Origin of the sequence: Flavobacterium acetivorans, assembly GCF_020911885.1 — a bacterium.
Classification (GTDB): domain Bacteria; phylum Bacteroidota; class Bacteroidia; order Flavobacteriales; family Flavobacteriaceae; genus Flavobacterium; species Flavobacterium acetivorans.
This window is the reverse complement of sequence record NZ_CP087132.1, coordinates 2,883,578-2,941,248: the sequence shown is the minus strand read 5'-3', so window position 1 is coordinate 2,941,248 and position 57,671 is coordinate 2,883,578. Positions and strand designations below refer to the sequence as shown.

Below are 57,671 nucleotides of genomic sequence, written 5' to 3'. Positions count from 1 at the left end.
CACATCAGTTCCGGTGATGCCCATTGCAATACCAATATTGGCCCGCTTCAATGCAGGGGCATCATTCACTCCATCGCCTGTCATGGCTACAAATTGATTTTTATTTTGCAAGGCTTTTACAATATTCAGTTTTTGTTCGGGCGAAACACGGGCATACACTTTTATGTATTCTATTTCTTTTTCAAACTCTTCCTCCGAAAGATTTGCTAGCGCTGCACCGCTAATGACTCTATCGGTTTTATGTTTTAAAATTCCCGTTTTGATAGCAATTGCTTTTGCAGTTGTGGGATGGTCGCCTGTAATCATCACTGGGGTAATACCTGCTGCATGGCAATCGGCAATGGCTTGTATGGCTTCAGCACGGGGAGGGTCTATCATAGCAGCCAACCCTATAAAAGACATATTGTTCTCAATAGTGTCAGCAGATATGGTTTCGGGCAAAACTGCAACAACTTTTAAAGCATAGGCCAAGACCCGCTTGCCTTGCTGTGCAAAAGCTAGGGTTACATTATTTATTTCATCTTTGTTTGTTTCTTTGCTTATACTGAGAATATTTTCTACTGCTCCTTTTGTCACAATCAGCCATTGCCCCTCTAGTGGATATGCGGTTGTCATGAGTTTGCGAACCGAATCAAAAGGTAATTCGTGTACTCTTTTAAAATGAGTCAACCATTGCTTGTCATATTTTTCATTATTGCGGGCATAACTAACTAAGGCCACTTCGGTAGGGTCGCCTTTGAGCTGGTTGTTTTCATCTTTAACGACATCATGATTCAGTTCCATTGAAAGCAACAACAATTGCTCTACTGAAATTGCATTTACGGCTGGTGCATCTGCTGCGATCCAAACATCCATCACCGTCATTTTATTTTGGGTGATTGTTCCTGTTTTGTCGGAACAGATGTAGGTAACAGAGCCCAGCGTTTCAACAGCAGGGAGTTTACGGATGAGTGCATTTTGACCAAACATCCGTTTAGCTCCCAATGACAAAGCAATGGTGATTACGGCAGGCAATGCTTCGGGAATGGCCGCAACTGCAACGGATATGGCGGTAAGCAACATTTTAATTGGATCTTCGCCGCGCAACAAACCAGCTCCGTAAATAACAACACAAATAAAGATGACTACAAATGACAATTTTTTACTGAAATCAGCTAAGCGTTTTTGCAATGGGGTTTTTATTTCCTCTTCCTGAAGCAGTTGAGCGATGCGCCCAATTTCGGTATTCATTCCCGTAGCTACTACGATGCCTTCTCCACGACCGTAGGACACCACCGTGGTTTTGTAAGCCATGTTAAAACGATCGCCAAGCGGAGAATTTTTGACCGTTATTGTATCGGTATTTTTTTCTATCGCATGAGATTCTCCAGTAAGCGATGCTTCTTCAATTTTTAACGAATAGCTTTCACTAAGACGAATATCAGCAGGAACCAACATACCGGCTTCAAGGATTACAATATCTCCCGGAACTAATTCGGAAACAGAAATTTGAACAATATTTTCAGCCCGGCGAACGGTGGCATGGAGGGATGACGTCTTTTTTAATGCCGACATGGCTTTCTCTGCCCGGTATTCCTGTACAAAGCCAATGATGGCATTTAACAGTACGATGATCAAAATAACCACCGTGTCTTTGATGTCGCCAACAGCAAAAGATATTACGGCTGCTATCAGCAAAATAAAGATCATTACATCTTTAAATTGATACAACAACAAAACAAACAATGATGGTTTCTTTTTTTCTACAAGCTCATTTTTACCATATTCTTTCTGGCGTTCTTGCACTTCTTCCTCAGACAGCCCTTGTTTCTTTGTGGCAAGGAGTTGAAAGGTTTCAGAAATGGATAAAAGATGGTGTCCCATGATTTATAAATTTAAGTTAGACTAATGTCTTTGTTAATTTCAATGACTCTATTTCATCTACTGGAATTTTTAATAAATAAATTCGGGGCACTTGAGCGATCCTATTGCTTAAACTGCTAAAAAAGTCGGTCCTATACTATTTTAGATCTAAGGGCTAATCAGCTAAGCCTAATTTTTTTGACATATTCTTGAAATTTTATCTTCCGAGTCTTTACTGAGATGCAGACTGAACACCAGTCTATTATAGATTAAATCGCTTGTTAATTTTTTAAAGCTTTTAAATCACTTCTTTTTCGATAACAAGCTTTGCAAGTCTAAGTTCTGTTTTATCCCTTTAGCTAGAGCAATAATTTCAACTATTTGAAGCTCTCCGGGCTCGATATAGGGTGACTGTTCGCTCCTAACTCAACTGCTTTCTCTTTGAAAGCTTCATGATAAATTTTACCCACTTATTTCATAAGCTAAAATTAAGATTTATTTCTTAATTTTCTATGCTCACTAAGTTAGCATGTCCACATGCAACAGCTCACCGGAATTTCCCGCCAACAAATGCGTTTTTCGAGTATAGGAGGATGGCTTGACATACATATTAGAACGAGTAGGGGATGCGAGAGAGGCTCACTCCGTCAGGTTCTGGCGGAGCCGTCTACTCATTATGGGCAGTTTTTATTTATAGTACATTTTTAGACTTCCTTTGTATATCTGTCCTTCAAACGTTTCTCCTTTCAGATATTGTCGTTTAACTTTAAGTTCTACATCACGTTTTTCGTTTGGGATTTCGACAGTAATGTAATAATGCTTTAACCCGTTTTTTGAGGTTGTTTCATTTGTACTTATAATTTTACTTTTTAAATTTATAATTTCTTGCTTTCCAACGTATGAGTTAATGCTTAACAACAAACCAGAAATTATTCCACATATAAATATAAATGAAAAAAATGTCCCAAATAATATTTTAAATCCTTTTATAAAAATATAGAATATTTTGTTTTTTGCTTCTGTAGGGCGAAAAATACTTTCGTGAAAAAATAATGAAATGATAAATGATAAAATTCCAAATATCATTATGTTATCAAACACTTTTTTCATAGAATAACCTAGTTCATATATTTCAAGGAAAACGAATGGAATCAGAATAAATATTATAGTTATTGTAATGAATGAATAGAATATATATTTTCTCATTTTTGTTTAAATTTCTTCTTTTAGAGTATTTTTTTAGGATAGAAATTACTCAAAATGCGTTATTTCCTTGGTTTCGGTAAAAATGCCCATAACGTCAGTACGTCTAAAAAACTCTAAACGAACTGATTTTTGTTAATTATAAAGTAAATATAGCTGATTTAAACTACAATTATTTCTCTTTCAAGACTACCTCCGGTTCCGTTTTCCGCCGCGGTGAATCGAGGGAATACAATTCCGTATCATTAGGATTATTTTCTTAATTGAATTTGTTTGCGGGCACGGATTGAAAATCCGCACCACCGTTTTTTTAGATACAAATCAGTTGCACTTTCACAATTAATTCAATACATAATAATTAGTATCAGCGGGAATTTAATCAACTTTTTTTGAAGTTGTTTTGTTTTTTAGTCCTTAAAAGTTATTGTGAATTCTGCACCCTCATTTATTTGACTTTTCACTTCAATACGACCACCTAAATTAGTGATGTGATTGTAAATTAAATAAAGTCCTACTCCACTGCTATCAATATGATTGTTAAACTTTTGGTGTAGACCAAATATTTTATCTCGCACATTATCCATATCAAAACCCAGTCCATTATCAGAATAGATTAATTGATTTTTTCCATTTGTTCGTTTAGAAGTAATAGAAATAGAAGGGTAAGTGTTTGGTTTTGAATATTTAATTGAATTTGTAATTAAGTTCAAGAATATACTTTTCAAGTATTCCTTATTGAAATTAATAGTAGGAACTACGTCAAAATCAATGGTGATTTTAATTCTTGAATTTATTATTAAGGAGTTTATAGAAAGTACTACTTCATTTAAATTCTCGTTTAAACTTAATGGTTCAATAGAAGCATTTAACTCGTCTTTGTGAATTAATTCGGCTACAGATTTTTTTAAAGTTTGACTTAAACGCTCTGTCGTTGTTTTTAGTACAGCTAAAAATTCAAGTGTTTCTTTATCATTAATTTTAGTACTATCAATAAGATTAAATATGGATAGCAAATTATTTACAGGTGATTTTAAGTCATGCGAAGTCGTATAAGATAAGTGCTTGAGGTCTTTATTTATTTTGGTTAGATTTGCTAGGAGTATATTTCGCTCATCTTCAATTTGTTTTTTATGGGTAATATTTTTAGCAATTGCATATACTAATTTTTCATCTTCAACAGGCATCGATGTCCAAGATAACCATACAATCTCTCCCGTTTTAGTTAAGTATCTGTTTTCAAAATTTAACAGCGGTTTATTTTTATATACTTGTTCTCTCGTTTCGATTGTGATTTTAAGATCTGGAGCATAAACGAATGTATTTATAGGACTAGCATACAATTCTTCATCTGAATACCCTAATAATTGCGATACAGCCGCATTTATTCTCTTAAAATAACCATCAAATCCGGCAATACAAATCAGATCAGCTGAGATATTAAAAAAATTGTCAAAATGATATGCTGTATCTGAATTTGGATTTTCTTTTATTTTCATTGAGCTTTAAAATTAGTACTAATTTGGTTATTACTCTTCTAGAGTAAATGATGTTTTTTCAAATTTAGTAAATAATTATTTGCAATATAAGTGAATACATAATTTAAATTAACAAAATGATTTAGGCCGAATAGCAGTTTTCGACCAGCACGGTCCGCCTGCTTGGTATCTTGGCAGTAGCCAAAACACCAATCCCTGTGAAAACTAACTTTATGGGTAAGGGTACTTATACCCGAAAGTGAAGGAAAAACACATTAAAACCAACTGAAAAACTACTTCAAAAAAAAGAGGCGCAATGGCCTCTTGAAATTCTTCTTACTCATTTATCGTAAAACCCATAAGGGATGGTTTGATATAATAGAACGAGTAGGGGATGATTCCAATCTTTTACTTTTTTAGCTCGCTTAATTTTTGTTTTTTTAGCGGTGCTCACTGAATCTTTGATTTGTCTTGATGAAAAAAGTAACAAAAAAATACTCAGGTTAATATTTAAATTTTTGATTTCGTGAATCTTCGATTTCAAGCCTGAATAGTTGCTCCCGATCGCCATCGGGGCCGAAAATCTCGGACGTATTTATCTCACTAATCCCTTATTGTTATTGGTGTTCGATGAACCTCACTGCGTTTCGGTTTTCCTATCGCGACCCCAGCCGCTCGTGTTTCACACTCGACTCGGGGGGCACTCCCGCCGGCCAACGCTCAAATCCTTACCCGGATTTTCTAGTCTGGCAACTATAAGGGCGCCTTAAAAGTAATTACGCTCTAAATTTTTGGCTTCCTTTAGGGACGGGGTAAACCGAAAATGCCAATCACTTTTCACGATTCACCAGCTCTGGTTCCGTTCAACACTCCCGATAATTATCGGGATCATCGTTCGTGCTTCGCACGCAACGAAGCTTAGCTGTTAGCGGATGCCAGAATATGCGGTTTAATTCAGAATTTTAATTGTCAGCCAAAATACAAGAAATATTGCGCCAATTATTAAAATTCGATTTCCCTGTTTTCTGTCATTTTCTGAATAAGCATAAATTCGGTTTCCATTTGGTAACGTTTTTTTATAAGTTAGTAAATGCCAACCGATAAAAATCCCCAATAATCCGCCCAAAAATGCAGTTATATATCCTAAAATTATATAATTTTTTTGGCCTTCTTCAGGTTTTGATAATTCTACAATTCGTTGTTGTTTAATTTTTTCGATTTCTTCGGATGTAATTTCTTTGCCTCTTTCTTTAAGCAATTTTTTAGCAAGTGAAACGTCAAATTTATTCCATTCATCGCTCTTTGAAACTACGTCAATTAATTCGTAGTCAGAAAAACTCAACAAATAATAATCTTTATCAATATCATTAATTTCTTTAACAGCTTTATCAGTTAAAATTTTGTTGGCTTTTTCAAAATCCCTTTTTTTGAGTTTTATGCAATATTCTTTTCCAAAACCATTGTTAGCAAAAGTTGGGTCGAAACTCAAAGAATTGTCTTCTAACAAAAATTCAATGTTTTGTTCAGCTATTAATTCGCCTAATTCTTTTGCTGAATTTTGGTCATTAAATTTTTCAAATGTTATAAATTCTTCTTTCATAAGTATTTTATTTTTCAACTGGTATCCGCTAACATCAGTAAGTCCGATAGCTATCGGACTAAAAACCTCTAAACGAACTGATTTTTGTTAATTAGAAAGTAAATATAAGGTATTTAAAACAACAATTATTCCTCTTTTTGATAGGCATTCGTGATGGAAACACCCTAAAACCGACCTCCGATGGCATATAGTCGCTGATGGTTTGCATTTACTTGAGTTTGTTTAAAGAATTGCTGCTGAATAATGATTTCATTTGGCTAATAGCAAGGGAATTTAATTTTTGTAATCTTTCGGGTTGGCTAATCCCTTGTTGAATTAGCATGGCATTGATGCTTTCGAGATTAGACAGAACCACCAATTGTTCGATGGAAGCTTCGTCTCTGATATTTCCTTTTTGTAATGGATTTACTTCACGCCATTGCTTAGCCGTTTTTCCAAACAAAGCAGTATTCAAGACATCGGCTTCGTCAGCATAGACAAAATTTCTCTGAGCCGGTGCAATTGTTTCTGGAATCAAGTTTTCTTTAATGGCGTCGGTATGAATTCTATAATTAATTTTGGAAATGGTTCTTTGCAAATTCCATTCGAGTTTTTTGGTATTACTTTCTTCTTCTTTAAGACGTTGGAATTCTTTAACTAAATAAATTTTAAATTCGGCACTAATCCACATTCCAAATTCAAAAGCAATATCCTGATGGGCATAAGTTCCACCATATCTGCCTGATGTAGCTTTGATACCAATAGCATTTGTTTTTTCAACCCATTCTTTCACGCTGAGTTTATAGTTGTTTAATCCTGCCTGACTTTTAATTATGGCAAATTCGCCATAATTAAAATCCGGATTATGGATTCGTTCCCAAATTCCCAAATATTCAATAGTATTTCTGTTTCTTAACCAATCAGAAATGAAGAAGTCACCATCTTTTGCTTTTAACATATCAGTTATAGAAATAAAATCCAGACTGTTAGACTGAATTATTGTAATTTCTTTTCCCTGTACATTTATTTTTTTATTCTTAGCCATACTTACTCTTTTAATTTTAGCTTTCTAAATCCATCGAATTCGATGGGATTAAAAATTGTTGTTTTTCTGAACAATTTTCTTAATCTCAGGAAAATGGTTTTATATTAAAATCATACTTCGAAATAATTACCGTTTTCCTGAAGTTAGCAAGTAAATATATAATGATTTAAACTACAATTAATTTTTTTTGTAACTATCTCGGTTCCATTCAACACAGTTTTACGGCTGGTTTTTATTTTGTTTTGGAGGCCGTGAATTTCATTTCATTACTACGTCCGTTCGTCCCGATAACTCTATCGGGACTCGGGTGTTAGTGCTGCACACGCAACGAAAGTCTAACTGTTATAAGCTGCCGTTTTCTACATTCTTTGTTATTTTGTACTTTATTTAGTAGTTTCTAAAAAATCAAATTCACAGTCAAAATTATAACCAAGTATGCACATTTGGTTTGTCCATTTTTTTACAATTTCATCACTCATTTTTATTTTTGTTGTCCAGCCAGTAATAATAAATATCTTATTATCTTTCTCACTAACACTTTGTTTTACAGTATAATTTATTTTTTTTAATTCTGCTACAAGCTTTTCTGCTTTTTTTGCCTTGTTAGTGTAAAAAAAGAATTCAAGTTTGAGTTCTTTTTCTTCGGCATCATTAATTTTTCTGAAATGATAAATTGTTTGCGGTGTTATTTGCATTAATTTTTCAAGGTTTTTGTTGAATGCTGATTCAATAACAAATTTATCCTCTTCAGATTTTTGCGTAAAATCATAGTTTTTAAGAACTATATTTTTTTTATTTGGATTTTTATTATTTTTTGCGAAATAAATAATTGTATTTATTATGATGATAGGAACAAAAATTAAATAATAAAATGTATCCCAATTCATTTCTTCTTTTTTTATGATTGCTTATAACGCCAGTCTATAAATAGCCCCCGTCGTATTACGACCAAATATAACAAAATACCATTGTAAAAAGAAGATTATTCTTATTTTTAAGAAGGCAACACCTCACCGGAATTTCCCGCTAACAAATGCGATTTTCAAGTAATTTTAAGACATACTTCCTCATTTTCGACACCCTTTAGGGAAGGGATAAACCGAAAATTTCACTCACCATTCACTTCTCACCATTCACGATTTCCAGTTCCCTTCAACAGCAGCTGTCATTTTTCGTACTGCGCACGCAACTCTAACTGTTATGAGACCTCCCTTCTTTTTATCGCTTTGGTTTTCTCCTTTTCGTACTGCGTTGGGTCTATTGCAATTTTGCCTTTGTGCAGTTGGTTGGAGCGAATTGCAAATGTGCTACCAAAAGCATGGACTATTCTTATTGTTATTTTAATAGTTTCCGTTTTTCAACGTCCTGCAATATACCCATTTGTTGGATTGCAATTTTATTCAGTTTTATCAATCGTTCTTTTTGTGGGATTTTTTCGTTGATGAAAACAGCGTTTAGATTTTCCATATTTGACAAACAAATCAGTTCGTTGATTGTCGCATAGTCACGGATATTACCTTTCAAATCGGGATTTACTTCTCGCCATTGCTTGGCTGTAATTCCAAATAGTGCAACATTCAGTACGTCCGCTTCATTTGCATAAATGACTGATGTCTGTGCAGATGAAAGTTCTTGCGGTATCAAATTGTGCTTAATGGCATCCGTATGAATGTGATAATTGAGTTTAGCTAATTCTCGTTTTGCTGTCCAACCTAATTGCCTTTGTTCTTCTTCCTTTAGTCGTTGAAATTCGGTTATCAAATACAGTTTAAACGGAACGCTTATAGCGGAACCAAATTCAAAGGCAATATCTTTATGGGCATACGTTCCTCCATATTTACCTTTTCTTACGATTATTCCAATGGCATTTGTTTTCTCAATCCAATCCGAAACGCTCAATACAAAACTTGGTAAACCTGCCTGCATTTTAAAGTGGTCAAATTCCACCACTTTAAAATTGAGATTGTTGATTTGCTCCCAAGTCCCCAAAAATTCAAGTGTATAACGGGTTCTAATCCAATTTTTTATTACATCAGCTGCTCGGCTTGCGCCTTCTTTGGCATTTGCCATATCCGTAAGCGAAATATAATCTCGTTCTTCAAACGCAATAATAGTAATTTCTCTGTCTTGTACATTTATTTTTGCCATAACACTACAAAGTTCCGGAAAATATGCAGATTAATATATGCTCTAATTATAAGAGGTCGTTTTGGTTGCCATTCACTTGTATATAGGTATGACAAGATACATATTTTATTTAAAATAAAACATATTACTTTATTCCTACAAAGCATCAAATGGACTTTTTATTCACCGCAGACTTTTCGTACTTACATAGATCCGCATTTCAGTAGTTTCACCACTAGTAATACCTGATTATAGACCATAAAAAAAGAGGATGCGAAATCCTCTTGACATTCTTATAACCCATTTATCGTAAAACCCATAAGGGATGGCTTGATATAAATAATAGAACGAGTAGGGAATGAAGCCAATCTTTTTCTTTTGCCTTGATGCAAAAGAAACAAAAAATCAAGCCTGAATATTTTTGTCCTGAAAATCTCAGGCCTATTTCCCTATCGTGACCCCAGGCGCTCGTGTTTCACACTCGACTCGGGGGTCACTCCCGCCGGCCAACGCTCAAATCCTTGCCCGGATTTTCTGGTCTAAAAATATAAGGGCGGCTTAAAAGAAATCACGTCTTAAATTTTCGGCTCCCTTTAGGGAAGGGGGTAAACCGAAAATTCCACTCACCATTCACAACTCACTTCTCACCATTCACAACCTCCGGTTCCGTTCAACAGGAATTTCATTACTACGTCCGTTCGTCCCGATAATTATCGGGACTCGGGTGTTCGTGCTGCGCACGCAACGAAATTCTAGCTATTAGCTGCTGCTTTTTTTCAAGTCTTTGGTTGCTGTTTTAATAAATTTTTCTTTGTCCTTTTTCACTTCTTTCAACATTGCTTTTCTGTCGGCTGGTAAGTCATAATACTTTTCCGCCCACAAATTTATTTCAATCATTAAAGGCAATAAATCAATTCCTTTTTGTGTCAGTTTGTATAAAACTTTCGCTTTACTTTCTGGGTGGTCTGATTTTGTAATGATTTTGTTTTCTTCAAGCGTTTGAAGTCGTGAAGCCAAAATATTGGTCGCAATTTTTTCGTCTGATTTCAAAAAGTCACCATAAGTGCATTGTTTTGCGAACATTAAATCTCTCACAATTAGCAACGACCACTTGTCTCCCCAAATGTCAAGGGAAGAACTAACGGGACAATCTGACCTTTTTTTAGTGTTTTTCATAATTTATTCTTAAAAACCACTTGCAAATTAAAAGTTGTTTGATATCTTTGTACTTGCAAATCGCAAGCAAATTTACAAATAAATAAATAAACTCAAAGCAAAATATGGACTTAAGAAACAAAACAATATTGATTACTGGTGGTAGTGCTGGTATTGGACTTGAAGCCACAAAACAATTCTTGGAAATTGGTGCAAAAGTTATCATAACAGGCAGAAGTCAAGACAAATTAGATTCGGCAAAAAAACTGTATCCCAATGTAATTGCGATAAAAAGCGATGTTGCGAATGAAGAAGATGCGATTTCGCTTTACAATCAAGTTAAGAGTTTGGGCGGAATTGATATTCTATACAACAATGCAGGTGTTGGCGTAATGCCGTCAAATTTAAGTGTTGCAAGCGACAAACATTTTGAAGGGGCGGAATATGAAATGAACATAAATTACTTGGCAGTTATTCGTCTGAACAATCTTTTTTTGGATATGCTGAAATCAAAAAAAGAAAGTGCGATTATCAACACAACTTCCGTTTTAAGTTATGTTCCGTCATTGCTTGAAGCAACTTATTCGGCAACAAAAACTGCTTTGGCGTTTTACACAAAGTCGCTTCGTGAGCATTTGCGAATTGCTAACAGTAATGTAAAAGTATTTGAGTTGTTGCCTCCTGCAGTAGAAACTGAACTTATAGCACACCGAAAAGTAAAAAAAATGAGCCCCGAAAAATTGATAAAAGGATTGATTGCAGGATTGCAAAAAGACCAATACACAATTCGTATGGGTTATACAGGTACTTTCTATTACCTTAATCGTATTTTTCCGAAATTGGCTTTCAGCTTGGTTAATCCAAAGAAAGCAGAAAAATATTTACAATAAAAAAAAACAAGATGAAAGCATACACAATAAACCGTTACAGGAAGGAAGACAAACTTCAACTAACAGAAGTTCCAAAGCCTGTTGCCAAAGAAAACGAAGTTTTAATTCAAGTCAATTCGGCAAGTATCAATCAGTTAGATGCCAAACTAAAAAGTGGCGAATTTAAGTTGTTGTTGCCTTACAAATTTCCATTGATTTTGGGACACGATGTTGCGGGAACGGTTATTGGCGTTGGCTCAAAAGTCAGTCGTTTCAAAATGAGCGATGACGTTTTTGCTCGTCCTGCCGATTTTCGTATCGGCACATTTGCCGAATACATTGCTGTCAATGAAAACGATGTTGCCTTGAAACCCGCAACTATTTCAATGGAAGAAGCAGCTTCTTTTCCGTTGGCTGCATTAACGGTTTGGCAAGCGTTTGTTGAAAAAGCAAATCTTAAAAAAGGTCAGAAAGTTTTTATACAAGCAGGTTCAGGCGGTGTCGGAACGATTGCCATCCAGATGGCGAAACATTTGGGCGCCGCTGTTGCCACAACTACAAGTGCCGATAATTTTGAGTTAGTAAAAAGCCTTGGAGCTGATGTTGTGATTGATTACAAAACGCAAGATTTTGAAACCATTTTGAAAGATTACGATTTGGTGTTGAACAGTCAAGACGAAAAAACTCTTGAAAAGTCGTTGCGAATTTTGAAGCCAGGTGGAAAAGTCATTTCTATTTCAGGTCCACCTGATACTGCTTTTGCAAAAGAAATTGGTTTGTCGTGGTTTATGAAAACAGCGATTTTCTTTTTAAGCTACAAGGTCAGGAAACAAGCGAAAAAACTCAATGTTGATTATTCGTTTCTGTTTATGCAAGCAAATGGAAGACAGTTGTCAGAAATTGGAAAATTGATTGAAACAGGTGTCATTCGTCCTGTCGTTGACAAAGTATTTTCGTTTGAGCAAATGAACGAAGCAATGTACTACGTTTCAAGTGGTCGTGCTAAAGGAAAAGTCATTGTCAAGATCAAGTAGTTTGTCTTCAGTAGTTTAGGTAAAGTTTGCTGCTAACGTCAGTTCGTCTAAAAACCTTTACACGAACTTTATTTGGTTAATCATTGAGTAAATATATATGATTTAAACTACAATTAAAATTCTTTCTGGCAAAAGTCGCTTTATGATTATTAAAATAAAATAGGCCATAAAAAGCTTCAAAAATCGCTTTCAGAGTACCAAAATGTAAAGCCAATACTTTTAGATATTGTTTTAATAGATTGTGGTCAATCAAGTTAAAAATTCGTCGCAGATTGTAGGCAGTAAAAATCAGGCCTATCACTCTACTTTTAGGTAGATAGGCGTGACAGCTACCATACTTTATTCAAAATCAAATATATTCAATTTTTCTTACAAATCATTAAAAGCACTTTTAATTCACCGTAGCCCTTTCGTGCTTATATAGATTTACATTTCAGTAGTTTTACTGCTAGTAAACCTGATTATAGACCATAAAAAAAGAGGCGCAATGGCCTCTTGAAATTCTTCTTACTCATTTATCGTAATCCCCATAGTTGACGGACATGTAATCGGTTCCGTTCAACAGGAATTTTATTGTTCGTGCTGCGCACGCAACGAAATCTTAGCTGTTGTGCGTTCGTTTTAAATTTTACCAAGGTCCATTTCTGTTTACATTTATAAACGCATTATTTTCTAAGCGATAAGCGCCTTTAAGACCAACAAACCAAATGCGTTCTTGTTTATCTTGATAAATAGTAAATGGGAAAGGTTTAAATTCACCTTCTTTACTTTCAATTTTAGTGAATACTTTGTTGCTGTAACTATAAATGTCACGTTTGTTTGCATTAAACCAAAGTGTACCGTTATTATCTTCTAAAATGCAACCAATTCCTTCATTTTTGTTTAATAGGTTTTCAGTTACATTTATAACAGTGTTTCCATCGTATTTATAAAGTCCTTTGGAGGTCGAAATCCAAAAATTTCCATCTTTACTTTCAATTATTTGACCCACAAAATTAGATTGAAGACCTTCTTTTTCAGATAGGTTTGTTAAAGTAGTTCCATCATAAATATATACACCTCCATTCGTTGCAAACCACATTTTACCTTTACTGTCTTCTATAATGGAATGAATCATTTTGGTTGTACTAATTCCCACATCGGGATTTATCTTTCCTTCAGGAATTTCAAACGGCGAAAATTTCTCTCCATCAAATGTATAAACACCTTGAGTTGTTCCTACCCAAAGCATTCCTTTTTTATCCATTGTCATGCTCCAAAGACCACCAATTTTCTTGGTTTCATTTTCATAATACATTGTAAAATAGTTACCATCAAATTTTGCAATGCCACGATCATAACCTATCCAGATATTTCCAATTTTATCTTCAATAATGACATGAACTGTTACTTTTTGTCCATTGTAATCTTTTAGTACAAAATAAACAAGTCCATTCTTATCATAACGACTAAGACCAGATTGTGTTCCAAACCAAAAATTTCCTTTGCTGTCTTGAAAAACAGTTCGAATAACACCACTTATTTGGTTTCCTTGGTAATCTTTATCATGTACACTATTTCTATATTCAGGTTGCGTTTCTGCCTTTAGACTAATACTATCTTTATGAATTTTTGAAATTTTAACTGGTATTGATTCTGTAATTTGTCCAACACAAGAATTAAATAAAAATGATAAAATAAGTATTAAATAGTTCGTTTTGATTTTGTTATATTTAATCATAATTGTTGTTTTTTGTTTTTTCCACGTTTCGTCAAAAATGACGCACAACGTCAGTCTGTGAAAAAACCTCCGTTGTATTACCCTCAAATATAACAAAATCCCTATATAAAAAGAAGATTATTCTTATTTTTAAGAATGCAACACATCACCGGAATTTCCCGCCAACAAATGCGTTTTTCAAGTTTAGGAGGATGACTTGATATGAATAATAGAACGGGTAGGGGATGCGTGAGAGGCGCACTCCGTCAGTTGCTGGCGGAGCTGTCTCGATTGTGAGTAAGCCCATTTACCAAAATTTCCACCACTTGTTTTTTCGTTCAATAGATTTGATTTCATACTGTCTGTAACTTCCACCTTGAACATTTCGATTTTCGAGATTAACTATAAATTCAACCCATTCATCACGGTCATTTATAGGGTCAAATGAAAGACCACTCACAATATTTCCTTCAAGTTTTAAATCTTTAATTCCATCCCAAGATATTCTTTCAGTATGCCATTTTTCACCAGTAGGTTCAATAATCGTCAAATCAGTTATATCTTGCAATATAATTTTATTATTCTCGGATTTTATTGCGCTTAAGAATCCAACTCCAAAAACATTTATAGGTATAGTGGATTCAGGGTTTATTAAATAACCTGTACCTCCGGCGATTACCAAAATAAAATTCTCATTATTGAATTCATAAACAGCATTAAAACCTGTCCAACCAAGTTTGAAATTCGCATCCCAGCTTTTACCATCTTTTTTGAAAAACCTCACTGCAAATCCTTCAGAATAAAAAGGTTCATTGTCTTCTGAAATTGGAATATACAATTCTCCATAAACTGGTAAGGATTTTAATATTTCGTATCTTTTTTGCACGATGTTTCTTTTTGGGTTACTCACAACGGCAGTCTGTGAAAAAACCTCCGTTACATTACCCTCAAATATAACAAAATCCCTCTATAAAAGAAGATTATTCTTATTTTTAAGAATGCAACACATCACTGGAATTTCCCGACAATAAATGCGTTTTTCAAGTATAGGAGGATGGCTTGATATAAATAATAGAACGAGTAGGGGATGATTCCAATCTTTTACTTTTTGCCTTGATAAAAAAAGTAACAAAAAAATCAAGCCTGAATATTTTTGTCCTGAAAATCTCGGGCGCATTTATCTCACTAATCCCTTATTGTTATTGGTGTTCGATGAACCTCACTGCGTTTCGGTTTTCCTATCGTGACCCCAGCCGCTCGTGTTTCACACTCGACTCGGGGGTCACTCCCGCCGGCCAACGCTCAAATCCTTGCCCGGATTTTCTAGTCTGGCAACTATAAGGGCGGGGGTAAAACGGAAACTTATACCCGAAAGTGAAGGAAAAACACATTAAAACCAACTGAAAAACTACTTCAAAAAAAAGAGGACTATAGGTCCCCTTGAAATTCTAAAACTCATTCTACGATAACTCCATAGTTGACGGACATCTAATCGGTTCCGTTCAACAGGAGTTTCATTGTTGGCTTTTCAAGCCCAACGAAACTCTAGCTATTGTGCGATCGTTCTTTAATTTTACAAATCAAGTAAACCAAAAACTTCGTGATGAGGAACCTTTAAATCAATAAAAGTGAATTTAGGATTTACTTCTTCTTTTAGTAGATTGTAAATTTTTAAACTTTCACTGTCTGAAGATAGATAATATTCGACTGTTTTTTCACAATCAGCTTGAGAAAATAGTTTGGTGTCGTTTGGAATTATATTTCTTTCATTCAGTTTTAATTTTCCTTTGTTTTTAAAAATGATTCTAGCAAATTCTCCTGTTTTCTTTGAATGGTCTAAATTAAAAGGAATAATTTGTAAATTTCTCAAAGGTAATTCATGAATATCTCCACCGACACAATATTCTGCAATTGATATTGTTGAAATCATCATAGTTATTTCTTCTTTAATGAAATAACGAAAATACGCATCAGCATTTTTAAATAATGGGTCGTTATCGTTTAAAAATCTAATAAAGAAACTTGTGTCTAACAGAACTGATTTATGTATCATAACCTCCTCTAATTTCTTTTAACCAAGTATCAGGATCAATTCCGTCTAACCAAGATTTTTTAGCTTTTTCTCTAAGTCCTTTTAAATATAAGTCATCGTATTTTGGTTGATAGTCAACCAATTCTAAAAACTTTAATGTTGAAGTATCAACTTCTCCAGTAGAGGAATGTTGTTTCCCTAAAGCTCTAATTCCTATAGACTTATAAAGTAAGTTTTCTTCATAATCTTCTAAAAAACTAATAGGGGTTTGAATACGAATAGTACCAAATTCAGAAGTAAGTAAATGGATATTTGCTTTATCTTTTCCGCCAGCATTTGTTATTTTTCCATAGAAATAGAATTCTGCATCAGCCCAAATCGCTTCTGTTCTAATGTAGCGAGTTGTTCTATCAACTTTTATTTCGTTTGTGTTTTCTAAAGAAGTTTTTATACTAAAAGAATAATCTTTTTTTACTGCAATGTTTTGTAAATTTTCAAATGCTTTTGCAGTTGATAAGTCAAGAAAATCAATATCTTGGACATCGTTTACTTGACCAATTATTGCGTTAAAACCAATAACAAATTGTATTGAGGTTTTAAGTATGTGTTTTACAGAACCTTTTTCAATATTATATGTAATCAGCGGTCTTTCTTTTTTGTCTCCAGGATAAAGTAAGTTTTCTGCATTTTCAAGAATAGAGATAATTTCCCGAATATCATAATTATCAGGAGAAAGCTCAATATTACCTTTTGAGCCTGTAATTCTAATTTCTATGTGACCTATCTTTTCCACACCGCAAATTAACAAATTATTTACTTAAAACAGTTGACTTTGGATAAAAAGTTCATTTTTCGCAATTTTGACATAGAATGTAGCACAACTAGTACATAGTAATGACGTGGTCGCTATTATACACCTAATTTTGGGTAGATTGTAGTGATAAACGTCGTACATTATTGTATTTCAAATATATTCAATTTTTCTTACAAATCATCAAATGGGCTTTTTATTTGTTGGTTGCTTTTCGTACTTATATAGATCTACATATCAGTAGTTTTACTGCTAGTAATCATGATTATTGAGTATTAAAAAAGAGACCCAATGGCCTCTTTAAATTCTTCTTTCTCATTTATAATAGACCCCATAAGGGATGACTTGATATAAATAATAGAACGGGTAGGGGATAACAGCTATTTTTACTTTTTTAGCTCACTTAACTTTTATTATAAGTGGTGTTCGCTGACCCAAGCCTGAAAGGCGAACGGATGAAATAATCTTCGATTTGCCTTGATAAAAAAAGTAACAAAAAAATCAAGCCTGAATATTTTTGTCCTGAAAATCTCGGGAATATTTATCTCACTAATCCCTTATTGTTATTGGTGTTAGATTGATTAATTATTTGATTTATCTTCTCGAAAGTTTTCCAACTCTTTGTTTACTTCTTCCAGTAATTGCTTCTCTGTTGGCAGGTATAATTCGTATTGACTAGCCACTATATTTTTTTCGTTTTCCGGCAAGGTGAATTTCACTACTCCGCCGTTTTTGCTAGCACAAAGCAAAATGCCGATAGTTGGATTTTCATATGATAGTTTTTCTACTCTGTCATAATAGTTTACATACATCTGTAATTGTCCGATATCCTGATGTGTGAGTTTGTGCGTTTTTATTTCGATGATTACAAAAGATTGTAGTAGACGGTTGTAAAAAACCAAGTCTACAAAAAATTCATCGCCTTCAATATGGATTTGTTTTTGTCTTGCCACAAATGAAAAGCCGTTCCCTAATTCTAATAAAAAGTCTTGCAGATGGGTTATAATGGCTTGCTCCAAATCTTTTTCATAGTAGGCCGCTTCACGCTTCAGACCTAGAAATTCTAAATACATTGGATCTTTTATAATCTCTCTGGCGTCTGAAGGTACTTTTTCGTTTTTGGCTACTGCCAATACACTTTCTTTATCAGTACTCATTAAAAGGCGCTCGTATAAACTGCTGTTTATTTGGCGTTCGAGTTGTCTTGAAGTCCAATTGTTTTTCACGCTTTCGGCAATATAAAACTCTCTTTTATCTTGATTGTCAATCGCTAAAAGGGATTTGTATTGTGTCCAACTCAATTGTGTCCGCAGTGCGGACACAATTGGAAAGCTGCGGTAAAACTGGCGATATTGATTTAATTGACGATACGAAAAACCACTGCCATATTCAGGTTGTAATTGTTCAGCAAGAAATTTAATTAGGTAGGTTCCGTAATCTGCTCTGTCTTTACCTTGCTGTTCTTCTTCAAAAATACGTTTACCAATATTCCAATACATTAAAGTTCGTTCATTGTCAACGGCTCTAATTGCTTTGTCTTTAGCAGTAGCAATAATTGCTTTTATATCAGGGATTAAGGATTGGTTTTGAAGCATCTTGTAAAAGCGGCAATTAATTATTGGTATAATCTACAAACATAGTAAAAAGCAACTGAAAGTAAACGGGAGGAAGAAAAAATCATGGCAGGAATTGGCAAAAGAAAAATTGCATTTTAATCCAAAAATGTGTTCGCATTGTCAAACCGAGACCATGAAAACCATCGAGAAAATACCACCCAATAAACCGCCTCCAAACCAACTAAAAAAGATTGACAAAAAAGATTTAAGCACTGTATTTTAAAAAATTTCGATATCGGAATGGGGATACCTATGCCCTAAGGTGACTTAAAACACATAAAAAGAATAACTTCTTCCTTTAAAAACAGAAAAAATGACCCAAAAAAACAAATAAGCCCATAAAAAAACTCCGAATTCCGATTCAGAGTTTGATTTGTAAAAAGTAAAATACGAAAGCAATCCCCATAAGTTGAAACGCCCATTAAGCTCCCCAAAGCTAATACTGACGGCTTTCGTTCAACAGCGACTTCTTGCTGGGTCTTGCAGACCGCATGAAGTCTTGCTTATTAGCGGAAGTTTTTATTTTAGATTACTTAACCAAGATATAATTTGCGGATAAAATTGATCTATATTTTGGTATTTTTTGGAGTTGATATATTCTTCTTTGTAAAAACTCCAAAACTCGCCAAAACGGATGAAACCTCGGTATTTCTCCATATCATCAATTATCATTTTTTCTAATAGTAAGTAATCGTATTCTTTATTTTCATAAAAAAAATGAAGAGCAAACGCCCAAGTTAAGTATTCATTTGTTGCATCTTTTAGTTTCGAATAAGATACATTTTTTCCGTTCGATAAAAGCAAATATTTTTCTTTTAGTGATTCGAACTTTTCATTATAATTACTCGAAATCTTATTAATGGGAGCATGGTCAAATTCAGAAATTAAAGTGAATAAAAAGTATGAATCGGGATAATAGAATTCTTTGCTTTCTACATACATGATTCCACCGAAATAAAAACTTTCGATGTAATCATCAATTATGACACTTGGTCCATGTTGCCATCCACTGTAAATCGGAGTGAAAAAGATATTGAACTTGTTAATTTTTTTATTGAAGTTTTTATTAAAAAACGGAATAATTTCATTTCCAAAAGAATAGTTCGTTAGAATAATGGAACTCATTGCATCATAGAATTCTTTATTTTCATCATAAAACTTCAAAAAATTAGTGTCTTTTGCGAATTGAGAAACTAAATTAGCTACAATTTTATTTTCCTCAATAGGTAAGCTAACTATTTTTGATGTATCAAATTTATCATAAAAATAAAAACTTCTTAAGTTATGATGTGCCTTCATATTGACAATCCAATCCTCAAATTTTCCTGGATAAAGTTTACTCAATTCAATTAGATTGATATTGTTTTTATGTTCTGAAAAATAAATGTCTATTTTTTTGAAATAAGGATGATTCTGAAATGCTGTATTAATTAGTGTGTGCTTTGGATTAATTAAATAAAGCATAATCGCGTAACATTCCATTATTTCAGGAACCTTTGCTGATATAGTTTGTGTATTTTCTTTTTGCTTAAATTGATGCAAGTAAGTTTTTATATCACTTAGCAAAGAATTATATTCTTTAGTTTTATTAAGTTTTTTATATAAAATTCCATTTTCATTAGAATAATTATCATACACATAATAACCTTGATTAAAAGCTTGTCTTAGAAGTTGATTCGTTTTTTTTATATTATTAAGGTTTGCATTTATTTCTGCCTTATTTATAATCCAATTATTGTTGCTTGGTTCTAAGTTTATTAAAGTGTCAACAATTTTTTCTGATGTTGTAAAATCTTTGATCTCTAAATGCTTTTGAAGATTGTTATATGTATTTTGAATTGATTGTGAAAAACTTACAAAAGGAAGAAATGATAAAATTATCAGAAATTTATTAAGCATAGTTTTTATAAAATTACAGTTAACTTGTTTATACGTATGACAAAACCATATAAAGCCACCCATTTATGGTAGATAGTATGACAAGCGTCAGTATTTATTCAAAATCAAATATACTGATTTTTTCTTACAAATTGTCAAAGGCGCTCTTTATTTGCTATATGCTTTTCGCACTAATATGGGTGTAGATTTATGTAGTTTTACTGGTTGTAATTGCTGATTATAGACCATAAAAATAAAGCCATAATAGCCTCTCAAAATTCTTCTTACTCATTTACCGTAAACCCCATAAGGGATGGATGTAGAGCGGCGATCTCAAAGATGAATGCAATTCGACGTCATTAGCTTTAAGACAACTGCTAGTAATTCGAGGTCAGGAGACCTCGAATAGCGTAGGAATCGTGGCGACCTTTACAGCGGAATATCCACAAAGACGAAAAGAGTTATTCTTATTAGTAACCTTCTAAGTTCACAGTATGCATTGTTCTTGAAAATACTTTCTTGATATCCAATACTGTTTAGTAGTCATTCGTAGACAAATGAAACCGCAGTCTGTGGAATCTGGTTTTTTGAAAAATGGAAAAAAAATTATTTCCATATTACCTGATATGGGTATCTTTCAAAAGTCGTATTATCTTCATTTAGTGTATATCCTTTTTTAAAATCTGCTTTTGCATCTTCCATTAATTTTAAGGATTCTTCATTTTTACCCAATTTCGAGAGGCAAATTGCTTTATAGTATTTAGCATCTGCTAAGGTTGAATAATTTGCTAAAGCTCTATCAAAAATTATATCTGCCTCCTCATATTTTTGTTGTTCATATTTAGAAATACCGTAATAAAACAATGCAGTTGGATGAACCCAAGCTTCGCCATTTTTTTTTAACATATCACTCACATAAATTTCTAACAGCTTCTCTGCTATTGCAAATTCATTTAATTGTAAATGACTCAAAGCAATATAAAAATCATAAGTATGGTCCATTTCATATTGATTTCCCCATTTTTTCTTACAATCTTCAAAGTCAATTATTGCCTCTTTGTAATTTCTGGCAAAAATACATTTGATAAATGCACGATAGGGTTGGTATCTTTTGGCATCATATTTTACAGCTTTATCAATGAAAGGCATGCCAATTTCACATTTTCTTGATTTAAAATACGGCATTGCTTTTTGTTGCCATAGATAAGCAATAGTACTGTCTTTTTTTAGTCCTAAATCAATATTATCTTGAAATTCTTTTGAAAACAGCATGTGTTTCCAAGCATTCCCAAGGTGTTCTCCAATGATAAGGTCTTGCTTTTTTCTCTTTTCTAAATCAGTTTCATTGGTTTGCCCAACACAATTATAAAATGTAAATAAACATACAATTCTCAGGATATTTCTCATAACACTTTTTGTTTTTCTATTTTAATAATTGGATTTAACGCTAAAAACTTTTAATAATTAAAATTATAGGGGTGTGTACCGAAAATATAAAGAAGAACTGGAATAGCGATACATCGGAAATAACCTTTAACAAAGAATGTAATTTTTAAGCAAAATATGTTAAAATTTCGGAAGTAGTACTAAATATATCCCCCTGCTAGCTCGTGCATCTAGTTGCAAAACTCACAAAATAAGCTCCCGTTTTCTCTCCAAACTTATATTTTCTACCCATCGTCTTTATATATAAATGTAAAAAAAGATTTATTTTACCTGGCAAATTAGGCATTGTTTGTGTAAAAAATCCAGAGCATATAACCGTAACTTCTTTAGGGGCACGAGCAAGATGCTCGCGCTAGAGGGGCAACGAAATTCTAGCTGTTGGCAGACGTTATTTTAAGATTTCCCCAAATTTATAGTTAACGCTGTCGATTATTTTGCCCTCAATATTATGAATGTACATTGAACCGGTTCCCTTCAAAAATGTTCCTTTATTAATTGTATTTCCGTTTCCGTCAAATGAACTTATAATTTCAACAAGTTTTCCATTTTTAAAAGATCGTTCCGTGTATAGTGTTCCATTTTCATGATACCAAACCCATTTTCCAATAAGTTTTCCTTGATTTAAATTTCCTTTACCTTGTAATGTTCCATCATTGTAGTAGAAAATCCATTTACCATTTTGCTTCCCATTCTTGAATCGCCCAACTTGTGATAAACTGCCATTTTCATGATAAATTTTCCACAGACCTGCTTCCTGATTCTTCGCAAACCGACCAATTTGATATAAGTTCCCGTTTTCATAAAAATATTTCCATTTGCCAATTTTCTTTTCATTTTCGACCGCACCGAATTCTCTATTTTGATTGTGAAACGTTTTATTTGATCTGCATGATAGAAATGTAGAAAAGAGCAGGAGAACAATAAAAAGTATTCTAGTGATTTTCATGGTCGTTTTATAATGTTTGCCAACGTCAGTCAATGAAAAGACCTCCTTTGTATTACCATCAAATATAACAAAATAGTTGAGTAAAAAGAAGATTATTCTTATTTTTAAGAAGGCAACACATCACCGGAATTTTCCGCCAACAAATGCTTTTTTTAAAGTTTAGTAGAAATACGTCCTCATTTTCGGCTCCCTTTAGGGAAGGGATAAACCGAAAATTGTAGTCACGACCCACTAGTTCCGGTTCCCTTCAACATAGCTTTACGGTTGGTATTTATTATGTTGTGGTGACCGTGAATTTCATTTCATTGCTCGTGCTGCGCACGCAACGAAAACTTAGCTTTTAGTGCATGGTTTTTGATTTATATCGTTTAAAATATTTTACAATAACATAAATTAACGTAAAGAAAAAGAATAATACTGTATATAAACGAAATACTTTAAGAATCTCCTTTTTAGAATATGCACTAAAATGTTTTTCAACCGAAAGATTGGCTGTGAAAATATTACCAAGTTTGTTTTCTACGGCATATAGGCCACTTTTAGGAGAGCCTAATAAAGCTCCTTTTTTATCTATTATAAAATAGGTCGGAAATGAAGACACTTTAAAGAATTTAAGATTTTCATTATTTATATTATAGAACGTCCAATTATTATTTTTTGCCTCTAAAAAATCCCAAGGTTTCCTTTTTTCGGTTAATAGACTTTGCGTCCACATTGGAGAATCAACACTCATGCTTAATATTACTAAATCGTCATGTTTCTTTAATAGCTGTGGAAAGAATTTCATTTCTTCAAGACAAGGTTTGCAACCTGAAAACCAAAAATCAACAAGTATTAATTTTCCTTTGTAATCATCGATTGTCTTTAGTTGACCAAACTGATTTTTTAAAGCTATTTTAGGGAAATGTGTAATTACTTTTTCCCTATCTCCAACGTTTTTAATATAAAAAGTTATTATAAATATTGCAAGAAAGAAGAGTAAAAGACTTATTGAGTACAATTTTAAAAAAAATATTATTCGATGCTTCATTTTAAATTTTTAGTTAACTTATTTTAGGACGTCGCATTAGGTAAACCTGCTCACAACAGTTAGATGCTCCATTGTTCGTGCTGCGCACGCAACGAAATTCTAGCTATTGGCACCAGTTTTTATTTTTGAAGTTCTACTTTTTCTATTACTGAGAAACCTTTTGTTTTATTAAAATTCATATTGTGTACAAAATTCTGCATGCTGTCAGATGGGTCAATTGTTTCCAAGTTTAAACTCTCGATTGTTTGAGGTGGAAATATCACAGATAAAATTGGTTGCTCCTCTAAATGTCCAGTTTTTGTATTAACAATTTTAGCCATTGCATTAATTCGAGCATAGTCAATTGGTAAATAGGCAAAAACTTCTCTTGCAATTCTCATTGAAGCACTACAAATATGGTCTTGATAGAGCTCATTGTATCGTGTTTTGGGTATATTCTTTTTTGATAATTTTCCCGTTGAAGTTTGTCTTAATTCATAATCGGGAATGACATCTAAACTGTTTACGTGTAAATCAATATCAATGTGATTTTCTTCAAAGTTGAAACTTATTGTAGTTCCTAATTCTCCAATGTCTGAAAATGGGTCGAAATATTGAAGTGCATTTTTATATGATTCAGGGTCTTTTTTCTTGATTCCTGCACTAATTTCTTGAAGTTCATTCCAATTGTTCAACTCGTCCAAATAATTTTTATAGGCAATATCAAATTCTTTTTGGTCTTTTTGTTGAGCCTGTTCAACTTGTTGCGATAATCGATTTATTTTCTTTTGAGTTGAACCAAAAACTTTGTCAAAGAAAGAAGGCTTGAAGCTGGCTAACTTATTTTTTGCGATAACTTCATTTTTTGTTTCAAGGATTGGTTCGTTTGGTTTTTCAGTTTCTTCAATTTGTTTCCAGTCTATTGGGTCTGTACAATTCTTATGAACTGATTGAATTGTTTCTACATAACTCTCCCAGTCAGATACAGCTTGTTGAGCATTCTCTATTTCTTGCAGTTTTTGCTGTTCTTTAAATCTTTTAGCCGCTTCACGAGCTTGTCTTTGCTGCTCTCGTTCCATTCTTCGGACTGCTGCTCCGTATGAACGCATTGCTCCTTTAAATGTAGTCATTGTTCTCTTTTTTCAAATTGGTGCTAACTTGTATATATGCGCTACAAAGTAGCGCATAGCCTCCCAGAAAAGAATGTATACACGCTATTGGGTTGCGTTTTGTTATTCTTTCAAATGTATTAAATTATTCCTACAAATCATTAAACAGGCTTTTTATTCACTACAGGCCTTTCGAACTTACATGGATTTGTATTTCAGTAGTTTTATTGTTAGTAGTACTGATTACACTCCACAAAAAAAGAGGACACTAAATCCTCTTGACATTCTCTCTCAAAACTTTACGATAACTCCATAGTACCTGCCAGTGACCGGTTCCGTTCAACAGGAGTTTCATTGTTGGCTTTTCAAGCCCAACGAAACTCTAGCTGTTAAACAGTTATTTATTCTTTAAATAATTTTCAATCGTTTCTTTTATAAAAGTTAATGGAACTCTTCTGTCATCCATAATTTCTTGAACAATTTCTGGTGACATATTAGAATCAAGCATTTCTATAATCATTTTTTCAGCTTCCGAAGCTCTTGGACGTCTTCTGTTTATATCCAATTCACGGTTATTGAGATTATGTATTTCTCTGTTTTCAACCATTCTCATTCTTCTATCCATTCCTCTAACAGAAGAAAGTAATTCAATCAGTATGTCATTTTCACTTCTTACTTCTTCTACCTCCATTTCGGGGGTTTCTTTAATAATAAGTTTAAAAGTCTCTTCAAATTGAGGCCAGTAAGTATCAAATACTTTTTCTAAAATACTTTCTTTTAAAGATTCTTCTTTTAGAGCAACATTAATAGTTCTAACTAATTCCCAAAGTCCTGTTCTGTTTGGTTTTGTATGGTTAAATTGAGCTAGAGGGTTTTCAACATCTGTCGGTTTTAAATCAATTAATAATGTACAAACCCTATTAGAAGAAATTCCTTTTGCTAGAGCACCGCTTTCAAATAAAATCCATGGTTTAACTTTGTTTTCCTTTGTCAAGCAAACAATTCCAATTCCCGTTCCAGCAAGCTGGTCTGAAATTTCAGTAAACCATAATGCACCTCTATCAATGTCTTTACTTGACATCCATGGCTCTGCAGCTTGAATTACACATTGCAACCAGTCGTCAAGTAATTCTGCTACTTTTCGGCTCCTTTCACCAGACCAACTAATAAATACTTTCATGACTATATTCTTTTTTTATAATTGTTTATAACTAGTGTATAGTAATAACGTGGTCGCTATTATACACCTAATTTTGTTTAGATTGTAGTGATAAACCTCCTACATTATTATATTTCAAATATATTCAATTTTTCTTACAAATTATCAAACGGGCTTTCTATTTGTTGGATACTTTTCGTACTTACATAGGTTGGTATTTCAGTAGTTTGCCGCTAGTAATACCTAATTATAGAGCATAATAAAAGAGGCGCAATGGCCTCTTGAAATTCTTCTTACTCATTTATAATAGACCCCATAAGGGATGGCTTGACATACATATTAGAACGAGTAGGGGATAGCAGCTATTTTTACTTTTTTCCTTGATAAAAAAAGTAACAAAAAAATCAAGCCTCAATATTTTGATCCCGAAAATCTCGGGCGCATTTATCTCACTAATCCCTTATTGTTATTGGTGTTCGATGAACCTCACTGCGTTTCGGTTTCCCTATCGCGACCCCAGCCGCTCGTGTTTCACACTCGACTCGGGGGGTCACTCCCGCCGGCCAACGCTCAAATCCTTGCCCGGATTTTCTGGTCTAAAAATATAAGGGCGGCTTAAAAAACAATTACACCCTCATTTTCGGCTTCCGCCGCGGCGGAAAGGGGTAAACCGAAAATCCCACTCACCATTCACTTCTCACGACTCACAACTTCTGGTTCCGTTCAATAGGAGTTTCATTATTGACTTTTCAAGCCCAACGAACTCTGGCTATTGGCAGTAGTGGTTTTATTTTTCATCTGTTTCATTGTCGAACAGCTCGTGTAATTTTTGTTGCAATATTTTTTTGTCAGGAAGTTGTGTTTTATACTCTGAAACCATTGTTGGAGAGAGGCTTCTGCTTAAAGCATACTCGACAACTTCACTATCTTTGTCCTTACACAATAAAACTCCTATACTCGGATTTTCATTTGGTTTCTTTATGTCTCGGTCTAATGCTTCCAAGTAGAAGTTCAGTTGTCCTAAATGGTCTGGCTTAAACATGTCTGCTTTGAGTTCAAATGCAACTAAGCATTGTAATCCACGGTGATAGAAAAGTAGGTCGATGAAAAAATCGCTGTTACCAACTTGCAACTTGTATTCTTCACCTATGAATAAGAAGTCTTTTCCAAGTTCAAGTATGAAATTCTTCATTTGTCTTACCAGTCCTCGTTGTAAATCATTTTCGCTGTGCGTCTCAGGTAAACCCAAAAACTCAAACACATAACTGTCTTTAAAAGTGTTTGTTAGTTCGTTATTACTTTCTCTCAACGCTGTCGAGAGTTTTGAATTGCCTATAATTGTACGCTCGAAAAGGCTAGCCGAAATTTGTCGGTCGAGTTCTCTGACACTGTAACGTTCTTGTTTGGATAGTTTCAAATAAAATTCTCTTTCTTCAGCAGTTTTGCACCTTGAAAATATTGCCAAATTATGAGACCAACTAATTTCTCTCAACAGCGTTGCGAGTTTTGAAAAGTCCTTATAAGTCTCGTAAAACTGTTTCATTCTCCAAATATTCTTATCGGAGAAGCCTTTTATTTCAGGCTCATTTTGTTGAATGTATTTAGCCAACTCTGTTACCACAGAGCCGCCCCATTGCGACTGTTCAATCTTCTTACTGATATATTCTCCTATGTTCCAATAGAGGTTAATCAGTTCGGCATTTACGGCTCTAATAGCATTCGTCCGAGATTGCTTAATAAGTTGAATGATGTCCGTAAATCGTTTGTCCATTTTTATTTTTATATGCTACAAATTTATGTTTTTTCAGTCTTGTTTGTCTGTTCGAACCGATTTCCAACCATTACCACTAACCTCAGATCATCTAAAAACCTCTAAACGAACTGATTTTTGTTAATTAGAAAGTAAATATAGGCGATTTAAGCTATAATTATCCTCTTTATAAACCACCTCCAGTTCGGTTCAACCCGAGTTTCATTATTCTTGCTGCGCACGCAACGCTAACTATTAACTGCAGGTTTTGTTTTTTAATTTATACTTTCTTTTTAATACTGTTGTGTAATTGTTTACTCTTCAATAATTGTTTTTCTAACTTCATCATGCCTAAATGTAATGTATTGTCGTTTGACATTTAACAAAGTGTCATTATGTTCATCAAGTTTTCCATAGACGAAGAGATATAGCCCTATATTTTGTTCACTCGTTTTATTTTTATGTTCCGTAAATGCCCTTTCAAACAAGTGGTTATATCTGTTTTTGAGTCTTGATAAACTATGTTTAGATATGGAATTCTTATCTATCTTCACAGAATAGTTGGACACATTTTTTTCGTTTTTATCTTTGTAACCTAATAATTTAAAAAAAACGTTTTCTGTATATCGATCAAAAACATTTCTATTCATTTCTGATAACATTATTCTGCCATAAAATATTCGTTCATTTTGCAAGTTTGCTGGATCTGTGAAATCTTTTATATGTTTAAAGAAATAACGGTATTGAATTCTTCCGCTATTTATCTCTATTTCCACATCCCTATTGTGAGGAAACCCTAAATACCAATCTACGATTCTATCGATACCTTGAACTCTATTGCTTTTGTCAAATTTTACGTTTTCGCCATCGAACTCGTAAACTTTAGTAATTCCGTCACCGCGACCAGTTACACCATCATCATTACCATATTTGGCTTGAAATGTTGTCGGTTCCTCAAGTTTATCTTCGTTTAAAATAAAAACCGACGGATAACCAATTTTTTTGATTTCTGTTTTATTCAGTTTTTGATTTTTTCCTTGGTGATAGAGTTTGCTTAATTTGGCATATTCACAGGTTTCAATATGTTCCTGATTTCTGTATTTTTTGAAATGAGGCTTCCTGTGATCTTTTTTCTTTATGCATGCTGGAGCCATTCGAACAGAACATTTTTCGTCGATACAAACAAATATAAGGTCGTTGTAATTTGGATAAAATTTGAGTAGATCGTCTGCTTGGACAATCTCATCAGTTCCACTAATTCTAGCCTTTCTCATAACTTTAAGACTTAAGCATTATTCTAATATTACTAATCGTGATGGTATGTTTGACGTCTTACGAAACGTACAGTTAACGTCAGTCTGTGAAAAAACCTCCGTTGTATTACCCTCAAATATAACAAAATCCCTATATAAAAAGAAGATTATTCTTATTTTTAAGAATGCAACACATCACCGGAATTTCCCGTTATCAAAGGCGACCTTTGTACGGAATATCAACACAAGCAAGATGCGCCAGCCAGGCGAAGTTTATGTAATCAAATATTTCTAATGAATTTACATTGCGGGTAGGATTCACAACCTAAAAATTTTCCAAATTTTCCATTGCGAACTATTAAGTTGTCGCCACATTGAGGACATTGATTTTCTCGAATAGAATTCTCTCGTTTTTGAATTCTTTGTTTAATTGATTTATTATGTTGGCGTTTGTCATATGTATCAATCAAATTTAATGCATTGATTTTTTGGAAGATATTCTCTTTTTCAGTTTCTATGAGGTTTTCACATGAGTATCTTTTAATCGTTGCTATGAGTCGATATGAATTTACTACATCAGTTATTGTATTTACTTTGATTTTTGCTTTTGTGGAAAAAACAATAATAGACTTATATTCTAAATTTGGATATTCAGTAAGACAGTTTTTTAAAGCTCTTATATGACCTAAGTTCTGTCGTATTGGGTTATAAAGTTTTTCTTTACGTTTGTATATAACTTGAGTCCAATATTCCGAGTTTTCACCTCCAAGAATCCAGCCTTTGTAATTTTTTGTTTCAATAACGAATATTCCAAAATCAGAAATTACTACATGGTCAATTTGTGAAGTTATTTCACCTGTTTTTAAAACAATATTATTAATGACTTTATACTTAGATTTATCTAAAAAATATAAGATTGAAGAAATAGTTTTCTCTCCAATAACTCCTTTGATTTTGGTTCTGAATAATCCCCAAATTAGGATTAATGAAAAAATCAATATTAATATCACTAAGTTCATAGACTATCGTTCAGTATTAAAGTTCGCCTAACGTTAGTCTATAAAAAACCTCCGTTGTATACCTTTTTTATTTAACTTCTAGGACATATTGTCGATTACTTTCTTCTTCAAAGTTTTTAAACATTTCTGCTCTAGAATTCATTCTCAAAGTTTCTTTTCCATAAATATTAATTTTAGAAATTTCCGTGAATTTAGGTTTTTTACCTAATCCGCCTTCGAAAGCATATTCTTCTTTAGATTTGAGTAAGAAAGTCGCAATATAATTTGTCGAATCAATTTTTATAAGCTTACCACCATTATTAAAACTAATTATTGTAGATTCTTTTAGGTGGTTATTATATTTATTTACAGAATCTTTATCAAGAATTATTTCTAAAACTAAGTCTGTTTCCGTAGAATTTCTAAGTTTAGTAATATAAACTTTTTCACAAGAAGAAAGTAGTAGTACAAATAAAAAAAATAATGACAATATGATGTGTTTTTTCATTTTTTGTGTTAAAATAGCATACAACATTCTGGCACTACAGCGGGTTTGTGGTTGAATTAAGCCCATTCTTCGGATTTGCCAAATCATCCGAAAAACAAAACCAACTTCCCATTAAGCCTAAAACCCAAATTGCTTGTAGCGTGTGTTATGCGGGGGTTGTTTCTAGCTGATATTTCCAATTATTAATCGATTTTCAGCCTATTTTCGGCAGGCACAAAACCCAATTCTTGCCCAAATCTCAGCTAATTTCATTCCCTTTTTTTCGTTTCAATTGCTATAAACTTCTTCTTAATAAACATAGGGATTAATAAAATCAAAACGATTAGTAAACAAAACAACAACGAAATCAAAATTCTAAATGGATTAAAAATAGGTAACGAAAATAATCCTACCGACAAGATAAAAAATATCCAAGTAAATGTTTTTCTGTTCAATATTGAAGTTAACACGTTTTGAATTAATACGATGATGAAAAAAGCCAGTATAATAAAAGGAAATATAGTTCCTATAACTAGTTTTTGATTTGGCGTTATCGTTAAATAAACTAATGCAAGGAGGAAGGAATAAAATACAGTTTGTATTATACTATTTAAAAATCCAAATGCTAATATCCGTTTCATATTTCAAACACTAAAAAATTATTTTCTGCTAAATCTAAATTGTGTTGTTTTGTCAAAATTCCGATTTTTACATTTCTACTTTTTAGGTTTCAACTTTTCAAGTTTCTGCTGGCAAGTTCTAACTTTCACGCTTCTGCTTTGTATACTTCTTGCGGAACCAAATGTTTATTTTCGGATTGATTATGTCTGCGAATTTCGCACAACTCCCGCATAACGTCCCCGCGCTACAAGTAGTTTGGGACTAAATTAAGACCATTCTTCGGATTTGCCAAATATTCCAAATACAAAACCATCTTTAAATTAAGCCAAATGCCCAAATTGCTTGTAGCGTGTGTGTGTGCCCTGCATGAGCAGGACACACTCTGTAAGCTCGATTAAAAATTGAAAAATACAAATTTCGGATTATAAATCAAACTTGCAGAGTGTTATTTTTCCAGAGGGTGTAAGTCCCTTATGAGCGGATTGAAACCCCGAATCATTAGTACGTCGCAAGGTTGTTAGTTGTGAAACCAGAACTGAAGGAAGCGAAACGACAAAGTCCGGTACTGACGAACAGAAACGGCATAAGAGGCTGTTATACGAGGATAAGCAAGCACACCATTGCAACGTCCGAAGGTTACCAAAATCGTATTTCAGTAGATGCCGCAGAGATTGGACAAAGGAAAAAGTTCTTACCAGGGGAGGTCTTGGCAACCACGAGTTGGTTATGTCAAGAAGTCAGCAGAGGTCATAGTACTTGGGGCAACGAGTTGCGAATAGATACCGCATAGGACTCACAAACAAGGAAGGACCGAACGCAAAATGGTTCTTAATTTTCAACGGAATAACGCAAGTTATAGCCCTGAAAAACAAGAACAGGTTAAACGATTAAAACAACAAAATGATTGAGAGCGTAGTACATCCTTACAATCTGCAAAAAGCAGTAGAGCAAGTGATTTCCAACAAAGGAAGCGCAGGAGTTGATGGTATAAAAACAAGTCAACTTAAAATGCTATTTCCCCAAAGGAAAGACCAATTGCTCGAAGCCGTCAGAGAGGGAAACTACTTGCCACAAGCCATTTTGGGCATTGAGATTCCCAAGGGCAACGGAAAAACACGACTTTTGGGAGTTCCCACCACTACCGATCGAGTGTTCCAACAAGCCGTAGCACAGGTTATAGCGCCACTATTTGAACCCGAATTCAGTACTAACAGTTTTGGATTTAGACCCAGCAAAAACTCCCGACAAGCCGTTGGGCAAGCGAGGGAATACATCCATCAGGGATTGAACCACATTGTGGACATTGACCTGAAAAATTTCTTTGATGAAGTTGACCATTGCTTGCTGTTGAATTTGGTGTACCAAAAAGTGAAATGCAAAACCACGATGCGCCTGATGCGTAAATGGTTGCGAGTACCGATACTGATTAACGGCAAACTACAAAAACGAAGAAAAGGCGTTCCGCAAGGTTCTCCCTTGAGTCCGTTATTGTCTAATATCCTGCTCAATGAGTTGGACAAAGAAATGACAAGACGTAAACTAAAATTTGTACGTTATGCCGATGATTTCAGTATCTACTCTAAATCGCAGAATCAGGCGAAAGCCACGGCAGTTGTCATTGCCAAATTCTTGAAAACGAAGCTCAAACTTACCATCAATGCTGATAAAAGCGGGATTAGACGTCCTGTGAACTTTAGCTTGTTGGGATTTGGGTTTGTACCTACGTATCAAAAAGGGAGCAAAAACCAATACCAGTTGGTAGTAGTAGAAAAGGCTTGGAAGAAACTAAAAGAAAAGCTCAAAAGTATTAGCCGCAAAACTGCACCAGTCAAACTAGAAGACCGTATTATCAAGATAAACGAAATCCAACGAGGATGGTTAAACTATTTTCGAGGAACGAGTATCATGGGGAAATTACGGGATATAGATGGCTGGCTCAGAAACCGACTTCGATACTGCATTTGGCACGATTGGAAGAAACCTGAGAGGAAAAGGAAAAACCTAATTCGATTAGGAATTGATCAAGACCACGCCTATGCATGGAGTCGAACTCGCAAAGGTGGTTGGGCAATTGCTCAGAGTCCAATCTTGGGAACTACCATAACCTTGAAACGCTTAAAACAAAAAGGGTATCAATCATTGACCGATGTTTACATCTCACTTAATCCATCTCTTTGCGAACCGCCGAGTACGTGACCCGTACGCTCGGTGGTGTGAGAGGCGCACTCCGTTCCATTAGGGGCGGAGCCGTCTACTCAATTAGCGATTGTTGTGACACACTAGTTAAGCACTTAAATATATAGAAAAATTAACCTTCTGAAATTTTTTATCGGACAACAATGAATTCAAATTATATTATAGATTCAATTTTAGAATTTAATAGTTTATTTAAACCTGCTTTTTCAAATAAAATTCTTCCAACCTTAATTTCTGACCACCCTTTTTTTAGTTTATATGTAAAAGTAGGTGTATTATTAATTATCTCACAGTCTAAATAATAAGTTGAAATATTAGTACTAGTAAGATTTTTTAGTTCTTGAATGTGTGTAGAAATAAAAAAAAATGAATTAGAATAAAAACTAACACCATTTATTGTGGTGGTGCATATTTCCAAGGCATCTTCAATATTTGTTCCGCTAAAAAGTTCATCAAAAACAACAAAACATCTTTTTCCTTCGACTGCTTTCAAAAGAATATTTTTAAGACTCATGATTTCTGTCATAAAAAGACTGTAACCACTTAAAATATCATCACGCTTACTAATTCCTATTGAAAAATCAGTACAAAATGGAATTTTCGCTGTTGATGCTGGAATTCCAAAACCAAGATTTCCTAAATATACACATAAGCTAACGGATTTCAAGAAAGTTGATTTTCCTGACATGTTTGGTCCATTCAATATAATAACATTAGTGGAAGATGTAAAGCTATATTTAATCGGATTTTTAATTAGCGGATGATAAAAATCATTAAGAGTTATACTGTTTTTTTCAAAAGTAGGGAAAACAAAGTTTTTATCGACAATAGCTCTACTAATAGATAAATAGCTTTCAAACAAAAAAAGATCTTGCCAAAAAGTTTGGATCCTATTTTCTGACTGTTGTTTTAAAATTATAGCTATTATTTCTTTACTATCCTTATTTTTCCACTTCTTCTCTCTAATAATTTTTTCATATTTATTTAACTGGAAAAAAGAAAGAAAAGTTAAAATTCTTTTTAAATCGGTTCTATATGTTTCAGGGAAATCTCTTAAATTAAGTCTTAAAAAGCAAATAGATTCAAGCCTATGAAAAAACAATATTAATTGATGGATTTTATTGTTCAAAAACATCTCGTCTGTACTAGGGCTAAAAAACAAAAGATATTTCCTTTCAACCTGCTCGATTTTAAAATTATTTAGAAAAAAATGAACTTCATTTAAATATAGAACAGTATATGAATATTTTTTAAATAGCTCTATATTAGTAATGAAACTTTTAAGAATATCTTGCCGTTCAATAATTTGACTTTCGCTTATAAGAGATGTTTCTAATAAATTAAGGATTTTATTTCTAGTGAATGAATTTAGAGAATAATCAAAAATAGGTAATACTTCTTTTTTTATATTTAAATCTTGAATATCACTCATAATTAATGTTTTATAATATACTTAAACCCGTTGGGTGCAATTAATTGCGCTCGATTTTCGTCAGTAGCTTAGAAGCAGATTAGGTTTCATTTTTTCTTTCTCATTAACGTAAATTTGTCGATTTCCACGGAGCAATGATCGCTAACTCGTTTATACTCGCTATAAACTAGCGCATATACACCCAAAATTGGGTAGATTGGCGCTATAAAGTAGCACATTTTATCAAATATATAAATAATATTTTTATTACAAATTATTAAAAAGCTTTTATTTTTTCACAGACTTTTCGTATCTACATTGGTGTAAATTTCAGTAGTTTTACTGCTAGTAATCCTAATTATAAAGCATAATAAAAGAGGCGCAATGGCTTCTCAAAATCCTTCTTATTCATTTATCGTAATCCCCATAAGGGATGACTTGACATACATATTAGAACAAGTAGGGGATAGCAGCTATTTTTACTTTTTTTCTTGATAAAAAAAGTAACAAAAAAATCAAGCCTGAATATTTTTGTCCTGAAAATCTTCGGACGGTTTTCCCTATCGCGACCCCAGCCGCTCGTGTTTCACACTCGACTCGGGGGTCACTCCCGCCGGCCAACGCTCAAATCCTTGACCGGATTTTCTGGTCTAAAATATAAGGGCGGCTTAAAAGAAATCACGTCTTAAATTTTCGGCTCCCTTTAGGGAAGGGGTAAACCGAAAATCCCACTCACTTTCCACAGCTTTTGGTTCCTTTCTATACAGCTTACATTGTTAGTGCTGCTGCCTAAGCCTATTACAAGCAAAAAGTTGGTTTCCAACTTTTCCAACAAGCCGCTGGAGCGAAATTTTATACTCGAAAAATAACCAACATATAACCCTCTCAAAAGTTGTGAATAACTTTATGATGCTTTACATAGGAGTAGCTGTTATAGAGCGTTTATTTTCTGCCATTATTTTGGAAGAATAGTTGTTGCTGTTGAAAAATCAAGTTTTTTGAACTTACTTTTTACTAAGTTATCAAATTGTATTTTGTCATCAGTAAAAGAAACAAATCCTTTGTCAAAATGCCAAGTTCCAAGATAGTTTAATGAATTTTTTGTTATTTCAAACGTGAATTGTTCTAATTCATTTTGGTTTATTTGTCCTGATTTGATTTTTTGCTCAAAATTGTCGGTTACGTCAATATTTTTAAAAATTGGTTCGGTAAAAAATTTCCCCCCGTACCATGTACTTTTTGTCCACCAATAATTAAGTATTGCATATTTACCAGGTTTAATAAAATACATGAATGTATTTTCTTTTGCTGATTTATAGGTAGGTTTAACCCTAAATGCCAAAATTTCCTTAGTCTCAATATTTATTAGTCGAATATCTTGTGGAAATCCGCCACTACTAAATCCAAGTCTCTGAATAAAATTTCCATAAATAATTCCTTCTTCAGAAGATATTGTGTCACCGCTATTTGTTTCGTTAAGCGTTTTAAAGTCTTGTCCTTTTGCAAAGATTGTCAAAAAAAGGAAAAATACTGTTGCTAAGTGTTTCATTGTTTGTTTTTGTCTTTTAAATGCTCTATAACGTTCCGGCACTACAGCGGGTTTGGGATTAAACTACGTCTATTATTCGGATTTGCCACCCGAGCGATAGCGAACAGACGAAGCAAAACTTCCAAATACAACCCGAGGCTGAAAGCCGAACCGGCCGGAGGCAAACCAACTTCCCATTAGGCCAATTGCCCAAATCTGTTGTCGTAGCTGTTGTAAAACGTTTATTTGGCAAACCAATTATTAGTAGGAAGTGTAATATTTTTTACAAAGATTAATCCATCAAACATTTCTGAAAACTTTTTTTGATACAAATGTTTTTTACTTGGATTGAAACCTCCGCCACCTGCAAATATTTGTTTAGATTTCTTTTTGAAGAAATTAGAGGAACTACCATCTAAAGCTTTAGACATATCAATAAAGTAAATTTCGTCCTTTGCTTCAATAAGTGTTTCGGCATAAGTTTTGGAATATGGTCTATCTAATTCAACTTTATTCCAACTAGGCTTTTCGCCCTTGTTGGAAAAATAACCAGCTTGTGTACCTGTGCCAAAATCAAACCCAACACTATAGTAATCGTTTTTATAATATTCTTTCAAATGTTTTCCTAAATTATCAACACTGTTTCGTCTCCCAGGATTATCAAATCCTTTATAATCAATATGTGCATTATGAGCCCAAATAAAAGCTTTCCCATTTTTTGATTTATTTTCTATTATCCATTTAGCATTTTCAAACATTTTCAAATCTCTAACTTTACTAGAATAATTTTGTACGTAGTAGGTATATTGTGATAAATAATTCAAGGCTCTGATTGCTGAATTGAACTCATCAATATTCTCGTTTTTGATAGCTTTTCTAAAATCAAGTAAAATACTCTCAATTTCATTTAGCTTTGGAGTTTGAATTTCTGCCCAATCTGTTGACACACCGTATTCCACTTTTTTTTCTACACAATTGTCAACTACTAAAAGAAGTTCTTCGCTTACAGGAATATTATATTTTTTTACTAAACTTCGTATTTCCTGATTGATTTTTTTTACGTTTTGAATGTCCATACCATAAAAGCGAATTTGCTCGTCCTTAGTTTTATTAAGGTTATAATTTCTCATCCATTCCAAAAGATTGACCACTTCTTTGCAATACCAAAATCCGATGCTAAAATTGTTAGCAATAGTTTCTGCATTTCCTTTCCCACCACTAATCCATTCGTTTATTCCAGCTTCAGAAGTGTATGAATCCTCCATAATAAACACTTTGATATTTTGGGTTTCAACCAAATATTTGAAGAATTTAGCCTTTATATCGAAAAATTCTTTCCCTTGATGAGTAGTTTCTCCGAATCCGAAAATTTTTGCATCAGCAAACTTTTGAGGGATGTTATTATTGAATATTGTAAGGTTCGTATCTGGATTTGCATCTTCAATTTTAATTGCATTTTCATTAATCCAACTTACAGCTTTATCATCTTGAGCGTATGTTTGAAATAATATAAAATATGTAATAGCTGAAATAAATATTCTCATATGCGTATTCTTTGTTTTAAATGTTTGCTAACGTCAACCTCTGAAAAACCTCCGTTTCATTACCCTCAAATATAATAAAATACTAATTTAAAAAGAAGATTATTCTTATTTTTAAGAAGGCAACACATCACCGGAATTTCTCTTGATAAAATAGGCTTTTCAAGTTTAGAAGGCATACGTTTCCATTTTCGGCTCCCTTTAGGGAAGGGGTAAACCGAAAATCCCACTCACTTTTCACAACTTACTTTTCACCATTCACAACCTCCGGTTCCGTTCAACACAGGCTTCATCGCTGGCTTTTCAAGCCCAACGAACCCTTAGCTGTTAACAAACGTTTTTTTTAACGTATTGCATCTTTTATTATATCAATCAATTCTTTTTTAATTTGAGGATTTCCATTTTTTAAATCTCCAACTAGTTGTTCTAGGTAGGTTGGACTTGTCTTTTGGTAAGCTTTAGCTCTTTGCTCCACTGTACTTAATCGAAATAATTCACAAAAAGTTATAGTTTCACTTCCTTTTGATGTTTTTGCTACGAATACACAATCATTGAAAATATCAATATGATTTGAATAGTCGTCATAATGAGCGTGAATTATCTTAAAATTTGTGCCGTTCAAAGGATAATTTACAATACTACTGTTTAAAACTGGTTTAGTACTTTTCTTAGTGTTGCAAGCAGGACAACTTAATGCCAAGTTTATAGCTTTAAAAGTAAAAATTTCATATTCTGACTTTGGAACGATATGTTCTATGTCTACTTGTTTAATGTCAAAACCAAGTTGATATTTACAATAGCAACACCTATTATTTTGCTGTGTTCTCAAATGAGAAATAATATTAACTTTTATTGGATCAAATACTGGTTTTGTCCAATCAGAATGACTACTAAAATATTGAGCAATTATTGATGTCTCTAATATTGTGAAATTATATGGGATTAAAATTCTATTACTCATTAGAATTTGCTTGAAATATAGCTTTAATAACGGATTTCATAGGGTCTTTATCCAAAATAGAAGGATAAAATTCTCGTAATTTATTTTGAATTCTAAGCAATTCATGATCTGATCTATCATTGTTTGCTAATAAAACAAGTGCTTTGGAAACATTTTCATAAAGATCAAAATTACGAGTGGATTGCATTTCAAAGACATTTAATAAAATATCTTCTGCAGACCATCCATAGGTTGATTTATCGATTGTTTTAGAATAAATTATACCTTTTCTATTTCTTAAAGATATGACTGATGAGTTATTTGGTTTTAAATCGGATGCTAAAAAAGGTGAATGTGAAGCTATTATTACATGACAACCAGCAACATTTTCTAAGATTTTATTAAGCAAATCTATATATTTTGTTTGCCATTGAGGATGTAAACTTATTTCAGGTTCATCAATTAAAATTAAACTATCATCTTTTAATAATGGGATAAGTGATAACAATGTGGATAATATATTAGCTTCACCTGAACTAGCTTCTCTAAAATTAAAGGGCATCCCACCTTTTTTAAATACTTGAATTTCGAATGTTCGTATTAATCCAATTTTCCTTAAAATACTTATTATTTCATACTCATAAACATTTTCGCTATATAGTGAATTATCTATTCGTATTCTACCGATATTTTTTTCTGAAAAATTGATTGTCAACTCATGTACTCTAGTTTCATTGTGCAATTTATCTTTGATGAAATCACAGATTTCGATTGCTCTTTGTTTAATAACATTTAAAAGGGTCTCACTCATGTAAGAAAAGCGATTAGAATTGGATTTCTCTACATAACTTACTAACGAGTTTGGAGTTACATCATTAATTGTTTCAAAAAATGAACGTAAAAATTTGTAATTCAACTTAATTATTGGCTCATATTCTAAATAGTCAAAAATGTGTCTATAATTTCTTGAAACATCAAGTTGAGAATAGCTTTCAAATACTATTTCAAGAGCTCGATTCATTAATGCTCGATTTGAAAAGCTATTAACACTATTTCTTGTGCCTAAATAATTGTATTTAAAATCTTTGTAATATATTTCGTGTGATAAGTGTAAGGATGGTCTAAAACTTTGGTCAACTGGGAATTTGTCAGATATACTATTTGTTATAGCAATTATTTTAGATGGAATTTTATTGAATTCAAAATGAGAATCTTTAAATAAATAATGTTGGTTTGTATTTGTATTCCAACTATTAAAAAATCTTGCTATTTCACTTAAAATTCTACTTTTTCCAGTTCCATTATTACCAATTATTAAAGAGAAATAGTTGTCATTAGATTCGCTAGATTCAAAGTCATTAATTAATCCAATTCTTTCAGTACTAATTAATTTGTTGTCTATTTCTAAACTATAAAGTCTAAATCCATTCATGTTTTTTTACTCAAGATGTTCGTTTAAAATGTTGCCTAACGTCAGTCTGTGAAAAAATTTCCGTTTATTTCTTTCAAATATAACACTTAATATAAAATAAAAGAAAGAAAAGTTGTATATTTAAGAATGTAACAGCTCACCGGAATTTCCCGGCAGCAAATGCGCTTTTCAAGTTTAGAAGACACACGCCCTCATTTTCGGCTCCCTTTAGGGAAGGGATAAACCGAAATTTGCATTCACTTTTAACTACCTGCAGTTCCGTTCATAAGCGACTTCTTGCTGGGTCTTGCAGACCGCATGAAGTCTTGCTTATTAGCGGGTGTTTTTTTATCTAATCTTATTCACAAATTTTATTAAATTCTTTTCTGGATCGATTTCCACTTGATAGAAGTGTCTTGCATCAATATCCGCTCCATTTCGAGTTCTTTTATCTATTGTGATTTTTAAATCATCAATTCGATAGCCAGCGAAATGCCCATAAGTTGGGAAAGGCAATTCATGTTCAACCTCAATTTTGTCCCCTATTTTAGGAGTGAATATTTTCTTCAAACTTAATGGTAAAAGTATTGGTCTTATATCATCAATATCCTCAAATTGAGGGTTTGATTTTAATATAAGATTTTGGTATTTAATTCGCGCTTCAAGTGTCGCATAACCAACCAATTCATAATTTCCTCTGTGAATTAAATTAGAATGTATTTCTATTTCCTTTTCGGATGATTTTATCGATTTAATAATTTCTTTTTTCTCATCTTGGTTAATGATTTTTGCTGAATTTTTAATGGCTCTTACCAAGTTCAAGAAAAAAATATCAAAACCATTTGAAATAAATTTAACTCTATTGTTATCAGTTGGAAGAACAACTTCATTTGATAAATCTGCATATAGCAAGTCTGATAATTCATCTGGAATTTTGCATTCTCTATATTTGATAGGAATAATCTTTTGTATTAATCCAGTTCGCTGATTTTCGAGTGCTTTTTTTAACTCAAAATTTACCCAGTCAGATTCAATCGATGCAGGAGATAGGATTATCACTAGGTGAGAAGTTTCTTCTAGGGCATTTTCTAGTTTGTTTACTAAACTATCGCCAAAATCAAGTTGGTCTTCATCGATCCACGTCTCAATTGTGTTTTCTAGTAAACAATCCTTTAAATGTCTAACAAATTTTTTGTCTTTGCTACTATGAGATATAAATATTTTCATTTAAGTTTAGTTTTGGTCGCGAATTTTAAAATTACTGCTAACTTGCCTATAACATCAAATATATACATCTTTTTGGATGTTTTCTACTATTCATTCAGTTTTTTCTTGTTATTTTCATCAACTAAACGATCCAATGGACTTAAGATTTTATCAGTGGCTATTTTTGAAATATGGGTATAGATGGTGGTGGTTTTGATACTGACATGCCCTAGGAATTTTTGAATGTATCTAATATCTGTTCCATTTTCTAATAAATGAGTTGCAAAACTATGACGTAAGGTATGTACTGTATCGCTTTTAGATAATCCAGATTTTTTTAACGCTTGTCGCATAACGGATTGAGCGCTACCAACACTGTAAGGCTCCCCTGCAAATTGCCCTTCAAATACATGTATGGGTTTGTATTTCAATGCTGTACTGCTAGAAATCCTGATTATAGGCCATAAAAAAAGAGACGCAATGGCCTCATAAAATTCTTCTTATTCATTTATCGTAAACCCCATAAGGGATGGCTTGACGTACATATTAGAACGAGTAGGGGATAGCAGCTATTTTTACTTTTTTCCTTGATAAAAAAAGTAACAAAAAAATCAAGCCTCAATATTTTGATCCCGAAAATCTCGGGCGCATTTCCCTATCGCGACCCCAGCCGCTCGTGTTTCACACTCGACTCGGGGGGTCACTCCCGCCGGCCAACGCTCAAATCCTTGCCCGGATTTTCTGGTCTAAAAATATAAGGGCGGGGGTAAAACGGAAATGAGGGAAAACACATTAAAACCAAGCTCAAACTACTCCAAAAAAAAGAGGACACTAAATCCTCTTCAAAATCCCTCTAAAAATTTTACGATAACTCCATAGTACCTACCAGTGACCGGTTCCGTTCAACACAGCCTTCATTGTTCGTGCTACGCACGCAACGAAAACTTAGCTGTTAGGGGCAGTACTTCGTGTTATAATTGCAATGCTTTGAAAAGTCCTCTGTGAATTACAATGTTCTCAGTTCTGTTAAATGTCATATTTGTGTGCATATACTTAAAATAAAAAATTTCTTTTTTATGCTTATTTTGGTTTCCAATGACGCTGAAATTATATAATGTGTCAAGAACATAATCTATGTTTTTTTCCTTAATTGTCCCTGCTTTTAGATACTTATTATACTCATTTGTAAATTCTTGTAGTGTAAAGTTCCACTTTCTAATGTTTGCAAATATTTGAATATATTCTTCAATTTCAGGAAGTACAGGAAAAACTTCATCAACAATTTCATCACGTAAATAATTTGAAAAAGCACGGTCTACAAATTTTATGTTACCTTCTCTAATAAAATTGAATCTTTTGTTGTTTGTTTCTTCAGAACAACCTTGTATGTATTGAATAAAATCTCTTGGTCTTAATTGAGTGCTTCTTGCTATAAATTCAAAGGAATGTATTTTTTTCTCTTGTTTGTTTCCAAAACCAATAGTTTCACGATGAAAAATTTTGTCCCAAGCCGATTGAAAGGGGAGTGGAAGTATATTTTCATTAAAATCTTTTGAAATTCTAAAAGCTAATAGGTCTTTAAGTTTCTTTTCGTTCCATTCAACATCAATTTTATAGTCACGCCATTTGTTTTTATCAGAGTCTTTAATTAAAGAATAAATATCATCTCTTAAAAAAACAACAGGCTTTACTTTTTTGTGAGTATCTAAAAATGTTGATTTAATATCTTGAACTGCCTTGAATAAACTAGTTAATAAAAAAACATACTGTTGAGAATCTGGTTCATTCGAAATTTGACGATAATCCTCATCAAGTTCATCAAAAACAATGTAATACTCAGAATCATCACAATAGTTTAAGATTATATCTTCAAGAATATTTACTTTGTCTATCCAGGGTATTGGATTAGCATTATTTTCTTTAGATAATTTTAATGAGCCTCCATTTCCAAGAACTGTAGCACCAAATTCAGCACTTGTCCAATTACTAATAGTCCTAGCTAATGATTTTACGTCATTTTTCGGGTATAATTTAGATAGTTCGGTTCTTATTTGTTGATCAATGTTTTCATTTGCTGTCATCAGCCTACAAACATTTGAATAAATCAAGTACTTCCAAAGCGTTATATATTGATTTGGAGCTGTGTACTTTTGATTGTCAAGTCCATATAACTCATTAAAAGGGAAGTTTTTGAAACTTAATTTTGTTGAAAAAACATTATGTTCTTTTCGTTTTATCAAGTATTCACAAATAGCTGATTTTCCCGATCCCTTTCTTCCTATTATGTAGCATTTGTCTTTTTTTATGATGTTGTCAACTTCGCTTGAATAATAGAAATACTTATTATTGTCTTCAAGCTTTGCTTCTAGTTTCCAATTGTTAGCTATTTTCTCTAAAGTTTCATTCATATAATATTGTTATGTTAGTTGAGTTTTTTTAGCATTGTGCCTAACTTGTATATACTCGCTACCTTATAGCGGCTATACACCCAAAATAGAGTAGATAATCACTATTGAATAGCGCATTATTGCCAAATATATAAATAATATTTTTATTACAAATTATCGGAGAACTTTTTATTTGTTGCAGACTTTTCGTAGTTATGTGAGTTTGTATTTCAGTAGTCTTACCGCTAGTAAAACCTGATTATAGAGCATAAAAAAAGATGCCTAGGCATCTTTAAATTTTGTCAATAAAGTAAAGTTGTTTTTTATTGTCTTTTTGAGAAAATCATAGTAATCAATTTTATCTTGATTGAGCCTATCTTCCAATTTAAATGACTCACTAACTATATCTAGTAGTTCCGATTCGGTTTTTAAAATAAATAGTTTGTCGAAATTTTCATTTAACTCCTCAGAAATTGTATAAATTTTGTCCCAGCCACTAAAATTCTCAAAACGTTCTACTCTTCCAATCATAGTGGAGGAATATCCAATTAACAAACCTAAATCATCTTGAGAAATGCCTCTTTTTAACCTAGCATACCTAAATATACACCCTATCTGGATATTAATAAGTTGAAGTCTTAATTTATTAATTTCTAACATTTAGTAAAATTTGAGAAAATAATTTAAATTATTCGATACAAATTTGTATTGAATAAAATATTTTCTATCTTTGTTTAACAATTACATGTAAAAATGTAATTTTGCGACTCTTCATATAAAAAATTGAAGCATTCGCTTTGAATCTCGTATCAGAAAACTGGTAATTTAAAGGAACGAGAAGATAAGTAAGATGCTCACGTCCCATGGCGTGGGCTCACTTATTGTTCCCCGGTATACCAGTACCTCTGATACGATAAGCTGAGTTCCATGCCATTTTTTTTTGGCCAATAGTTAGGCATCACTCAACTTCATTCTTAGCACCGCTTCTTCATTTTCATAGTCTCGCAGCAGTTTAACCCGCTAAAACCCGTATGCCTATGACCAAAATACAATTACACACCTAAAACAGCCAACGCCTAGCGTTAAGCGTGGTTTATATAACTAAACCACAAGATCCCAGTCTGGAAAATACCCTTTTCTAAACTGGTCTGCAATACCTATGCCAACTTTAAACGATTAACTACTCACTATTAACCATTAACTATAAAAGCCCATGAATAAAATAACAAAGCCCCCCTAAAAAAAACAACGCCTTGCTTTAAACGTGGTTACTGTCACTAAACCACATAATCCCAGTCAGGAAAATACACTTTTTGAACCGGTCAGGAATCCCTATGCCAAATTTGAACCGAGAACCGCCTTCTCGATATAATTTTATAAAAAGGCTATCGCTATTTTATAAAATCACTCGAAGTGACGGAGCTCAACGGAAATCAACCGATCCCGATAGCTATCGGGACTGATAACCGACAACCAACAACCGATAACTGATAACCGCCTTCTCGATACTATTTTATAAAAAGGCTATCGCTATTTTATAAAATCACTCGAAGTGACGGAAATCAACCGAAAACCGACAACTGATAACCGATAACAGCTAACTAAAAAACTCCTGCACCGCACGATCCTTTGAGCACATGATCTCATTAATTTAATTTGAATTTATTAATGGTGCAGGATGTTTTAGCTAACCACAAAACGAACTCAAAACCCAAAAACGAAAACTGATAACAGAAAACGGACAACCGAGAACCGACAACCGAAAACCTACTAAATAACATGAAATATTACAAACAAATACAAGCCGCATTAATACTAGCTTTTATAACATTGATATGCCTTTGGATTTATGGTTGAACAATATAGAGGCAAGAACTAGGATCCTTAAACCGCCCTTCTATTTTTATCCCAGAAAATCGAAGAATGGATTTAAGCCTTGGCCGAAGGGAGTGACCCCCGAGTCGAGTGCATAGCACGAGCGGCTGGGGTCGCGATAGCAAAAGCCGTTCGAAGATTTTCAGGATAAAAATAGTCAGGCTAGCATTTTTTGGTTCTTTTTTGGGCGATAGGGCCAAGCGTTAAAAAACAGTCCGGTGGACTGTTTTAGCGAAGGAGCCAGACTGCCGCGCGGGCAAAAGAACAAATAACAATTTTTAACTAAAATATACTTCTATGATAGAATAAAAACTTTAAACAACAAAAGCCTCCTGTCCAGTGTTAGCGCATAAGTACAGAAGGCTATGGAAGAACAAAACTAACGTTTCATTAAACTAAACCAATATTATGCAAAATTATTCATTCCACAACACAGCTTCCGCTTTATGTTACCTGATCCTTATCGGGTTCCTACTAAGCAGCAGTCCAGCCCGAGCCAATAAGCTACTGAGGCCACAGCTGTCTGAACGACAGCAAAACCAAATAAGCGGTACCATAACAGATGGTAAAAACCCCTTGCCCGGCGTGACCATCGCCATAAAAAACCGCGTCAATTTTGCCGTCCTGTCCGATTTTGATGGGAAATTCATCCTCGAAGCAAAAGCCAATGACACCTTAGTCGTAAGCTATATCGGTTATAAAACAGCCATAATCCCCATAAACTACCGCAAAAACATCCACATCCAATTGCAGGAAGACATCACCTCCTTGCAGGAAGTCCGCATCAATGCCGGCTACTATTCCGTCAAAGAAAAGGAACGTACCGGAAGTATTGCCCGAATCACGGCCAAAGACATCGAGACCCAACCGGTAACTAATGTGCTGGCAGCTATGCAGGGGAGGATGGCAGGGGTGAGTATTAGCCAAACTACAGGAGCGCCGGGTGGAGGATTTAATGTCCAAATCAGGGGTATCAACAGTCTGCGGGCAGAAGGGAATTCTCCTTTATATATCGTTGATGGTGTACCATACAATTCTCAATCATTAGGCGACAGCCAAACTTCTGGAGCTATATTGGCAGGCACTTTCAGTCCGTTAAACAGCATCAATCCTTCTGATATCGCCAGTATCGAAGTGCTAAAGGATGCCGATGCTACTGCTATTTACGGTTCTAGGGGAGCCAATGGCGTAATATTGATTACCACAAAAAGAGGAATCGGAGGTCAAACAAAGTTAAGCATTCATAGCTATAGCAGTATCGGAAAAGTAACAGCTGGCATGAAAATGATGAATACTGGAGAATATCTTAAAATGCGTAAGGAGGCCTTTGCCAATGATGGTATTACTTCATACCCTGCCAATGCCTATGACATAAATGGAACTTGGGATAAAACCCGTTATACAGACTGGAGAAAGGAACTTATAGGAAATACTGCTTTCTTTAACAATTTGCAGGCAACCTTATCTGGAGGGAGTACTTCAACACAATATTTGATTAGCGGAACATACCATAAGGAGACGACTGTTTTTCCAGGGGATGACCATTACAACAAGGCAATGGTGCACAGTAATTTGACGCACCGTTCCGATGATGAAAAATTCAATGTTAATCTTTCAGTCAGCTATTCAAACAACAAAAATACCATTAAGGCAAGCGACCTTACATCGCAGGTTTACAAATTAGCACCCAATGCTCCTTCGTTATATAAAGATGATGGTAGTCTTAATTGGGAAAATGGCACTTTCCAGAATCCATTAGCCAATTCCTTAAGCCAATACGAGAACAATACCGCTAGCCTCATTGCAAATTCAGTGATAGCATATAAGCTGTTGCCAAGTTTAGAATTCAAAACCAGTCTGGGTTATAATGACAGCCAATTAAAGGAAACCAGAACAACGCCTTCTACGATATATAATCCTATTTATGGAGTTACAAGCGCCAGTGCAACACTCTTGCTCAACAATGGGACACGCAGTTCATGGATTATAGAGCCACAAATTAACTGGACAAACCAATGGTCGGAAAATACATTAAGTATACTATTGGGAAGTACTTTTCAATCAGAAAAAAGTGATCGCTATTCTATCTTAGGAACTGGCTTTGCCAGTAACAGCCTAATCAATAGTCTTGGAGCCGCCACAACGCTAAGAGTTACCAATAATCAAATTTCAGAATACAGATATCAGGCATTTTTTGGAAGGATAAATTATAGTCTAAAGGACAAATACATCATAAACCTGACCGGGAGACGTGATGGTTCCAGCCGTTTTGGTTTAGGAAATCGCTTCGCAGGTTTTGGAGCTGTTGGTGCAGCCTGGTTGTTTTCAAATGAAGATTTTGTTGTTAGACATACTCCTTGGTTGAATTTTGGAAAACTAAGGGGGAGTTACGGAACTACCGGTAGTGATCAGATAGGCGATTATCAGTTTCTGGATACTTATTCGATAAGTAACAACAGCTATAATGGCGTCACTGGATTGCAACCAACACGGCTATTCAATCCCCATTTTGGATGGGAAACCAATAAGAAATTAGAGTTAGCTCTTGAATTGGGACTTCTAAAAGATAGGATATTTTTAACAGCCGCCTGGTACCGTAATCGTTCCTCTAATCAGTTGGTTGGAATTCCATTACCAGCAACAACAGGATTTTCTTTAATGCAGGCCAATCTGGATGCGACCATACAAAACACAGGAATCGAGGGAGATCTTCGGACAGTTAACTTCAAGAATAAAAATTCCTCTTGGTTAACTACTTTCAACCTGAGCATCCCAAAAAACAAACTTCTGGAATTTAAAGGTCTGGAAAAGTCAACTTATGCCAATACCTATGTAATTGGTGAATCGGTTAACATTTTGAAAGGCTTTCATTATTTAGGTATCGACCCTTCTAGCGGTATCTATACATTTAAAGATTATGACAATGATGGACAAATTAGTGCTCCTTCAGACCGCCAATTCATCAATGATGTATCTCAAAAATGGTTCGGTGGCATTGGAAACCTTATCAATTATAAAAGTTGGGAAATGGATTTTCTTTTCCAATTCGTAAAACAGGAGGGGCGAAATTACAAATATGCCATGGGCTTCGCAGGCGTGATGTCAAACATGCCTCTGTATGCCCTTAATCATTGGCCGGCTAACGGTAACAATTCGGAAATACAACTTTATGGTACGGGAGCTAATTCAGCAGCTGTTGATGCCTATTATAGATATATCAGCAGCAATGCCGCTTTTAGTGATGCCTCTTTTGCTCGCTTAAAAAGCATTAGCATCGCCTATAAGATACCTTCAAAACAGATAAAATCTTTTTCAGGAAAAATATACCTACAAGGACAAAATCTGTTGACTATTACCAATTACAAGGGGGCAGATCCGGAAAACCAATCTACTTCATTCCTACCACCGCTCCGACAATATACTATGGGAGTACAACTTGATTTTTAATAAAAACAACCTCATATGAAACCGTCATTATCAAAAAGTTTGCGCAAGCAGTTGAATCAGCATCAAACACCAATTAAAAAAAATAGTGCGAGATCAATACCGATAAGTAAAAAGGCGACCCGAGCTGGCGAACTGACGAAAGATATCATATAGAGCATCTAACAAATAAATTTAAGATTTATGAAAAAGACACAAAATTTAAAGTTTTTATGGATGATAATCATCGGAATAACAGGCTGTGCTTGTGATGATTTTACAGAAGTAAACCTGCCTCAAACACAATTAACCGGAGAAGCGGTTTATCAGGATGAAGTGACAGCAACTGCAGCATTAATGAACATTTATGCCAAAATACGTGAAAACGGATTAATTTCAGGAAATGCGGATGGGCTCAGCCAGCTAATGGGATTGTATTCTGATGAACTTGTTTATTATGGAGCTGCAACTTCTCCGATGGATGGTTTTTTCAATCATACATTGATGCCGTCTAATGACTATATAGCATCCCTTTGGAGAAACGGTTATTCCCAGATTTATGCGACCAATGCTCTTTTGGAAGGACTGTCAAACTCTTCTGGCATTAATAGTATAATAAGGGATAGATTAAGAGGTGAGGCATTATTTATAAGAGCTTTGTTGCATTTCTACCTGACTAATCTATATGGTGACATCCCTTATATTACGACTACTGATTACCTGATTAATTCTCAGGCTTTTCGAATGCCTTCTAAAATCTTGTACGATAAGATTAGGAACGATCTGAAGGAAGCGAAGGAACTTCTTCCTAATCAGTATCTGGGAGCCAATAGGGTTAGAGTCAACAAGGCAACAACACAGGCTCTACTGGCAAGAGTATATTTATATCAGCGGCAATGGGAGATGGCTGAATGGGAAGCAACAGCTGTTTTAAACAATACCGCATTGTATAGCATGGAACGAGATCTTAATATGGTCTTCTTAAAAAATAGTTCCTCTACAATATGGCAGCTGCATTCCGGTATAGCTGGGGCAAATACTATTGAGGCTCGTTATTTTATTTTTACAAGTGGTCCGCCAGCAGTTGTTGCCGTTAGTAAAAATCTGATAAATGCTTTTGAAAATAACGATCTTCGTAAGCAACATTGGCTCAAAAGTGTAACTACTGGCAATAATACATGGCACCATCCCTACAAGTACAAGCAGAATATAAATACTGGCGTTGCACAGGAATACTCCATTATATTCAGGCTGGAAGAGCAGTATCTCATTCGTGCTGAAGCGAGAGCTCATCAAAACAATCTCATCGATGCGCAAAAAGACCTTAACAAAGTGAGGAATCGTGCAGGATTAATCGATAATTCAGCGACCACCCAGCAAGATTTGTTACAGGATATTCTTCAAGAAAGAAGCTTAGAGTTTTTTACCGAAATGGGGCATCGTTGGTTTGATCTTGAAAGAACCAAGCAGGCAGCTAAGGTATTGGCTCCAATAAAACCAGCATGGCAAAATTCAGATAGCTTACTTCCATTACCAGAATCAGAACTGCTGTTAAATACCAATTTGCAACCACAAAATCAGGGATATTAAAATGAGGACAAGTCTATTAAAAATAATACTGGCATCTACTATTATCCTATTTTCATTCCAATTGATGTCTAGCCAGAACATAGTCAAATCAAAATTGACTTCCCAAGACTATGGCAAATGGAGTACAATAACGCAAGAAAATATAGCGCCGAATGGAAAATGGATTTCCTACAAGCTAGTATACGATTTGAAAAAAGACAGCATGTTTGTAAAGAATACAAGCACAATGAAACAATATTGCTTTCCTCAAGCTAATAGTATTGTTTTCAGCGAAAATAATCAATGGTTTATCGTGAATCAAAAGAAAACAGTACTGCTTCAAAACACAAGCACAGATGAACATAAACGAATTGATTCTGTCATAAAAGCTGATTTCATTGTAGATGGAAAATTTCTTGTCTTATTGTTAGATAGTATACAAACACAAGATTTACTTATTCTGGATTTGAAAAATAAAACAGATTACAAAATCCGAAACATAAAAGAAGCGGTAATAAGTCCCGATAAAAAAAACATTGTATACATAACCCATAACAACGCAATACATCTATTCGTCACCAGCAAAGAAAATACTGGTAGAACACTTTTGGAACCGGCTTCTGCAACAAGAAAGAATATCATTTGGAATGATGAAGGTACAGCAATAACTTTGCTTGAAGAGGATCCACTCAATACTGACTATAAAATTTACTTTATAAAGGGAATTCTAGGAAAGGAAGAAATTCATTGTCTGAATCCAATCAACCGGCAGACAAGCACGGGAAGGCAAAAAGTATTGTACAATCCATCTTTTACACCATTGCTAATCGCCCCGGATGATAAAAGAATATTCTTTTATACTGCATCCGATGAAGAAAGTAGGGAACCCAAGCAGGGAGTAGAAGTATGGAACACTGCTAATAAATTAGAGTACCAAAGGGAATTAGTGGAAGGAAAATCCAATAGCAGGCCTAAATTGACCGTCTGGTGGCCTGATTCAGGAAAGACAGCTCAAGTTAATACCAATGAATTCCCTTCTGTCTATCTAACTGCAGATAGAAATAAAGCTATTATTTTCAATCCAAATCAATATGAACCTCAAAATGAAATAGCCGGTCCTGCTGATTTATGGATTACTAATTTAAATTCAGGAAAAAGAAATTTGATTTTAGAAAAACAGTCTCGAAAATTGGAACGACTAGGAATGGCTCCTAACAGCAGATATTTAAACTATTATAGGGATAAAAATTGGTGGATATACGATATGGAGCTTGATAAGCATACTTTGGTAACGGATAAACTCACTGATATAGAGAATACAAATCATTATCCTGGTGAGGATCCGCCCTCATATGGATTTGCAGGTTGGTCACAAGACAGCCAATTCCTGATACTTTATACTCAATATGATATATGGCTGATCACGCCCGATGGTAAAAGACAACAAAGGCTGACCAATGCTAGTGCTGATAAAATACGTTTCAGAGTGTGCACAAATATTGATCGGAACCAGCAGACTTTTAAATCCTATGATTTAATAGGTACAAACTTTGATTTGAAAAATGGTCTAATACTGGAAGCCTTTAATACTGCAAATAAAGCCAGTGGTTATTACAGATGGACAATCAAGGACAAGCTTTCTAAGATGATCTTTAAACATGCTAAACTGAATCGGATCAAAAAAGCATCGCAAAAAGACCAATATATCCTTGTTGAAGAGAAAGCAGACGTACCACCACAAATTATATATTTAGACCATACCCCAGTGCAAAAGATAGTGGCAAAAACCAATAGTCATCAGGATAAATTTGAATGGACAAAAGCTGAATTAATTGCTTACAAAAATAGAGATGGCATAAATCTTCAGGGGGTTCTTCAATATCCTGCTGGATATCAGAACGGAAAAAAATATCCCATGATTGTTTATATTTATGAAGAACTATCCCATCTACTTCATCATTATCATACTCCCACTTTGTACAATACTGATGGATTTAACCCTGCTAATTACACCGCGGACGGCTATTTTGTATTGTATCCTGATATTGTATATAAAGAAGGAAGGCCGGGATATTCTGCTCTAGATTGCGTTGAAGCCGCAGTCAATGAAGTAGTGGACAAAGGCAAGATTGAAGAGAAACACATTGGACTTATAGGACATTCTTTCGGGGGATATGAAAGCTCTTTTATTGCAACACAGTTAAAGTTATTTGCCACCGCCGTAGCTGGTGCCGCTTATACGGATTTAGTTAGCAATTCATTAAGTGTAAATAAGTCAGGCCGCTCTCAAATGTGGCGTTACCAAACACATCAAAAGAGGATGGGGAAATCATTGTATCAAGATTACAAAGGTTTTATTGAAAACTCTCCAATTCGCTATGCACAGGATATAACAATACCGATACTAAGCTGGACGGGGAAGAACGACAATCAGGTAGATCCTCAGCAAACTATGGCATTGCATATGGCTATGAGGAGCTTAAAGAAAAAGCACATAATGCTCCTCTATCCTGAGGAAGGACATGCATTGACAAGACCTTACTTTCAGAAAGACCTAACCGAAAAAATTAAAATCTGGTTTGATTATTATCTAAAAGAAATTCCTTTTCCAATCAACACAGGATTAGATTAAAAAACAATGCTGGATACCAAAAATATCCAGCATTGTAAATTTAGAATCAGAATTTATGGTACAATTCAGAAGGACATGAAGTCCCATTCCAATCATAAAGTTGATTGTCATTGATATCTGTACACATTATTGGTGATTCGATATCAGAACATCCTACCGATGTTGGAGTACAAACAGTACCTACAAGACGATAACCTATCTTATCAGCCAAACTAGAATTGTTTTTGCTGGAAAGGTTGCTTGCAAATGCTCCTGCTACAGCTATTAAAGCCAGAGCAATTGGAAAACCGATTTTTTTGATTTTTGCTTCCATCATTTTATAAATTATAATTAATTAAACGGCTTACTCTTTTCTACAGGTTTTCAGCCTCAACCCTGAAACTACGTAGTATATTATTTTGGATTTATTTTAAAATCATTTGCCTTCGAGGAGTCAAATGCCAGACCATCCAACTTATAAATCGTAATATGGTTTCCTATCAGACAGACAAGCTTATCTCCATAAACCCTAAAGTCCGACAGCTGATCTTTACCTCTGTTAGAAATATAGAAACTAAATGCATACGTTTTTTTTACCAAATCATAAACATCAATTACTGAGGATTTTTTCCAGGTATTTTCGGGTTCAAATTTTCCCATTAAACCCGAATGTACAAAGAGGTATTTCCCAAACGTAGTGGCTTTTTTATTTACCACTAATGGAGGGCTCGAAAATTTACTTGCTTTCTTAGAAGAAACATAACTGATCTTAATTTGAGCCTTACTTATAGTGTCGATTGTATTCCCAGTAAAACCATCTTTTAACTTATCATTGGTAACAATAAATTGATTGCGATAGTAGTAGATGTATATTATTTTTTTAAGTTGCTCATTGTAGAGTAACATCCCATCAGTATCAAAAATTCCATCAATCTGTTTTACCAATAAATCCTTAGATAATTTCACATTTGCAGAGTCTCCTATTGATAGAATTCCCAATATATGCTCATTAGTTTTACTGTCACGAGCTCGGATCACAAATGTTTTCGGGTCAACGGGAATAGCTAATGAGAAAAAAGCTTTTGTAGGGTTTTGAACTGTTTGTGATTCTTCGGCCTTGCCATTAAAAATAACTGGTACAGTGCCATCTACAAAGTAATATTCATTTGAGAAAACATGAATTCTAGGTGAACGAAACGCCAAATTAAGGTTGGAAAGTGCTACTTCATTCTCCCTTATAGTATTTAGTGAGCGATCTAAAACTCTTAAATGAAGAGGCGCTGTAAAATTACCAAGATAAATATGGCTAGAATCTAATCCTGCTATATAATACGAATTAAGCTTTAGATCTGATTGATGTATTAAAGTGGTAGGATGATGTGGAAACCTTCTGATAAAATTATTACGGTGATGAATAATATCTTCTGACCACATAAACAACATTACAACGATGCCAATGCTAAAAAAAAGGGATAATGAAAAAGTATTGGCGAGAGCAGCGGGCGTTGAAATTAGGCGTCCCTCAGGCACACCACGGCGCAGTATCAGGATACCCGCTGCCGCCAATAGTATAAAAGCAATATTAAAAACCAGATGTTGTGTCCAACTCATCTTCTCCAAAATCCCACCACAAGAACAGGGAACAAAAGAACTGAAGTTTAAAATGATAATGATGTAGGCTGTGAACATAACCATCAAGCTAAAAGCGGCTAAGAGTCCTGCAAGACGGTATTTTGGGAAAACCAGCAGTAACGCAATTATAAGTTCTACAATAGGCACTCCCCAAGAAACCCATCCTGCAAACGCACTCAACAAAGGCGATTGCCCCAGCTGCACCTGAAAATTCTCAAAATCCAACAGTTTATTCACTGCCGCATAGGTAAATAGCACAATAAACAAATAGCTTATAATGTCGATGTAGTTTTGTTTTATGTTCGCCTTGATTTTCATTTCCTTAGATTTTATATTGTAAAATTCTATAATATAAAATGCTATTAGTATACAAATCAGTATTTTAACTATACAAAAAGGAAGAGGTCGTAAAAAAAGGCGATTTTAGTCTGATGGGCGGCTTAAATGACTTGGAGCATAACCAAAATGCTTTTTAAATGCCCTGTAAAAGTTGTGGTACAGGGTGAAGCCACACATAAAAGCAATTTCCTTCAGAGGGATCCTGGTTTGCTGAATAAGGAATTGGGATTTTTTAAGCCGCTCCATATTGTAGAAGCTGTAGACGCTTGTATTGTAATATTTTCGAAAGCCCGTCTTGAGCTTGTGTTCTTCAGAGGCCAGGAGGGCTGCCAAATTTTTCAGGCTCGGAAGGGGCTCATCCAAATGGTCTAAAATATAGCTCCGCAGTTTTTGTAGAGCCAGCATTTCGCTGTCATTCTTTATGGTGTGGGCCAGCTGTTCACTGTTGAAATACTCTGGCTCTTCCGGTGAAATGGCTATAGAACTAACCACGATGATATTGCTATGATGCAGTCTTGAAACGATGCAGAAGGAGGGAAGCAGCTGTTGTTCGCGGTTTAGCAGTAACAGCTGTGATCTGGCGTCAAGAACGCGGTCTGATCTCAGTCGCCGCTTTAAATCTTTCCAGCTGGCCATAGATTGAGAGGCAATCAGTTTTTTAAACTTGGTATCAATAAGTTCTTCAGGCTTGTATTTGAAAAGCTGTACTACATATTCATTGAAGCCTTGCAGGACATGGCTCTCGCTCAGAACAAATACCGGATGACAGATATTATCAAATTGATGAAGGGGGGCAAAATGAGCTGTCCTCAAAACCACAGCCTGAATTTTGCCGGCAATCTTATTCAGTTTTTTTTCAATCTTTCCTATTTCATCCCCTTCGCCGCTTTCCACAATCCGAAATACCAGATTACCGGATGCCATTTGAAAAAGCATCTGGTAAATAGCCCTTATCCGCCCTTGTGTTTGTTGACTTTCCATTTGATATAAACTGAGAAATTCATTATTCCATAGCAATACAGTATAGTCCATTGACCGTCAACCGTTGTCAGTCCGCCGTCCACCGTCCACCGAAAACTGACAACTCACAACCCACAACCGACATCTCACGATTCACGATTCACGTCTCACAACACCGATAAAAATACTAAATATAAAGATGTCAAATCATGAGCATAGTTATCCAATCGGGAGTATTACTTATCCAATCGGGAGTATTTTGCTATTATTAACCGTTTTGCACATAATCACCATCAATCGTTGTCAGTCCACCGTCCACCGTCCACCGAAAACTGACAACTGATAACTCACAACCGACATCTCACAGTCATCCTGAGCTTGCCGAAGGACACAACCCAAAACCCACAACTCACAACCCACAACTCACAACCCAAAACCCAAAACCCAAAACCCAAAACCCATAACCCATAACTGATAACCCACAACTCACAGTCATCCTGAGCTTGCCGAAGGACACATCTCACAACCCAAAACCCATCCCGATAACTATCGGGGCCCAAAACCCATAACTGATAACCCAAAACCCATAACTGATAACCCACAACTCACGACTCACATCTCACATCTCACGTAGAAGTAAGTTTCAGGATCAAGAAAAGTTGGGGATTAGGCAACAAGAACTCCAATTTAAGATTGGATCATTTTTTCTGTATTGAAAAGAATAGTAAACTTAGTTCCAAGCTTTTTTTTGAGGCGTTGCTTTGATTTTTTTATAGCATCGGGCGTGACTCCAAGTAAATCTGCAATTTCTTGATTATTAAATTCTAGTTTTTGCAAGAGCAGCATTCTTTTGTTTGAATTGGTAATTTCAGGAAAATCTTCTAGCAAACGATAGTATTCAGGATGCTCTTTTTGAAATTCTCTTCTAAAAGTATTCCAGTTGCTCTCAGTCATCAAGTGTGATTCTAACAAATTGTTTAGTTTTCCGGTTTTCTTTTCTAAACTGGAATCAGAAGAGGACTGTTTGATCTGATCTATTTCGAATTTCAGTTTTTTGATTTGCACATTCTTTTCTTTCAGATAATCCACTTGAGCATTTAAACTTTCATTAGCTTCTGATAGTTTTTGTTCTGTTTTTATTTTATCTAATTCTAGTTCAAGAATATTTTGTTGGTGTTCTAGTTGCTTAGTCTTTAATTCTTTTTTCGTGTTTTGATAAAAGAAAAAGACTAACAAAAGAATTAATATTATTAGTATAGCGTAAATGTTTTTCCTCTCGGATTCGTTTTTAAGCTGATCCTCAGCTTTGTTTAATTTTTGATTGAATTTTGTTTTTTGAACCAACCAATAGGAGTTGTTTATGGCTATGTCACCATCTTTATTTTTCAAAGAATCTTCCAAAACCATCATTCTTCTCAGGAGGACTAATTCGTTATCGGTTTTGTTTTGATGTTGCAGAATTGCCAATTTCAGTTTGATGATTTTCAATTCTGATTTTT

General features: G+C 34.2%; 42 protein-coding genes (2 of these 42 running past the window's edge). 6 read left to right on the top strand and 36 right to left on the bottom strand.

Translation table 11 applies throughout. The features are described from left to right. The 8 genes from LNP19_RS12715 to LNP19_RS12680 all read right to left on the bottom strand — a co-directional run. Nucleotides 1-1,863: the 5' portion of a cation-translocating P-type ATPase gene (locus LNP19_RS12715; RefSeq protein ID WP_230062289.1), read on the bottom strand. 732 nt of this gene lie to the left of the window's left edge; the window shows 1,863 of its 2,595 coding nt (coding positions 1-1,863); its start codon is at nt 1,861-1,863; its stop codon lies beyond the left edge, outside the window. Nucleotides 1,864-2,529: 666 nt separating this feature from the next. Continuing rightward, nucleotides 2,530-3,048 carry a hypothetical protein gene (locus LNP19_RS12710; protein ID WP_230062288.1) on the bottom strand — a complete coding sequence of 173 codons (519 nt, stop codon included), beginning with the start codon at nt 3,046-3,048 and terminating at the stop codon, nt 2,530-2,532. Between the two features lie 404 nt (nt 3,049-3,452). Further along, entirely contained in the window at nt 3,453-4,541 is a 1,089-nt protein-coding gene (locus tag LNP19_RS12705) for a PAS domain-containing sensor histidine kinase (RefSeq protein WP_230062287.1), read from the bottom strand. A gap of 928 nt (nt 4,542-5,469) precedes the next feature. Then, complete coding sequence (locus tag LNP19_RS12700; RefSeq protein ID WP_230062286.1) at nt 5,470-6,120, bottom strand: hypothetical protein; 651 nt, start codon at nt 6,118-6,120, stop codon at nt 5,470-5,472. A gap of 208 nt (nt 6,121-6,328) precedes the next feature. Beyond that, nucleotides 6,329-7,144, bottom strand: a complete 816-nt coding sequence (locus LNP19_RS12695; RefSeq protein ID WP_230062285.1) for a KilA-N domain-containing protein — start codon at nt 7,142-7,144, stop codon at nt 6,329-6,331. Nucleotides 7,145-7,527: 383 nt separating this feature from the next. Next, nucleotides 7,528-8,031, bottom strand: coding sequence for a ribonuclease E inhibitor RraB (locus LNP19_RS12690; protein WP_230062284.1), 504 nt, complete (start codon nt 8,029-8,031; stop codon nt 7,528-7,530). A 448-nt stretch (nt 8,032-8,479) separates the two neighbouring features. After that, entirely contained in the window at nt 8,480-9,292 is an 813-nt protein-coding gene (locus LNP19_RS12685; RefSeq protein ID WP_230062283.1) for a KilA-N domain-containing protein, read from the bottom strand. A 738-nt stretch (nt 9,293-10,030) separates the two neighbouring features. Next, nucleotides 10,031-10,447 (bottom strand): winged helix-turn-helix transcriptional regulator, encoded by a 417-nt coding sequence (locus LNP19_RS12680; RefSeq protein WP_230062282.1) that lies wholly within the window; start codon nt 10,445-10,447, stop codon nt 10,031-10,033. Nucleotides 10,448-10,551: 104 nt separating this feature from the next. Here LNP19_RS12680 and LNP19_RS12675 point away from each other — a divergent pair, with 104 nt between their 5' ends. Beyond that, a complete protein-coding gene (locus LNP19_RS12675) occupies nt 10,552-11,316 on the top strand; it encodes an SDR family oxidoreductase (RefSeq protein WP_230062281.1) in 765 nt (254 codons plus the stop codon). A gap of 11 nt (nt 11,317-11,327) precedes the next feature. Then, complete coding sequence (locus LNP19_RS12670) at nt 11,328-12,329, top strand: NADP-dependent oxidoreductase (protein ID WP_230062280.1); 1,002 nt, start codon at nt 11,328-11,330, stop codon at nt 12,327-12,329. A 628-nt stretch (nt 12,330-12,957) separates the two neighbouring features. On the opposite strand, the gene LNP19_RS12665 is transcribed toward LNP19_RS12670, so the two are convergent. The 15 genes from LNP19_RS12665 to LNP19_RS12595 form a co-directional block, all read right to left on the bottom strand. After that, nucleotides 12,958-14,049 carry a ligand-binding sensor domain-containing protein gene (locus LNP19_RS12665; protein ID WP_230062279.1) on the bottom strand — a complete coding sequence of 364 codons (1,092 nt, stop codon included), beginning with the start codon at nt 14,047-14,049 and terminating at the stop codon, nt 12,958-12,960. Between the two features lie 286 nt (nt 14,050-14,335). Further along, nucleotides 14,336-14,914 carry a hypothetical protein gene (locus tag LNP19_RS12660; protein WP_230062278.1) on the bottom strand — a complete coding sequence of 193 codons (579 nt, stop codon included), beginning with the start codon at nt 14,912-14,914 and terminating at the stop codon, nt 14,336-14,338. Nucleotides 14,915-15,601: 687 nt separating this feature from the next. After that, nucleotides 15,602-16,081 (bottom strand): type II toxin-antitoxin system VapC family toxin, encoded by a 480-nt coding sequence (locus LNP19_RS12655; RefSeq protein ID WP_230062277.1) that lies wholly within the window; start codon nt 16,079-16,081, stop codon nt 15,602-15,604. Next, nucleotides 16,071-16,853: a hypothetical protein gene (locus LNP19_RS12650; RefSeq protein WP_230062276.1), complete on the bottom strand. Its 783-nt coding sequence runs from the start codon at nt 16,851-16,853 to the stop codon at nt 16,071-16,073. Before LNP19_RS12650 ends, LNP19_RS12655 begins: the two co-directional genes overlap by 11 nt. A gap of 599 nt (nt 16,854-17,452) precedes the next feature. Then, on the bottom strand, nt 17,453-18,466 hold the full coding sequence (locus tag LNP19_RS12645) for a PDDEXK nuclease domain-containing protein (protein WP_230062275.1): 1,014 nt from the start codon (nt 18,464-18,466) through the stop codon (nt 17,453-17,455). A gap of 540 nt (nt 18,467-19,006) precedes the next feature. Continuing rightward, nucleotides 19,007-20,449, bottom strand: a complete 1,443-nt coding sequence (locus LNP19_RS12640; protein ID WP_230062274.1) for a DUF4932 domain-containing protein — start codon at nt 20,447-20,449, stop codon at nt 19,007-19,009. A gap of 522 nt (nt 20,450-20,971) precedes the next feature. Beyond that, complete coding sequence (locus tag LNP19_RS12635) at nt 20,972-21,772, bottom strand: tetratricopeptide repeat protein (RefSeq protein WP_230062273.1); 801 nt, start codon at nt 21,770-21,772, stop codon at nt 20,972-20,974. Between the two features lie 427 nt (nt 21,773-22,199). Continuing rightward, on the bottom strand, nt 22,200-22,757 hold the full coding sequence (locus LNP19_RS12630) for a toxin-antitoxin system YwqK family antitoxin (protein ID WP_230062272.1): 558 nt from the start codon (nt 22,755-22,757) through the stop codon (nt 22,200-22,202). Nucleotides 22,758-23,097: 340 nt separating this feature from the next. Further along, nucleotides 23,098-23,787, bottom strand: a complete 690-nt coding sequence (locus LNP19_RS12625) for a TlpA family protein disulfide reductase (RefSeq protein WP_230062271.1) — start codon at nt 23,785-23,787, stop codon at nt 23,098-23,100. Between the two features lie 119 nt (nt 23,788-23,906). Further along, nucleotides 23,907-24,896, bottom strand: coding sequence for a selenoprotein S family protein (locus LNP19_RS12620; RefSeq protein ID WP_230062270.1), 990 nt, complete (start codon nt 24,894-24,896; stop codon nt 23,907-23,909). A gap of 376 nt (nt 24,897-25,272) precedes the next feature. After that, nucleotides 25,273-26,055 carry a toll/interleukin-1 receptor domain-containing protein gene (locus LNP19_RS12615; protein WP_230062269.1) on the bottom strand — a complete coding sequence of 261 codons (783 nt, stop codon included), beginning with the start codon at nt 26,053-26,055 and terminating at the stop codon, nt 25,273-25,275. 766 nt (nt 26,056-26,821) lie between these two features. Then, nucleotides 26,822-27,805, bottom strand: coding sequence for a PDDEXK nuclease domain-containing protein (locus tag LNP19_RS12610; RefSeq protein WP_230062268.1), 984 nt, complete (start codon nt 27,803-27,805; stop codon nt 26,822-26,824). 293 nt (nt 27,806-28,098) lie between these two features. Further along, entirely contained in the window at nt 28,099-29,058 is a 960-nt protein-coding gene (locus LNP19_RS12605; protein WP_230062267.1) for a hypothetical protein, read from the bottom strand. A 260-nt stretch (nt 29,059-29,318) separates the two neighbouring features. Continuing rightward, nucleotides 29,319-30,056, bottom strand: coding sequence for an NERD domain-containing protein (locus LNP19_RS12600; protein ID WP_230062266.1), 738 nt, complete (start codon nt 30,054-30,056; stop codon nt 29,319-29,321). Nucleotides 30,057-30,123: 67 nt separating this feature from the next. Next, the gene (locus tag LNP19_RS12595; protein ID WP_230062265.1) at nt 30,124-30,609 is read right to left on the bottom strand and encodes a hypothetical protein; all 486 of its coding nucleotides are present in this window, start codon (nt 30,607-30,609) and stop codon (nt 30,124-30,126) included. A 1,434-nt stretch (nt 30,610-32,043) separates the two neighbouring features. On the opposite strand from LNP19_RS12595, the gene ltrA reads away from it, so the two are divergent. Further along, entirely contained in the window at nt 32,044-33,339 is a 1,296-nt protein-coding gene (gene ltrA, locus LNP19_RS12590) for a group II intron reverse transcriptase/maturase (protein WP_230061897.1), read from the top strand. 154 nt (nt 33,340-33,493) lie between these two features. Here the strand turns inward: ltrA and LNP19_RS12585 are convergent, their stop codons facing one another. From LNP19_RS12585 to LNP19_RS12545, 9 genes are all read right to left on the bottom strand, one after another. Continuing rightward, nucleotides 33,494-34,771: a MutS-related protein gene (locus LNP19_RS12585; RefSeq protein WP_230062264.1), complete on the bottom strand. Its 1,278-nt coding sequence runs from the start codon at nt 34,769-34,771 to the stop codon at nt 33,494-33,496. A 934-nt stretch (nt 34,772-35,705) separates the two neighbouring features. Continuing rightward, nucleotides 35,706-36,299 carry a hypothetical protein gene (locus tag LNP19_RS12580; RefSeq protein WP_230062263.1) on the bottom strand — a complete coding sequence of 198 codons (594 nt, stop codon included), beginning with the start codon at nt 36,297-36,299 and terminating at the stop codon, nt 35,706-35,708. Between the two features lie 221 nt (nt 36,300-36,520). Beyond that, nucleotides 36,521-37,822: an erythromycin esterase family protein gene (locus LNP19_RS12575; RefSeq protein WP_230062262.1), complete on the bottom strand. Its 1,302-nt coding sequence runs from the start codon at nt 37,820-37,822 to the stop codon at nt 36,521-36,523. Between the two features lie 340 nt (nt 37,823-38,162). Then, entirely contained in the window at nt 38,163-38,780 is a 618-nt protein-coding gene (locus LNP19_RS12570; protein ID WP_230062261.1) for an HNH endonuclease, read from the bottom strand. Further along, nucleotides 38,773-40,191, bottom strand: coding sequence for an AAA family ATPase (locus tag LNP19_RS12565; protein ID WP_230062260.1), 1,419 nt, complete (start codon nt 40,189-40,191; stop codon nt 38,773-38,775). Before LNP19_RS12565 ends, LNP19_RS12570 begins: the two co-directional genes overlap by 8 nt. 327 nt (nt 40,192-40,518) lie before the next feature. Further along, nucleotides 40,519-41,397 carry a toll/interleukin-1 receptor domain-containing protein gene (locus LNP19_RS12560; protein ID WP_230062259.1) on the bottom strand — a complete coding sequence of 293 codons (879 nt, stop codon included), beginning with the start codon at nt 41,395-41,397 and terminating at the stop codon, nt 40,519-40,521. Nucleotides 41,398-41,483: 86 nt separating this feature from the next. After that, nucleotides 41,484-41,807, bottom strand: coding sequence for a tyrosine-type recombinase/integrase (locus LNP19_RS12555; protein ID WP_230062258.1), 324 nt, complete (start codon nt 41,805-41,807; stop codon nt 41,484-41,486). A 540-nt stretch (nt 41,808-42,347) separates the two neighbouring features. Next, a complete protein-coding gene (locus tag LNP19_RS12550; protein ID WP_230062257.1) occupies nt 42,348-43,784 on the bottom strand; it encodes a P-loop ATPase, Sll1717 family in 1,437 nt (478 codons plus the stop codon). 261 nt (nt 43,785-44,045) lie between these two features. Continuing rightward, entirely contained in the window at nt 44,046-44,423 is a 378-nt protein-coding gene (locus LNP19_RS12545) for a helix-turn-helix domain-containing protein (protein WP_230062256.1), read from the bottom strand. Nucleotides 44,424-46,046: 1,623 nt separating this feature from the next. On the opposite strand from LNP19_RS12545, the gene LNP19_RS12540 reads away from it, so the two are divergent. From LNP19_RS12540 to LNP19_RS12530, 3 genes are all read left to right on the top strand, one after another. Beyond that, nucleotides 46,047-49,085, top strand: coding sequence for a SusC/RagA family TonB-linked outer membrane protein (locus LNP19_RS12540; RefSeq protein WP_230062255.1), 3,039 nt, complete (start codon nt 46,047-46,049; stop codon nt 49,083-49,085). 180 nt (nt 49,086-49,265) lie between these two features. Next, nucleotides 49,266-50,651, top strand: a complete 1,386-nt coding sequence (locus LNP19_RS12535) for a RagB/SusD family nutrient uptake outer membrane protein (protein WP_230062254.1) — start codon at nt 49,266-49,268, stop codon at nt 50,649-50,651. 94 nt (nt 50,652-50,745) lie between these two features. After that, nucleotides 50,746-53,262 (top strand): alpha/beta hydrolase family protein, encoded by a 2,517-nt coding sequence (locus LNP19_RS12530; protein WP_230062253.1) that lies wholly within the window; start codon nt 50,746-50,748, stop codon nt 53,260-53,262. Nucleotides 53,263-53,308: 46 nt separating this feature from the next. Here LNP19_RS12530 and LNP19_RS12525 read toward each other — a convergent pair whose 3' ends face one another. The 4 genes from LNP19_RS12525 to LNP19_RS12510 form a co-directional block, all read right to left on the bottom strand. Next, nucleotides 53,309-53,578, bottom strand: coding sequence for a DUF6520 family protein (locus LNP19_RS12525; protein ID WP_230062252.1), 270 nt, complete (start codon nt 53,576-53,578; stop codon nt 53,309-53,311). A 77-nt stretch (nt 53,579-53,655) separates the two neighbouring features. After that, nucleotides 53,656-55,191 (bottom strand): DoxX family protein, encoded by a 1,536-nt coding sequence (locus LNP19_RS12520; RefSeq protein WP_230062251.1) that lies wholly within the window; start codon nt 55,189-55,191, stop codon nt 53,656-53,658. Nucleotides 55,192-55,296: 105 nt separating this feature from the next. Next, entirely contained in the window at nt 55,297-56,244 is a 948-nt protein-coding gene (locus LNP19_RS12515; RefSeq protein ID WP_230062250.1) for a helix-turn-helix transcriptional regulator, read from the bottom strand. Between the two features lie 615 nt (nt 56,245-56,859). Next, on the bottom strand, nt 56,860-57,671 hold the 3' portion of the coding sequence (locus LNP19_RS12510) for a tetratricopeptide repeat protein (protein ID WP_230062249.1). It continues 922 nt past the right edge of the window; only the last 812 of its 1,734 coding nucleotides appear in the window; its start codon lies beyond the right edge, outside the window; its stop codon occupies nt 56,860-56,862.

Excerpts from the sequence above, each read along its gene's own strand:
- LNP19_RS12575 (WP_230062262.1), bottom strand. The coding sequence starts at position 37,822 with ATGAGAATATTTATTTCAGCTATTACATATTTTATATTATTTCAAACA.
- LNP19_RS12625 (WP_230062271.1), bottom strand. The coding sequence starts at position 23,787 with ATGAAGCATCGAATAATATTTTTTTTAAAATTGTACTCAATAAGTCTT.
- LNP19_RS12515 (WP_230062250.1), bottom strand. The coding sequence starts at position 56,244 with ATGGACTATACTGTATTGCTATGGAATAATGAATTTCTCAGTTTATAT.
- LNP19_RS12685 (WP_230062283.1), bottom strand. The coding sequence starts at position 9,292 with ATGGCAAAAATAAATGTACAAGACAGAGAAATTACTATTATTGCGTTT.
- LNP19_RS12630 (WP_230062272.1), bottom strand. The coding sequence starts at position 22,757 with ATGAAAATCACTAGAATACTTTTTATTGTTCTCCTGCTCTTTTCTACA.
- LNP19_RS12655 (WP_230062277.1), bottom strand. The coding sequence starts at position 16,081 with ATGATACATAAATCAGTTCTGTTAGACACAAGTTTCTTTATTAGATTT.
- LNP19_RS12670 (WP_230062280.1), top strand. The coding sequence starts at position 11,328 with ATGAAAGCATACACAATAAACCGTTACAGGAAGGAAGACAAACTTCAA.
- LNP19_RS12640 (WP_230062274.1), bottom strand. The coding sequence starts at position 20,449 with ATGGGTGGCTTTATATGGTTTTGTCATACGTATAAACAAGTTAACTGT.
- LNP19_RS12540 (WP_230062255.1), top strand. The coding sequence starts at position 46,047 with ATGCAAAATTATTCATTCCACAACACAGCTTCCGCTTTATGTTACCTG.
- LNP19_RS12605 (WP_230062267.1), bottom strand. The coding sequence starts at position 29,058 with ATGAGAAAGGCTAGAATTAGTGGAACTGATGAGATTGTCCAAGCAGAC.
- LNP19_RS12520 (WP_230062251.1), bottom strand. The coding sequence starts at position 55,191 with ATGAAAATCAAGGCGAACATAAAACAAAACTACATCGACATTATAAGC.
- LNP19_RS12705 (WP_230062287.1), bottom strand. The coding sequence starts at position 4,541 with ATGAAAATAAAAGAAAATCCAAATTCAGATACAGCATATCATTTTGAC.
- LNP19_RS12570 (WP_230062261.1), bottom strand. The coding sequence starts at position 38,780 with ATGAGTAATAGAATTTTAATCCCATATAATTTCACAATATTAGAGACA.
- LNP19_RS12535 (WP_230062254.1), top strand. The coding sequence starts at position 49,266 with ATGAAAAAGACACAAAATTTAAAGTTTTTATGGATGATAATCATCGGA.
- LNP19_RS12545 (WP_230062256.1), bottom strand. The coding sequence starts at position 44,423 with ATGTTAGAAATTAATAAATTAAGACTTCAACTTATTAATATCCAGATA.
- LNP19_RS12525 (WP_230062252.1), bottom strand. The coding sequence starts at position 53,578 with ATGATGGAAGCAAAAATCAAAAAAATCGGTTTTCCAATTGCTCTGGCT.
- LNP19_RS12560 (WP_230062259.1), bottom strand. The coding sequence starts at position 41,397 with ATGAAAATATTTATATCTCATAGTAGCAAAGACAAAAAATTTGTTAGA.
- LNP19_RS12645 (WP_230062275.1), bottom strand. The coding sequence starts at position 18,466 with ATGCTTCAAAACCAATCCTTAATCCCTGATATAAAAGCAATTATTGCT.
- LNP19_RS12690 (WP_230062284.1), bottom strand. The coding sequence starts at position 8,031 with ATGAATTGGGATACATTTTATTATTTAATTTTTGTTCCTATCATCATA.
- LNP19_RS12665 (WP_230062279.1), bottom strand. The coding sequence starts at position 14,049 with ATGATTAAATATAACAAAATCAAAACGAACTATTTAATACTTATTTTA.
- LNP19_RS12615 (WP_230062269.1), bottom strand. The coding sequence starts at position 26,055 with ATGAAAGTATTTATTAGTTGGTCTGGTGAAAGGAGCCGAAAAGTAGCA.
- LNP19_RS12600 (WP_230062266.1), bottom strand. The coding sequence starts at position 30,056 with ATGAACTTAGTGATATTAATATTGATTTTTTCATTAATCCTAATTTGG.
- LNP19_RS12675 (WP_230062281.1), top strand. The coding sequence starts at position 10,552 with ATGGACTTAAGAAACAAAACAATATTGATTACTGGTGGTAGTGCTGGT.
- LNP19_RS12620 (WP_230062270.1), bottom strand. The coding sequence starts at position 24,896 with ATGACTACATTTAAAGGAGCAATGCGTTCATACGGAGCAGCAGTCCGA.
- LNP19_RS12610 (WP_230062268.1), bottom strand. The coding sequence starts at position 27,805 with ATGGACAAACGATTTACGGACATCATTCAACTTATTAAGCAATCTCGG.
- LNP19_RS12635 (WP_230062273.1), bottom strand. The coding sequence starts at position 21,772 with ATGAGAAATATCCTGAGAATTGTATGTTTATTTACATTTTATAATTGT.
- LNP19_RS12580 (WP_230062263.1), bottom strand. The coding sequence starts at position 36,299 with ATGAAACACTTAGCAACAGTATTTTTCCTTTTTTTGACAATCTTTGCA.
- LNP19_RS12550 (WP_230062257.1), bottom strand. The coding sequence starts at position 43,784 with ATGAATGAAACTTTAGAGAAAATAGCTAACAATTGGAAACTAGAAGCA.
- LNP19_RS12710 (WP_230062288.1), bottom strand. The coding sequence starts at position 3,048 with ATGAGAAAATATATATTCTATTCATTCATTACAATAACTATAATATTT.
- ltrA (WP_230061897.1), top strand. The coding sequence starts at position 32,044 with ATGATTGAGAGCGTAGTACATCCTTACAATCTGCAAAAAGCAGTAGAG.
- LNP19_RS12700 (WP_230062286.1), bottom strand. The coding sequence starts at position 6,120 with ATGAAAGAAGAATTTATAACATTTGAAAAATTTAATGACCAAAATTCA.
- LNP19_RS12565 (WP_230062260.1), bottom strand. The coding sequence starts at position 40,191 with ATGAATGGATTTAGACTTTATAGTTTAGAAATAGACAACAAATTAATT.
- LNP19_RS12680 (WP_230062282.1), bottom strand. The coding sequence starts at position 10,447 with ATGAAAAACACTAAAAAAAGGTCAGATTGTCCCGTTAGTTCTTCCCTT.
- LNP19_RS12585 (WP_230062264.1), bottom strand. The coding sequence starts at position 34,771 with ATGAGTGATATTCAAGATTTAAATATAAAAAAAGAAGTATTACCTATT.
- LNP19_RS12595 (WP_230062265.1), bottom strand. The coding sequence starts at position 30,609 with ATGGGCTTAATTCAACCACAAACCCGCTGTAGTGCCAGAATGTTGTAT.
- LNP19_RS12695 (WP_230062285.1), bottom strand. The coding sequence starts at position 7,144 with ATGGCTAAGAATAAAAAAATAAATGTACAGGGAAAAGAAATTACAATA.